This is a genomic window from Eubacterium sp. 1001713B170207_170306_E7, assembly GCF_015547515.1.
Lineage (GTDB): Bacteria > Bacillota > Clostridia > Eubacteriales > Eubacteriaceae > Eubacterium.
In genome coordinates this window covers 57,672-115,342 of record NZ_JADMVE010000007.1, presented here as the reverse complement: position 1 = coordinate 115,342, position 57,671 = coordinate 57,672, and the positions used below count along the sequence as shown (strand labels likewise).

The window sequence follows — 57,671 nt, the reverse complement described above, 5'->3', positions numbered from 1 at the left end:
CTTTGGTCATATCCTCATGGATCAGAATCGCTTCAGTAATCTGCTGTCCAACGGTATAAACCGGGTTCAAAGAGGTCATGGGTTCCTGGAAAATCATGGCAATTTCCTTGCCGCGGATTTTCCGCATTTCTTCCTTATCTTTATTCAGCAGGTTTTCACCTTTAAAATCAATTTCGCCGTTGACAATCTTCCCCGGCTTTCCAATCAGCTGCATAATCGACATCGACGTGATACTTTTACCACAGCCAGACTCCCCTACAACCCCGAGTGTTTCGCCTTTATCTACGGAAAAACTAACACCATCAACAGATTTAACGACACCTTCATCGGTGTAGAAATAGGTCTTGAGGTCTTTTACTTCTAATAATTTCATGTCGTAATCACCGCTTTCCGATCTTAATTCTTCAACTTCGGATCAAGGGCGTCTCTGAGGCCGTCACCGAACATGTTAAAGGAAATAACCGTGATAACAATGGCAATCCCCGGGAATATACTGTACAGCGGGTCGCTGTTAATATAAGGCTGGGCGTAGCTGATCATGGAGCCCCAGCTGGGATCTGGCGGCTGGATACCAATACCGAGGAAGCTTAAGGACGCCTCGGTCAGGATCGCGCTCGGAATACCAAGGGTTATCAATACAATAATGGTTGAAATGCAGTTTGGAATCATGTGCTTCATGATGATACGGAAGCCGCTGCCGCCGCTGGCAATACAGGCCTCAACGAATTCCTTTTCCTTGAGCTGCATAACCTGCCCGCGGACCATTCTGGCCGTCTGTACCCAGTTGACCACCGCAAGTGCGATGAACAGGCTGGTGAGGCCGGTACCAAGAGCGAACATAATTGCCATCGCAAGCAGCAGGTCCGGGAAGGCTGCGAAGATTTCCATGATTCTGGAAATAACCGTATCCACCTTGCCGCCATAGTAGCCTGCGAGCGAGCCAAGGGTAACACCCAGAAATGTCGCGATGATCTGTGCGACGATCCCGGCTGAAAGGGATACGCGGGTACCGTAAAAAACACGGGATAAAATATCACGTCCGTATTCATCGGTCCCGAAAGGGTGCGCGCCGGATGGCGATTGAAGGGCAATGGCCAAATTCTGCTGATTTGGATCATAGGGAGAGATGAGCGGAGCCAGAATCGCCACAAGCGCCAGAAGAACAATGATCCCCATACAAACCATGGCGACCTTATTTTTCTTCAGGCGGTTAAAGCTGTCCTTCCAGTAGCTTTTTGACTGGACGACGATTCCCTGTTCGGTCTTCTCCTCAGCGTAGTTGTTTCGTTTATATCCAAGATTTGGTGTCTTCATTATTTTTTACCCTCCGTAACTCGAATTCTTGGGTCAATGAATGCGTAAGAAATATCGACCAGAAGGTTTACCAGTACAAAGGCAACCGCCACGTAAAGCATGGCGCCACGCAGAAGCGGAAGGTCACGGTTGTTAAGGCTCGTAACCAGAACATTACCAATGCCTGGAATTGTGAATACTTTTTCAATGAGCATTGAACCGCCAAGCATGTAGCCAAGCTGTGTCCCCAGCAGGGTCACAATCGGAATCAACGCGTTCTTGAAGGCATGCTTCCACATCACGACGCTTTCCTTGACGCCCTTCGCCCGCGCAGTACGGATGTAGTCCTGTCCGATAACGTCCAGCATGCTCGTACGCGTGATACGGGCAATGGATGCGGCGTACCGCGTCCCCATGGCGATACTCGGCAGGATAAAATAAATGGGCGATGAGAACCCGGAAATCGGCAGTAAATCAAGCTGTAAACCGAAGATAATCTGTAGAATAATGGCAACCCAGAAAGATGGTGCGGAAATACCTACGATAGAGAGTGTCATTAATGTTGAATCCAGTGCTTTACCTCTGTAGATAGCAGCCAGCATTCCACAAGTCACCCCAATGATTACGGCAAACACAAAAGAACATGCTGCCAGCTGAAGCGTAATGAAAAAGCTACGGGTTAATGTTTCCATTACCGGCTCTTTTGTGAAGTAGGATGTTCCTAGATCACCATGGAAAATTCCAACGAGAAAATCCCAATATTGCTGAATCAACGGTTTGTCCAATCCAAGCGAGTGTCGCACCTGTTCCATCGTCGCAGGGTCTGCACGTTTTTCAAGCATCAACGCAACAGGATCGCCGGGCAGCACATTCATCAGTAAGAAGACAATGATACTGATGGCGAAAAGCACCAGCAGTGTCTGCCCAAGTCTTTTTAGGATATATTTACCCAAACTGTTTTCCTCCTTTTAATTTATAACCATTTAAAATACACGGTAGAACAAAACCTTAAGCATTGTCCTACCGTGTTTTTAAACTTATAAATAACCCTTAATATTTCTTAGGATAATTCTGCTGTGCTGAAGTGGAAACGGAACATATCCGTTACTTCAAAGTTCTTAATCGCAGAATTCTGTAAGTAGTATTTGGTTTCGTTGAACAGTGGAATTGCACCGTAATCCTGGCGAGTTAAGATGTTGTCAGCTTTGCTGTATAATTCCTGACGTTTTGCTTCATCGGTGATCTGTCTTGCTTCATCAATCAAGGCATTGAATTCAGGATTGTTATAGCGGCTGCTGGAGTTGTTCATGGTTGTTGTGCTTGAGAATCTCTGATAGATCATGCCATCAGGATCAATATAGTCAACATACCAGTTGCTTGTAGACAGCGGCACATTTGCACTCTTAGCCATATCGGAATAAGCTGCACCATCCATCTGCTGTACGTTAATTGTGAATCCGGCTTCTCTGGCCTGATCCTGTACGGCAGTTGCAACTTTAACGAGGAAAGAGTATTTGGTGGAGACCGGAAGGTCTACTGTATAGCCATCCGGATAACCGGCTTCAGCCAATAACTGTTTCGCTTTTTGAGGATTATATTCATAAGCAGGAACAGAATCGTCATAACCAATTAATCCTTCTGGAATAAAGGTCTTAGCTGGTGTAGCTGTTCCATTCATTAAGTTATTGCAAATATCTTCTCGATCAATTGCATAGCTTAATGCTTCTCTTACCTTAGGCTCGGTGATCTTATCCATGTTTGGAGCCATATAAACAAGACCGACTGGATTGAAGGAGTGAATAGAGTCCTTGATGTCTGCGTTGTCTTTGTACTGTGGGTATAAAGTCGCATCTAACTGTAAAACATCAACATTGCCCTTCTGGAATTCCATAACCTGAGTGTTCATATCTTCGATGAATTTGAAGGAAACGCCAGCGTTTTTAGCGGCTTCGCCATGATATTCATCAAATTTTGAAACTTCGATTCCCTGTCCTGCTGTGTAGCTGTCCAGTTTGTATGGGCCTGTACCATAAAGTACGGTTCTACCCCAGTCTTCACCGGCTTCTTCACAGGCTTTCTGTGGGAAAATGCAAACGTATGGTGTCGCCAGAGCAGATGGGAATGGGCTGTATGGCTGTTCCAATACCAGCTCAAACTTCTGATCATCAATGATTTTGAAGCCTTCCAGAGAAGTAGCAGTGCCCTCGATTAAGTTCTGAGCGCCCTGTACCTGGTCAATCATAGCCCCCATAACGCCCTTTGTCAGCAAACGTTCAAAGGAATACTTGACGTCTGATGTTTTTACAGTATCTCCGTTGTGGAATTTAACATTATCCTTCAGTTCAAAAGAATAGGTTAAACCATCGTCGGAAATCTTAGGCATCTCCTTGATCAGCAATGGTGATAACTGACCATCGTTATCAAGGTTGATCAGAGGTTCTGTAACCTGATCAGCAACCATCATCAAATAGCTGTTCGTCTGTTTCTGCATATCAATCGGCACATTAGGATCCTGCATTGCTACACGGACCTTACCGTCTGAAGATGTTCCCCCAGAAGAACTTCCACCAGTTCCACAGCCTGCAACGCCGATGGCAAGTACGGCTACAAGCAGCAGAGCAAAAAGTTTTTTTACACTCTTCATTTCTTTGTCCTCTCTCTTTTTTTATTTTGAGTATATGGATAAGCAGCATTCTTAAAACTTGATTAAAAAAAGCTACAAACCGTTGGTTATTATAATATAAAAAATCTGTTACGTCAATTTTCCCGGCTAAAGCTGAATATAAAAAAACTCTAAAACCTGGCTGTCTTAGCCAATTTTAGAGTTCATGATTAAATTTGGCAGGGGCAGAAGGATTTGAACCCTCGGCACGTGGTTTTGGAGACCACTGCTCTACCAACTGAGCTATACCCCTACAGTAAAATGGCTTTTGCAAAAGCAAAAGCGACCGTTGTTATCTGCGTATTAAAATCAAATGGTGGGCCATCAGGGACTCGAACCCTGGACACCCTGATTAAGAGTCAGGTGCTCTAGCCAACTGAGCTAATGGCCCATTTGCGTGACCTCAGATTTAAGGTACTCGTATATTATAGCCATATCGATGCCGGAATGCAAGTACTTTTTTCAAATTTTTTTATTTTTTTTACGCGGGACAATCTGCGTTAAAAAAGAGCTGCCTGAAACGGCAGCTCTGATCCGTAACCTCACACCTTCAAATCAATTTCAGTCATATCCAGCAGATCCTTATTGGCGTCCAGCACAGGCTGTACCTCTTCCTCAATAAAGTCCACCACCTGCTGCGGCGCGCGTCCGATATAAAGGGCGGGGTCAAGAATGCTTTCGATGTCCTCCGCCTTGATGCCAAAGGTGCCGTCCGCCACAATACGCTCGATCAGGTCATTGGGCTTCCCTTCCACCTTGACGGTCGCGCCGGCTTCCATGGAGAGGACCCGTATTTTTTCGTGCAGATCCTGACGGTCGCCGCCGTTTTTCACGCCCTCCATGATGATATTCTCAGTCGCCATGAAAGGCAGCTCATTCATGATGTGCTGATGGATCACCTTTGGATAAACCACCAGGTTCTCAGAAATATTGATGGCGATGGCGATGATGGAATCCGCAGCCAGAAAGGCCTCCGGCACGGAAATACGCTTGTTGGCCGAATCGTCCAGGGTTCTTTCAAACCACTGGGTCGCGGCTGTGATGGCCGGATTCAGCGAATCGACGATGATATAGCGGGCCAGCGAGCAGATACGTTCGGAGCGCATGGGGTTTCTCTTGTAGGCCATGGCCGAGGAGCCGATCTGTGTTTTCTCAAAGGGCTCCTCCACTTCCTTCAGGTGCTGCAGCAGGCGGATATCTGTGGCAAATTTACTCAGACTCTGGGCAATACCGCTGAGCACTGCCAGAACCTGGCTGTCAAATTTACGCGGATAGGTCTGTCCGGTGACGGCGTAGGTCGCCTTAAAGCCCATTTTTTCAGCCACCAGCTTATCGATCTGCTTGACCTTTTCCTGATCATTTTCAAACAGGTCCATAAAGCTGGCCTGGGTGCCGGTGGTGCCCTTGGCGCCGCGCAGGCGCACAATGCTGATGAGATGGTCCAGATCCTCCAGGTCGATCATCAGGTCCTGAATCCAGAGGCTGGCGCGCTTGCCCACGGTGGTCAGCTGCGCGGGCTGGAAATGGGTAAAGCCCAGGGTCGGCAGGTCCTTGTATTCCAGCGCGAACCGGCTTAAGGCATTGATGAGGTTCAGCAGGCATTTGCGGATGTGCACGAGCCCCTCGGTGTAGGTGATGATGTCGGTGTTATCTCCCACATAGGCGCTGGTAGCCCCCAGATGGATAATGCCCTTGGCTTTGGGGCATTGCTCCCCATAGGTGTGCACATGGGCCATCACGTCATGGCGCAGGATTTTTTCTTCTCTGGCCGCTGTCTCGTAGTCAATATCATAAATCTTGGATTTCAGCTCCTCGATCTGTTCATCGGTGATGGGCAGTCCCAGCTCCTGTTCAGCTTCTGCCAGGGCAACCCACAGCTTGCGCCAGGTTGAAAACTTGTTATCGGCAGAAAAGATCCGGCAGACTTCCTTGGACGCATAGCGCTCAATCAGTGGACTCTCGTAAAATTCTTTCATCTTGTTACTCTCTTTCTCCTGTGTATTATTGATACAGGCATGCAGGGCACGCCTATGCTAAAAACGCTTCGATCCGGTTAAACCCTTCCTCGATTTCTTCCATCGAGGTCGCAAAGGATAAACGGATGTGTCCGGTAACGCCAAAGGCCTCACCCGGTATGGTGACCACCTTCTGCTCATCCAGCAGTTTTTGTGAAAATGCGTATCCGGACGCGATGCCGTATCTATTATCCTCGATAACCCGGCGGATGTCTACAAAAATATAAAAGGTGCTCTGGGGATAGAGATAGCCGAGCTGCGGAATCCTGTCCAGCCGCGCCATCATGGCTCTGCGGCGCCCGTCAAAAATACGGATGATCTCATCCACCACCTCACCCTTCTCCTCGAGGGCGGTAATGCCTGCGTACTGGGTAATGGTGGAGGGGTGGGAAATCGTATGGCCCTGAATCCGCTTCATGCCCGCGATAATGTCCGCGGGTGCGGCAGCGTAGCCCAGCCGCCAGCCCGTCATGGCATAGGTCTTTGAGAACCCGTTGACCAGAATGGTGTTGTTTTTGACCGCCTCACCAAGAGACGCGATGCTGACGGTTTTGTTGCCGTCGTAGACAAATTCCTCGTAAATTTCATCGGATATGACCAGGATGTCCGCCTCCACTGCCACCTCCGCCAGGGCCTGCAGCTCCTCACGGCTGTATAATACCCCTGTGGGGTTTACAGGCGTGTTCAGCATCATGGCCTTGGTTTTATCCGTAATGGCGGCTTTCATCTGTTCTGCGGTCATTTTAAAGGCATTTTCGGGGTCTGTGTCCACCACTACGGGCACGCCGCCCGCCAGCCTGACCATTTCCGTGTAGCTGACCCAGTAGGGCTTGGGAATAATGACCTCGTCGCCCGGGTTCAGAATGGTCTGTAGAGCCACCGAAAGGCTACTCTTGGCCCCGCTGTTGACAATGATCTCGTCCAGCCCGTAGCTCAGTCCATTATCCGCCTTCAGCTTTTTTGCAATGGCACGGCGCAGCGCCGCCACGCCGGTTACCGCGTCGTATTTGGTATGGCCCGCATCGATGGCGGCCTTGGCGCCGTCGCAGATGTAATCCGGCGTGGTAAAATCCGGCTCGCCGGTGCCAAAGCTCACAACCGATTCGCCTGCTTCGCGAAAGGCCTTGGCCTTTTCAGACAGGCTCAGTGTCAGGGAATCCACACAATTCTCAACTTTTTCCGATACTCTCGTTCTCATTGTCTACTCCTCATAAATCCGGTAAACCCGTTCGATTTTAACCGGCTGGTTTGTACGGTCATCAATCTCAACCACGATGCCGTTAATCTGCCATGGGCGCGCCTTCTCGATGACAAAACGCTCTGGACGCTTGGTTACCATGTTCCCAATAATAATGTCCTTTTCCACACCGATGACCCCATTCAGGGGGCCGGTCATGCCAAGATCGGTAATATAGGCGGTGCCGCCGGGCAGAATCCGCTCATCTGCGGTCTGGACATGGGTATGGGTTCCCACCACCACGGAGGCCTTTCCGTCCAGGTAATAGCCAAAGGCGATCTTCTCCGAGGTGGCTTCTGCGTGGAAGTCCACAATCAAAAGGTCAAATTTACCCTCGATCTCCGGCCACACCCGGCTGAACAGGCCAAAGGGTGAATCCAGCTCCGGCATGAAGATCTGGCCGGACAGGTTCATCACACAGATGGTCCTGCCATCGTGCTCAAAAAAATCATAGCCCTTGCCCGGGCAGGGCTCCGGATAGTTCAGAGGCCTGATGATTTTGGGGAATTTCTCAATGTAATTGACCATTTCCTTTTGCTGCCAGACATGGTTGCCCATGGTCATGACGTCAATGGGCAGGTTAAACAGCTCTCGGGCGTTCTTCTCGGTAATGCCGTTTCCGCCGGAAGCGTTCTCGCCGTTGACAATGGTAAAATCAATCTGATATTCCGCGATGAGGCTCACCAGCTGTTCCCTGAGCACGGTCCGCCCCGGACGGCTGACCACATCGCCGATCATTAGTATTTTCATCGTTACTCCAGTCTTATTTTCGTGCATAAATAAAAGGGAAGGGGCTCTGCCCCTCCCCCTCTTTTAAATTCTTAATCGGATCACCGATTCTTCAAAAGCCTTTCTGTCCTTTCAGGATGGCTTTTTCGTCATCTGCGTTACTTGGCATACTCGACTGCTCTGGTCTCGCGGATGACATTGACTTTGATATTTCCCGGGTATTCCATTTCAGATTCAATCTTCTTGGCAATATCGCGAGACAGCATCATCATGTCGTCGTCGTTGACAGAGTCTGGCTTAACCATTATGCGCACCTCGCGCCCAGCCTGGATGGCAAAGGACTTTTCGACACCGTCAAAGGAGGTGGCAATTTTTTCCAGTTCTTCCAGACGCTGCACGTAAGAAACAAGGGTTTCTCTCCTGGCGCCGGGTCTTGCGGCGGAGATGGCATCCGCTGCCTGCACAAGCACTGCCTCAATGGTCGTTGCTTCCACATCGCCGTGATGAGCCTCTACCGCGTGGATCACATTTTTGTTTTCCTTATACTTCTTCAGCAGATTTACGCCGATTTCGACATGGTTTCCTTCAACCTCATGGTCAATGGCTTTACCGATGTCGTGCAGCAGTCCTGCGCGTTTTGCGATTTTAACATTGGCGTCCAGCTCCGCGGCCATCAGGCCTGCCAGATGGGCAACCTCAATGGAATGCTTGAGCACATTCTGACCGTAGCTGGTACGGTATTTCAGACGTCCTAACAGCTTGACAACTTCGGGATGTAATCCGTGGATACCTGTATCAAAACAGGCTTGTTCTCCAACTTCCTTGATCTGAGCATCCATTTCTTTTTGAGATTTTTTAACAATCTCTTCAATTCTTGCTGGATGGATTCGTCCGTCAATAATCAGTTTTTCCAGTGACAAACGGGCCACTTCTCGCCGGATCGGATCAAAGCCGGAGAGAATAACGGCTTCCGGCGTATCATCAATGATCAGGTCAATGCCCGTCAGGGTTTCCAGTGTACGAATGTTACGGCCTTCACGGCCAATGATACGGCCCTTCATTTCATCATTTGGCAGGTTAACCACCGTAATGGTATTTTCTGCCACATGGTCTGCCGCACAGCGTTGAATGGACTGCGCAATCAGCTCCTTGGCCTTTTTGTCTGCTGTCGCTTTGGATTCGGCCTCGATCTGGCGGATCATTACCGCCGCTTCAGCACGGGTTTCCTTTGCAACATCATCCAGTAAAATCTGCTTGGCTTCCTCAAAGGTCATGCCTGAAATACGTTCCAGTTCCTTGACCTGTTCTTCATAAAGGCTGTCCAGCTTTTCCTGTTTCTTATCAAGCTCTTTGTTTTTTCTCTCGAGCTTGTCCTCATTGCGTTCAAGATTCGCGGCTTTTTTGTCCAGGTTTTCTTCCTTCTGGATTAAACGGTTCTCCGTTTTCTGAAGCTCGGCGCGTCTTTCACGATTATCTTTTTCAATGGCTTCCTTTAAAGCTAAGGATTCCTCCTTGGCGTTAAACAACATTTCCTTCTTTTGGGCTTCGCCCTCTTTGACTGCATCGTTTACGATTTTCTTGGCTGTTTCTTCAGCACTATTTATCTTGCCCTCAGCGACGTTTTTTCGGATAAAATACCCAACGCCAAAGGCAATGACTATACCAACGATTAAGCATATAGTTAATATGTCTATAACATTCACCTCCCTAAAGTAAATATTTTGTTATTATTGTTTTTTTAGACACTCATTATAAAGTCTATTTTATACTTTTTTGAATTTAGTGTCAAGAATCAATGCCATGTTAGAAGTTTATATTTTACCGCTTAAGTACAACTTAAACAAACCGGCCCGCAGGCCGGCTGTTTAAACATACACGATATTGATGGATTTGTTGAGCTCCCTGAGCAGATTGATCAGCCGCTGGGTGATCTTCCACTTCGAACTGAGCGCGTCCGGAAAATCCGGATTCTGGTGCGCCGGGTTGATGGAGTTGCCCAGAATCAGGTCGAGATGGGTACAGTGGTTTACCAACAGGTCGGCCAGAATGGACGCACCGTTGTTTCCCTCAAAGACCTCGTGGCCCCGGCGCTTGTAGATGTAATCCTCAATGATGTTGACAGTTTCCTGGATGGTCAGCACCCCTTCGGTCACCAGATCGATGGATTTCATGCGTCCCACGGGCGGCACCCGCTCCGACATGGTCTCAAGATCAATGTCGATTTCCTCGTCGTACTCCCGCGATACAATATTGCTGGCAGTACCGCCGCACACCACCTTGGTGCCCTTGGCCCCGTCCAGAATCTCCCGGATCATCTGGTCCTTGGTGCGGTCCAGAGGCGGGCCAGAAAACAGCGTCACGTACTGGTGCTCCTCGGCCTTCATCACCACCACCGTGGTGTCATCGCCGGGTTCCCCGCCGTACAGGTCGTTGCAGGTTTCAATCATGCGCATGGAGATATCCTTGGCAGTGATCATCTTCTCGTCATAGGTGCGTGCCAGCAGATAATCAGCCGCGTCCTCCCACTGCCAGCCGAAATTGAGCAGGGTCCCCACGCCGGCGTGGATCACGCCGTCGCTGAAGAAGCCGAGAACGTCGTTCTCCTCGATCCTCATGGTGGTTTCATAAATCTGCTTGCCCTGAAACTCGATGGGGTGGCGCTCAAGCTCTAAAATCTCCCCATCCCGGATATAGACAATGGGCGGATTGTCAAATTCGACAATGTAAAGCCTTCGGGTCTTCCAGTAGACCTGGACAATGGTAAAGGTTGAGTAGGCCAGCTTCCGGACCTGACAGACCGGCAGCGTGGCTTCCAGGGTCTCGACCACGTCCTTGAGCGACATCTTATCCTCCAGCATGGTCGCCGCGATGGTGGAGGTCATGGTGGCCAGGATATTAGCCTTCACACCGCTTCCCAGCCCGTCGGCCAGAACGACGATCACGCTCTCATCGTTGATTCGGATTTCCACATTGTCGCCGCACAGCTCCTGGTGGTGCTTGTTAATGCTGTCATGGGCAATATCGACAAAAAAAGCCATTATTCCTCTTCCTCTCTTGTGCCTACAACCTTTTGCAGCCGGGTCAGCGTGACCTTGGTCTCGGCAGTGGTCTCACCCAGCAGCTCGGCGATTTCGTGGGCAACGCGCATCTGCTTGTCGATGACCTTCTGGGCCATGTCCAGGGTTTCCTCCTGCATCTTCTGATAGGCCCTTTCCTTTTTGATTTCTCTGGAGATGTCCACAAAGATTCCCATGTACATCTTCTGTCCCGGTATATACGTCAGAATTTCCATAAAATGAATGTTGCCGCGGGCATAGAGGCCTCTGCCGCTGTAGTAATTGCCCTCGACATTATCCAGCTTTTTGAATGGGTTGTAGTCAAAGACTTCGACAAAGTCTTTGTGCAGCACATCACTCTTGGCGGTCTTAAACAGCTTTTCGGCTGCCCCGTTAAAATCAACGATCCGGAAGTCCTTGTCCAGCACCGCGATGGCATTTGGCGTCGACGCGATGATCAAATTGGAGATGGCCTCATTCCGGTTGCGCATAAAGGGCAGGCACATATCCAGCTCTGCCATGCCGCAGTAAACCGCCGCGGCCTTTTCACGGCAGCTGTCATAGCCGCAGGTACCGCAGTTGAGCTCATCCTTCGGGGTGAATTTCCCAGTCTGCCGCAGGATTTCCTCAATGGCTTCCTCTGGCACACCCGCAAAGGGGTCCTTTTTCTCAGACGCAAAGCCACGTTTGAAATCCGGAGCCTGCACGGGCGCTTCCGGGTCTTTCCGGGCATTGTTGTTAATATAATCCGTCACACGCTCAATCCGCTCATATTTGACCAGCGGGCTGTGGGTATTGCCCGGCCCGTTGACACAGCCCTCGACGCAGGCGTTCATCTCAATCCAGTACTGCCCTGTAAGCTTGCCGATATCGTCCAGAAAATCACGGCAGTTTTTGAGGCCGTCAATTTTTATGATGCGCCGGACGCCCTGCACACCTGGTACGCTGGTCTTTTCAACGCCTCCGGCCAGCGGATAAAACCGCGCCACGTTACAGCCTGCCGCGTCAAAGCTGCCCGCAGGCATTTCAGATACCGCAATGTGTTCTTCCTTAAACCACATCTCCAGCTCGTCAAAGGTCAGCACACCGTCGATGACCGGATCGGTCCGGTCAACCGCTTCCATTTTTTTGGAGATGCAGGGGCCGGCGAATACCACCCTGGCGCCAGGGTACTTTTCCTTCAGCAGCATGCCGTGGGCGGTCATGGGTGACACCACCTCGCTCAGGTATTCCACCACGTCGGGATAGTATTTTTCAATCATCATGTTAACCGTCGGGCAGGAGGTGGTGATCACATGGCGTTTTGTTCCCCAGTAATCCTTGGCATAGTATTTTGAGACCAGCTCGGCCCCGATGGCGGTTTCCTCAATCACTGTAAAGCCCAGCGCCCGCAGGCCGCTCAGCACCTGCAGCGGATCGGCCGTGCTGAACGCTGCCGGAAAGGACGGCGCCAGACTCAGAACCACTGGCCCTTCCTTCAGCCACTGGCGGATGCTGTCCACATCGCTGGCCACATACTTGGCGTTCTGCGGACAAATCCGAAAGCAGTTGCCGCAGCCAATGCACAGATCCTCCACGATCTGGGCCTGGTTGTCCATGAGCTTAATGGCCTTTACCGGGCAGTAGCGGATACATTTATAACAATTCCGGCAGCTTGCCTTTGTGAAGTTAATGACACCCATTGCTTCCCTCCATAATCTCATCAAACAGCCGGTCCACGCCCTCCGGCTTAACCGTATAAATATGGTCGCCAACCTTGACAGCCACTCCGTCGCTGCAGGCGTCCAGACAAAAAGTGCCCATCAGCTCCACCTCGTCCTCGAGGCCGCGTTCGGCTACCAGTTCCTTAAAGCGCTGCACCACCTGATAGGATCCCTTGACATGGCAGGCGCTGCCAATACAGATGTGTATTTCTCTCATACTTTTACTCCTCAATCTTGTTCTTTTACCTGTGTTTATCCTGATAAAATAATCCTAGCACGCCTGACAGCCCTTGTCAATTAATACTGCCACTTGAATTTCCTGCCATTTTCTGTTAAAATGGTTATGCCGAAATCGTTTTACAAAGTCGGCCTACGCGATGTTTTTTATTTTAACGGCCGGCTTTGTGTAAAACGGGCATGAATCCCACGTTATAAAAGGATTCCTTTTATATAGATTTTTCATTATCAAGGAGGAAGAGAAATGAAAAAGAAATTGACACTGGCGCTGGCTGCGCTGCTGACGCTGACCATGGTCATGGGCCTGGCAGGGTGCAGCAGCAATACCGCTAAAACGGAAAAGCTGGAACCAGGCTCCAATGGTGAAATCATCATGGCGACCACCACCAGCACACAGGACAGCGGCCTGCTCGACGTGCTTCTGCCCAAGTTTGAAGAAGAAACCGGCATTGCCGTAAAGGTTGTGGCCGTCGGCACCGGCAAAGCCATCGAAATGGGTAAAAACGGCGAAGCCGATGTGCTTCTGGTTCATGCCAAATCTCAGGAAGAGGATTTTGTCAAGGAAGGCTACGGCCTTGAACGTTTCGACGTTATGTACAATGACTTCATTGTCCTGGGCAGCAAGGATGACCCGGCCAAGCTGAAGGAAGTTGCTCCGAACGACGCGGTAAAAGCTTTCCAGACCATTGCTGAAACCCAGTCTGAATTTGTATCCAGAGGCGACAAATCCGGTACGCACACCAAAGAACTGGGCCTGTGGGAAAAGGCAGGCGTTACCCCGGCAGGACAGCCCTGGTACATCGAATCCGGTTCCGGCATGGGCGACACTCTGAAAATGGCCAATGAAAAATTAGCCTACACCCTGTCTGACCGTGCTACCTGGCTGAACATGAAGGATAACCTCGACCTTGAGGTGGTCGTGGAAAAGGACGATAACCTGTACAATCAATACGGCGTCATTGTCGTCAATCCTGACAAGGTCAGTGCTGAGCTGAACACCGACGGCGCCAAAAAATTCCAGGAATGGATTTTAAGCGATGCCGTACAGCAGGAAATCTCCAACTACAAGATCAACGGCGAAGCCACCTTTGTGCCAAACGCCAGCAAATAAGCATCAACTGAATTTAAAATTTGTCAGCGTCCGTTTTCGGGCGCTGATTTTGAATTGACAGACTCACGAGGTTTCCTATGGATTATATTATCAACGGCTTCATCGAAGCCTTCCAGCTGCTGGTTTCCGGCGACCCGGAAATCTACCAGATCGTCGGACTCTCATTATACGTGTCCTTTTCCTCCACCATCTACTCCACGGTTCTCGGCGTGCCCCTGGGCATCCTGCTCGGCATCAAGGAATTCAGAGGAAAGCGGATCGTCTCCCGGCTGCTCTATACCTTTATGTCCTTTCCCCCAGTCATCATCGGGCTGTTCACCTCGCTGGTGCTCGCCCGCTCCGGTCCCCTGGGGCATTTAAAGCTCATGTACACGCCCACTGCCATGATCATCGCCCAGGTGATCCTCGTCACCCCCATTATCATGGGCATTGTGTTTAACGACACTACCGTCAACGGACAGGTCGTGGTCACCATGGGAAAGACCCTTGGGGCAGGCGGCCGGGATATTCTCTTTCTGCTGATCCGGGAGCTGAAGGCCAGTATCATGATCGCCCTGGTCACCGGCTTCGGGCGGGCCGTGTCCGAGGTGGGCGCGGTAATGATCGTGGGCGGCAACATCAAAAATTACACGCGGGTCATGACCACCTTCATTGCCATGAACAATAACATGGGCGAATACGCGGTTTCCATCGCCATGGGCATTATTCTGCTGGTCATCTCCTTTGTGACCAATTCCATTCTGTATAAATATATGGTAGGAGATCCTTATGCAAATCGCGATTGAAAAACTCACCAAGACGTATCATGGAAAAACCGTGCTGTCCTTAGACAGCCTGTGCCTTGAGTCCGGCAAAATCCACGGGATTCTGGGTCCAAACGGATCAGGAAAGACCACCCTGATGAAATCCGTGGCCGGACTGCTTGCGCCCACCAGCGGCGCCATCACCTATGACAGCCGTCCCGGCGACGAATCCGTGCTGAAAAAGCTGACCTACGCCAGCCATACGCCTTACCTTTTTGCCATGTCGGTCTATGACAACATCGCTTACCCGCTCAAAATCCGCAAGTGCAGCAAGGCAGCCGCCGCCCCCATTGTCGACGGACTGCTGCGCGAATTTAAAATCGTGGACATCGCAAAGCAGAACGCGAAAAAGCTTTCCGGCGGCGAATCCCAGAAAACAGCCCTGGCCAGGGCGCTCTCCTTTTCGCCGGACACACTGCTTCTGGACGAGCCCACCGCCAACATCGACCCCCAGAGCCTGAAAATTATTGAAGCCGCGCTGCTTAAAAGGAACCGTGAAGCCGGGCTGACGGTGATCATCATCACCCATAACCCGAGCCAGGCCTACCGCATCTGTGATACCCTGACCTTTATGGATTCGGGCAGACTTCTCTTTCACGGCAGTGTCGAAGCCTTCAGGGCCTCTGATGATTCCGTTATCCAGGACTTTATTACTCTAAATTAAAGGGCCGCTGCCCTCAGGAGGAACCCATGAATCAGCAAACTCCAATCACCGATAAAGACTGGAAGAAACGGATCATCCTCTTTTTAACCAGCCAGACTGTTTCCCTGCTCGGCTCTTCCCTCACACAGTATGCCATTATCTGGTACGTCACCCTGACGACCACCTCAGGAATCATGCTGACCATTTCCACACTGGTCACCTTTATTCCACAGGTGCTCATCTCCCTGTTCGCCGGTGTGTGGGCAGACCGCTATAACCGAAAAAAGCTGATCATCTGCGCCGACGCACTGGTTGCTCTGTCCACACTGGGGCTGGCCATCAGCTTTTTCATGGGCTGCCGCGAGCTTTGGATTATCTTTCTGGTATCCGCCATCCGCTCAGTGGGCACAGGTATCCAGACCCCCACCGTCAACGCCCTCATTCCCCAGATCACTCCCAAAAGCATGCTCATGCGGGTCACTGGCTTTAACGGCAGTCTCCAGAACATGACCATGATTGTGGCTCCGGCCGTCAGCGGGGCTCTGCTGGCCACTGTTTCTGTCGAGTCGACCTTCTTCATTGACGTGGTCACTGCCATCATTGGCATCTCACTGCTGTCCATCCTCAAAATTCCAGCCCACGAACGGGCCCAGTCCGCCAAAGACACCGGCACCGTATCCGACTTAAAAACCGGCATCCTCTATGCCTACCGGCACCCCTTCATCAGGGTGCTCCTGATTTTCTATGCCCTGCTCATGTTTTTAGTGACCCCCACGGCCTTTCTGACACCGCTGCTCATTGCCAGGACCTTTGGTGAACAGGTGTGGTATCTCACCGCCAACGAAGTTATCTACAGCGTTGGCGCCATGATCGGCGGGCTTGTCATTGCCGCCTGGGGTGGCTTTAAGAGCCGCGTGACCACCATCATGGTCTTCAGCACCCTCTGCGGCATCTTCTGCCTTGGGCTGGGGCTCTCACCGATTTTTCTTGTTTTTCTGGGCTTTATGCTCTTTGTCGGCATAACCGTTCCCTTTATCACTGCGCCTATCACCGTTCTGCTTCAGGAGCGGGTAGAAGAAGCCATGCAGGGCCGTGTTTTCAGCCTCGTCCAAATTATGGCTGCTGCTGCCTTTCCCATCGGCATGACCGTTTTTGGCCCCCTGGCTGATATGATTGATGTGCGCATTATCATTATCGCTACCGGTATCCTCACCGCCCTGTGCGGCTTTATCGTTTATCACAACAAAACCCTTCGCGTCTGTGAAAAATAGGCTTTCAGCTTTTTAAATTGACTTTTGTTTTTCTAAACGCCCCTTATTGAAAACTAAAAAAGTAATGGCTATATTTCTTGTTTGCAATTCCGTTACAATTAGATTTTCTTCTTTAAGAATTCGTTACATCTTAAGGAAATGCGGTATGAAATAGGGTATAATATTTTCTACAAGCAGTTGACTGATCTTCATTATTTTACATTACTATTTTAATTATTTTAACGAAATCATTTTTAGAAGGAGAACCACAGCATGAAAAAGTTAATTCACAGATTTATTCCTTCGCTTTTATGCGTCTGCCTATTGTTTGCCTATTCGCTCCAATTTGCACCAACCGTAAAGGCTGCGGAATTCTCACCGAGGACAGATAAACCGGACTACTATTCTTATCCTTACAGCCGGTCCAGTGGAAATCCGTTTGAGCTAAATCCTTTAACGGGAGGCAATTGCACCTACTACGCATGGGGCCGTGCCTACGAAATCCTGGGCTATCCCCTCCCAAACAACGAAGTAAACAGCAATCCAAACGGATGGGGCAGTTTCCGAAGCAATGCAAAGTATTTCTGGTCTGATAATAAAGAGCTTTACGACGAAGGCCGCGGTGGTTTTGCCTATGGCTCAGAGCCTGCTGTCGGCGCTATTGCTGTATGGGACGGCTCAATTACCAATGGCTGGTGCGGCCACGTCGCTGTCGTTGAAGAAGTCAATGGCAACGAGGTTGTCACCTCCAACTCTGGCTGGAGCTATCGCGATTTTTATATGGACTACGACAATGCCAACAGCATGGGCGGCAATTTCCTAGGCTATATTTACCTGTTAGACAATGTAGATCCTGAGCCAACCCCTCAGCCGACTCCAGAACCAACTCCTGAGCCTACACCTCAGCCGACTCCAGAACCAACTCCTGAGCCCACACCTCAGCCGACTCCAGAACCAACTCCTGAACCCACACCTCAGCCAACTGTAGCGCCAACTCCTGAACCCACGCCTCAGCCGACTGCAGCGCCAACTCCTGAACCCACGCCTCAGCCAACTGCAGCGCCAACCCCTGAGCCAACTGCTCAGCCGACACCTGAACCCACGCCTCAGCCTGAAAAAGTCGAAACCACCGCAAATGTGGACGGAACTCAGGTAAAGGTCTCCGCAGACAGTAAGGTTCTGCCAGATGCCGAGTTAAAGGTTTCATCGGTCAGTGATGATGTTAAGAATAAAGCGGATCAGGCTGTGAAGAGCAAGCTGGATCCAGAAGCTGAAATCCTGGAAATCCTGGATATCAAAGCCATTGACAAGACTACAAACCAAGAGAAACAGCCAGAAGGCGGAACCGTTTCCGTCGAGATGGAGCTGAATGAAAAATACAAAGACAATGGCGACATCAAGGTTGTCCATTTTGATGAAAATACAGACGAAGTAAAAGTAATGGATACTACTGAGGCCGACAGCAACAATAAAACCGTCTCCTTTGAAGCGCCGCATTTCAGCTATTACGCGGCTGTCAAAACATCGGTAGCCGCGAGTGAGGTCAAGCTGTCCAACGACTATCTGAAAATCCAGCCGAATGCCAGCACCACGCTGAAGGCCACCGTTAAGCCTGTGAATGTCACAGACGCCAGCGTGACCTGGAGCTCCAGTGATCCAAACGTTGTGACCGTCGATGAAAACGGCAAGGTTACAGCCGTTAACGAAGGTCTTGCCGATGTCACCGCAACGACAGCCAACGGCAAAACTGCAACCTGCGAAATCGAAGTGAAGGCTCTGGATCCAGATGAAGGCGCAGGCAGCACCCAGACCTACAATGACGGCAGCAACGGCGGTGACGGCAATGTGATTCAAAAGCTTGCAGCCGCTGTTACAAGTGCCAATCCAAACACCAGTATCCCCACTGCAGCCCTGATGGACGGCGAGGTTCCAGCCTGGATGATCCCCTCCATCATTGGTCTCTTTGCAGGCGGCGGCATCCTCATTGGTGTGATCGCCCTGATTAAACGTAAAAGAAGCGAATAAGACTTAGACATAAAAAAACACTCCCCTTTCTAAAAAGCGGAGTGTTTTTTATGTGTTCATTTATTCTCCCTGCGCGTCCGGAAGCTGTCTGAACTGCTTTGGCAGTGGAATTGAGGCGGCAATGATGGCACCCACGCACATGGGGATAATGGCATCCACCGGAAAGCAGATGATCAGCAGCATCACTACCGCGATCGGTTTTCGCATAATGGCCCCAGCCACAGCTGCGGTTACCACTGCCACACAGAAGGTGGCGTCGACCATTGGAAAAACAGCGGCAAAACCGTAGCCGATACAGACCGCTGAAAAGATAATGGGGAAAATATTCCCACCGCGCCAGCCTGTACCAATACAAATATTGATCATCAAAAGCTTGACAATTCCTGTTAAGAACAGCATCCATATGGGCAGGGTCTGCCAGATTTCCATCATTTCACCCATCTGGTGTTCACCGGCAAACATGGTAAAGGGCAGCAGCATGCCAACGCCGCCTAAAACCAAACCGCCGATAACCCCCAGGAGCACCCTGTGTTTTTCAATGGGAGCAGTGATCACCGTCACTCCCCTGGCAAAATAAAAATACAGGATGCCGCAGAGAGCGCCCACGAGGGCAAGGGGTAACATGGCCAGAAGCTCGTTTCGCCCGACGGTAATGTGTCCGAAACGGCCAAGCCCCATGCCGCCGCCAAGCAGTCTGGATAACAGCATATAAATGCCAAAGCCGGCAAAAATCGCGATAAAATACAATAAAATCTTCGAGTTCTTAGGGATGGCCTGCCCACCCTTTTCGTCCTCGACCTGATTGACAAAGCCAAAAAGGGGCGCGTGAAAAATAACCCCCAGCGTCGCGGCGATTCCAACCTGAGCCAGATCCTCTACTTCCTCATAGGCATATTTAAAGCGGTCCGCCAGCCAAAAGCACAGGCCGGCAATTACACCAGTGAGCCCGGCCTCGGGCCCGAGGCTTCCGCCGAAAATAAGGGGCACCAGCGCACAGACTGCAATGACTGGCAGATTATCGTAGGGCAGGCGTTTGCCCTGTTTGATGGCCGCCATGTCTTCACTGAGCTCACCCGGACAGGGGCCGAATTTTGCCTGCAAAAGCCCCACAAGCAGTCCCCCGGCGCCGCAGACAATCAGATTGTAGGCTGGAATGTTGAATTTTCCGGGCAGCCAGGTCCAGAAAAAGTCAATGCCCAGATTCATCAGCCACAGCAGGAACCACACAACGGCCCCCACCACTGCGCCTAAAACAGCGATAAAAATTCCAAGTGCAATACTCTTTTTTATTTTACTCCACACGTTGCTTTCCTCCAGATCATTGAGAAAAAGACACGCAAATAAGATTGCGTGCCTTTACTCTGCTGTCATTCATCCATTTTTGCAATATCAGTCCGGTAGCGTGCACCGTCAAATTTAATTTTATCCACCTGGCTGTAGACCTTGGCGCGTGCCGCCTCACGGTCAGAGCCGAGAGCCGAAACACAGAGGACGCGTCCTCCGGCTGTTACCAGCTTTCCATCCTTCAGGGCTGTTCCGGCATGGAATACCTCACAGCCCTCAACATCCTCGATTCCGGTGATTTCAAGGCCCTTTTCATAGGGTCCCGGGTATCCGCCCGAGGCGAGCACCACGGTTACTGCCGCTTCATCCTTCCACTTAATGTCACAGTCTGCAAGCTTTCCGTCAATGCAGGCTTCCATGATGTCCACCAGATCACTGTCCATGCGCATGAGCACGCTCTGGGCTTCGGGGTCACCAAAGCGGACATTGAATTCCAGAACCTTTGGCATGTCGTTTTCGATCATCAGACCGATAAAGAGAATCCCCTTAAAGTCCATGCCGTCCGCCTTAAAGCCCTCGATAATCGGGGTCAGGATGGTTTCCTCAATGCGCTTGTTTAACACTTCATTATCAAACAAAACGTTCGGAGAATAGGTGCCCATACCGCCAGTGTTCAGGCCTTCATCGTTATCGTAGGCACGCTTGTAATCCTGGGCGCTTTCCATGGGCACAATGACACTGCCGTCGACAAAGCACAGCATGGAGGCTTCGCGGCCCGTCAGAAACTCCTCAACAACCACCTTATCCCCGGCAGCGCCGAATTCATGGTCGGCCATGATCATGTTGATGCCGTCTCTGGCTTCCTGCTCGTTTTCCACGATCAGCACACCCTTGCCCGCTGCCAGGCCGTCTGCCTTGATAACCATCGGGAAGCCGTAAACGCCAATATCCTTCATGATCTCATTGAGATCTGTGTATTCTTTGTAGGCAGCTGTCGGAATGCTATGGCGCAGAAGAAAATCCTTGGTGAAGGCCTTACTGCCCTCAAACTCCGCGCATTTGGCGTTGGGGCCAAACACCCGCATGCCCTCTTTCTCAAAGGCGTCGGTCATTCCCATTACCAGGGGCACCTCAGGGCCCACAACGGTCAGGTCAATGCCTTTTTCCTTGGCGAATTTCACGCAGCCGTCAATGTCCTCCACCGAAAGGTCAACACATTCGGCGATTTTGGCCATGCCGCCGTTTCCGGGGGCACAGTAAATTTTATCTACCCTTGGGCTCTGGGCAATTTTCCAGGTGAGCACATGCTCACGTCCGCCCGAGCCGATTACTAATACTTTCATATCGTTTCTCCTCTGTGCTTAGCTGTGTTTAAAGTGGCGCATGCCTGTAAAGACCATGGCAATGCCATTTTCGTTACAGACCTTGATGGAGTCCTCGTCGCGTCCCGCGCCGCCCGGCTGGATAATGGCTGTGATGCCTGCCTTGGCCGCTGCGGTAGCGCAGTCGTCAAAGGGGAAGAACGCGTCCGATGCCAGCACCGCGCCCTTTACCCTGTTCCCGCCGTGCTCGATACAGTTTTCCAGCGGCCAGATCCGGTTAACCTGTCCCGGTCCGTTGGCGACCATACATTTATCCTTGGCCAGAGTGATGGCGTTGGATTTGGTATTCTTAACAGCCTTCCAGGCAAAGAGCAGGTCTTCCATTTCCTTGTCGGTGGGCTTGCGGTCCGTGACTACCTCCAGCTTTTCGTAGTCCTTGGTGTCGCGTTCCTGGATTAACAGGCCGCCGAGCACCTTTTTGGTTTCATAGCCCGGTTCGCTGTACAGAATGTCATCCAGCTTGAGTACGCGGAGGTTTTCCTTGGCTTTAAGCACCTCCAGCGCTTCATCGGTATAGCCCGGTGCGACAATGACCTCCAGGAAGATCTCAACCATCTGTTTGGCCGTATCCGCGTCAATTTCACGGTTCGACGCGACGATCCCGCCGAAAATGGAGGTCGGGTCCGCTTCATAGGCTTTTTTGTAGGCTTCTGAAATGGTCTCGGCGCTGGCGACACCGCAGGGATTTGCGTGCTTAACCGCAACGATGGTCGGCTCGTCCTGGTATTCCTTCAGGATTTCAAGGGCGCCATTGGTATCATTGATATTGTTGTAAGACAATTCCTTGCCCTGGAGCTGTTCGGCCGCTGTCAGAGCGCCTTTGGCCACGCCGATTTCTTTGTAGAACGCGGCCTTCTGGTGCGGGTTTTCGCCGTAGCGCAGGTCCTGCACCTTTTCATAGGTCATGGTGACGGTATCCTTTAAAACCTCACCGTCAACACGTTTTCTGAGAAAATCTGAGATCATGGTATCATAGGCGGCAGTGGTTTCAAACACCTTCAAGGCCAGCCGGTAACGGGTATCATAGCTGGTAGCGCCGTCCTTATCCAGTTCGTTCAGCACAACCTCATAGTCCTCAGGGTCTACCACTACGGTCACGTCGTTGAAGTTTTTAGCGGCTGAACGCAGCATGGTCGGTCCGCCGATATCAATGTTTTCGATACAGTCCTCAAAGGCAACGCCCTCCTTCAAAATCGTGTTTTTAAAAGGATACAGGTTAATGACCAGCAGGTCGATGGGGGTGATGCCCAGCTCCCTGATCTGCCGCTGATGGTCCTCGTTGTCGCGGATATTTAAGATACCGCCATGAATCTTGGGATGCAGGGTCTTAACACGGCCGTCCAGACACTCTGGAAAGCCCGTTACGTCGGAAACACCGATGACATCCACACCTGCCTCGCGCAGGGCTCTTGCCGTACCGCCGGTAGATAAAATTTCCCAGCCCATACCGGCCAGCTTCTGTGCGAATTCAACAATACCCGTTTTGTCTGATACACTGATTAAAGCTCTCATAGTTTCTCCTCCAATTTTTTGTTCATTTTATTTAAGCACCCGCGAGCCTTACAGCTCGCTGGTTATTCTCGTTTTTCTGCCCTCCACGGTTATATGGCCCAGACAGTACTGCTCCACCACCCAGGGCAGCAGCGTGTGCTCAATTTTGAGCACCTTTTTCTGAATGGATTCGGGCGTGTCGTCGTCCGCAACTTCAACGGTTTTCTGCGCGATGATCGGACCTGCGTCCGCTTCCTCGTTGACAAAATGAACCGTCGCACCCGTAACCTTAACACCGTAGTCTATGACCGCCTCGTGCACACGCATCCCGTAGTATCCCTCACCGCAGAAGGACGGGATCAGGGCCGGATGGATGTTGACAATCTTATTCGGATAGGCTTTTACAAAGGCCGGGGTGATGATCTTCATGTAGCCTGCCAGCACGACCAGCTCAACGCCTTTATCCTTTAAGGTCCGGATAATCTCAGCGTTGAAGGCATCGTAATCCTCAAAATCCCGCTCCAGCACCACCGCGGTGGGAATCCCGCTGTTCTGGGCTCTGGTCAGCCCGTAAGCGTCTGCGTTGTTGGCAATAACCACCGCGATTTCGCCTGACCTGTGATGAACTCTGTCGATGACGGCCTGGAGGTTTGTACCTCCGCCGCTCACCAGTACGCCTATTTTGGTCATAGCACGATCTTTTCGTCGCCCTTGACCACTTCGCCAAGCACCACAGGCTTTTCACCCTTGTCCTTTAAGGCCTGTACAAAACCGTCCGCTTGATCTGCCGGCAGCGCGGAAACCAGCCCGATGCCCATGTTAAAGGTCGAGTACATGGCTTCATCTGTCACGCTGCCTGCTTCCTGGATAAACTTGAAAATGGGCAGGGTTTCGATGGCAGCGGTGTCCACTCTGGCGCACAGGCCGTCCGGAATCATTCTTGGAATATTTTCATAGAAGCCGCCGCCGGTAACATGGCTCATGCCCTTCACACCGTAGGGCTTCAGCAGATCCTCAACGGCCTTCACATAGATACGGGTCGGGGTCAGCAGCGCTTCGCCCAGGGTACCGCCCAGCTCGTCCACCCTGGTGTGGACGTCCATTTTCAGGTCCTTAAAAAGCAGCTTGCGCACCAGTGAAAAGCCGTTGCTGTGGACGCCGGAGGACGGTAGTCCTACCAGAACATCCCTTTCCGCAATACTCTGCCCTGTAATGATTTCATCCTTTTCGACAACGCCAACGGCAAAGCCGGCCAGATCGTAGTCGTCCAGACTGTACATGTCCGGCATTTCGGCAGTCTCGCCGCCGATGAGCGCCATGCCGCCCTGGACACAGCCCTCGGCCACACCGCTCACAATCTGGGCGATTTTTTCAGGGTAGTTCTTGCCGCAGGCAATGTAATCCAGGAAAAACAGCGGCCTTGCGCCCTGGCATAAAATATCGTTAACGCACATCGCCACCGCGTCAATCCCGATGGTGTCATGCTTGTCCATCATAAAGGCAATCATCAGCTTGGTGCCGACACCGTCGGTGCCGGAAACCAGAACCGGTTTTTTGTAGCCCTCCGGCAGCTCGATGAGGCCGCCGAAGCCTCCCAAATGGGATAATACATACTGGTTAAACGTTCTTTGAACGTCCTTCTTCATTAATTTGACAGACTCATAGCCAGCTTCGACGTCTACGCCGGCTGCCTTATAAGCATCGGTTTGTGCCATATTTTCTCTCCTTTTTAATCATCCTTTTTTAATACAGGTACTTCCATGGGGTAATCGCCGTCAAAACAGGCGCGGCAGTACTCAGTGCCGCCGCCGACGGACTCGTTCAAGCCGTCAAGACTGATATATGCTAGTGAATCTGCGCCCAGAATCTCGCGGATTTCCTCCACGGATTTCTTAGCGCCGATCAGGTATTTGCGTTTTGGAGTGTCAATGCCAAAATGGCAGGTGTGGGATACCGGCGGGCTGGTCACGCGGAAATGCACTTCTTTGGCGCCCCCGCTTCTCAAAATCTCAACAAGCCGTTTGGAGGTGGTTCCCCTCACAATGGAGTCGTCGATGATAACGACCCGCTTGCCCTCAATGGTATCTCTCAGCGGATTCAGCTTCAGCCGCACGCCTTCTTCACGCAGCTTCTGGTTCGGCTGGATAAAGGTCCGGCCGCTGTACTTGTTTTTGATCAGGCCCATGCCATAAGGAATGCCCGATTCCTCGGCATAGCCAATGGCCGCCGGAATCCCGGAATCCGGCACCCCGATAACCACGTCCGCGTCCACAGGGCTTTCCTTAGCCAGGATGCGTCCGGCGGTATGGCGCGCCTGATAAACACTGCGGCCCTCCATGACAGAGTCGGGACGTGCAAAATAAATCTGCTCAAAAATACAGGCCCTCTTGCTGGCCCAGTTATTCTGCCCATAGCTCTGAATGCCGTTTTCGTCAATGACGACAATCTCACCCGGGTTCAGGTCACGAATCAACTCGCCGCCGATGGCGTCAATGGCACAGCTCTCCGAAGCGAGCATGTACATATCATCCTTTTTGCCAAGGCAGATGGGGCGCAGGCCGTATGGGTCGCGGACGCCGATGAGCTTGTCCTCCAGCGTGATGACCAAGGCAAAACCGCCCTTGATGATCTCAACCATGCGCTGAATGGCCTCGATCACGCCATGGCGCAGACCTCTGGCCAGAATGTCTACCATCACCTCGGTATCGATGGTGGTCTGGAAAACAACGCCGGAATCCTCCAGCATGTCCCTTAAGGCTTTGTCGTTTACCAGGTTTCCGTTATGCGCCAGGGCGATCTGGGTTGATTTCAGGCTGACCGTTAACGGCTGGGCGTTGGTCACGCCGCCCTCACCCGAGGTTGAATAACGCACATGGCCGATACCCAGGTTTCCCCTCATGGATTTCAGCACATTGCCCTTAAAGACATCCGCCACCAGGCCGAGGTCCTTATGAGTTGTGATCCTGCCGTCACGGTTAACCGAGATGCCCGCACTTTCCTGGCCCCTGTGCTGAAGCGCGTACAGGCCATAGTAAATATAAGAAGCGCAGTTTGTCTCACGACTGTTACAATACACACCTACGACGCCACATTCGTCATGAAATTTGTCTTCTCTCATTGATTCGTTCTTCCTCCAAAAATGGATCCATGCTGTCATCCATTGAAACACACTCTATGCCGTATTCCGTAAATATCTCTTGGGGGCAGGCACCGCCGGCGCCCGCCCCGTGCAGTCTGCTGACAAATCGCAATGAGCGCGGGCGATTAGCCGTTAACTCTCTTTAACATTTCTTCGTAAGCTTCTTCAATACCGCCGAGGTCGCGTCTGAAACGGTCCTTATCCAGTTTTTCTCCGGTATTGACATCCCAGAAGCGGCAGGTATCCGGTGAGATTTCATCGGCCAGAACGATCTGTCCGTCGTTGGTTTTACCAAACTCAATCTTGAAGTCGATCAGGTTAATGCCCTTTTCCAGGAAATATGCTTTCAGGATATCATTGATCTTCATGGTCATTTCACGGATAGCGTCCAGCTCTTCCTGGGTTGCCAGCTTCAGGGCAGTGGCATGATTGTCGTTGATGACAGGATCGCCGTAGTCATCATTCTTATAGCAGAATTCAAAGATGGGTGTTTCAAGAGCCTGTCCTTCTTCAAATGGAAGGCGCTTGCAGATGGAGCCGGCAGCGGTGTTGCGGATGATCACTTCCAGCTGGAAGATGGTGACTGCCTTTACCAGCTGTTCGTTGTCTGATAACAGCTCGATGAAATGTGTCGGGATCCCCTGTTCCTCCAGCATTTTGAAAATGGTGGCGGTCATTTTATTATTGATGACGCCCTTGCCCACAATGGTGCCTTTTTTTTCGCCGTTTCCTGCGGTTGCGTCATCCTTGTATTCGATGATAAACTGGTCCGGATCTTCTGTTTTGAAAACTTTTTTAGCCTTGCCTTCATATAACTGTTCTAATTTCTGCATTTTAATACCTCTTTCTATATTTGAAATAATGAATTAACCATTAATCTTGGCCTGAAGCTTTTCATTCTTAGCCGTGACTTCTTCGTCCAGTGTTTCCTTGTAGGCTTTCATCTTTTCACGGATTTCAGGATACTTGATGGAAAGCATCTGAGCTGCCAGGATCCCGGCGTTTTCCGCGCCGTTTACCGCAACAGTGGCAACCGGTACGCCGGAAGGCATCTGCACGATGGAGAGTAAGGAATCCAGGCCGCCCTGGAAAGAGGTCTGAATGGGGATACCAATAACCGGAAGCGGGGTAAGCCCTGCCATAACCCCCGGTAAATGAGCGGCTTTGCCGGCAGCGCCAATGATCAGTTCGATGCCGTTTTCTTCGGCAGAACGGACGTATGAGAAAATCTTGTCCGGATTCCGGTGTGCTGAAATAACCTCAGCGTCATATTCAATATCAAATTTTTCCAAAGCGATCAGGCATTTCTTTACAACATCAAAATCCGAGTCGCTGCCCATGATAACTGCTACTTTTGGCATAATTGTATTCTCCTTCTTTTACTTGAAATATTCAACACCGGATTTAAAGATCAACTGATCCTTCTCACCCGGAATGTTTTTGTATAATCCTTTTCCGATACGTTCGGAATGTCCCATCTTGCCCAGAATACGGCCGTCCGCACTGGTGATCCCTTCCACCGCACAGGTAGAGCCGTTGGGGTTAAAGGCGCCGTCCATGGTGGCGTTGCCGTCAAAATCGACATACTGGGTCGCCACCTGGCCCCCTGCGATAAGCTCCTTCATTACCGCATCGCTGGCAATGAAGCGGCCTTCGCCGTGAGACATTGGAATGCGGTAGGTTTCGCCCACCCGGGCGCCCGCAAGCCACGGTGACAGGTTGGAGACCACCTTTGTCATCGGAATGGTGGACACATGGCGGCCGATGGTGTTGTAGGTAAGGGTTGGCATTTCAGGCTCGATATCGACAATTTCGCCGTAGGGTACCAGCCCGAGCTTGATCAGTGCCTGGAAGCCGTTGCAGATCCCGAGCATTAAGCCGTCACGGTTTTTGATCAGCTCCATGACCGCGTCCCGGATCTCCGGATTTCTGAAAACAGCCGCGATAAATTTACCAGAGCCGTCCGGCTGGTCGCCAGCGCTGAAGCCGCCGGGAATCATGATCATCTGGGACTGTCTGATGGCATCCGCCATTTCCTTGACGGATGCCGCAATGTCGTCGGCTGTCCGGTTTCTGAATACTACTATCTCCGGCTTGGCGCCGGCATTCTCAAAGGCTTTGGCGGTATCGTACTCGCAGTTAGTCCCCGGGAATACCGGGATAAAAACCTGCGGCGCCGCGAATTTCTCTTTGGCGAAAGTGACAGGGCCGCCAGTGTATTCGATGTTCTGAACCTTGCCCTCGGTTGTTCTGCTTTCTGGATAAACACTGCGCATGGCGCTTTCCCACACTTCGATCAGTTCATCCATGGCCACGCTTTCTCCCTTGCAGGTGATGGCAGGGGCTTCAGTGGTCTTGCCAATGAGCTCAGCGTCGTCCAGAATTTCGTCGGTTTCCACGATAATGCTGCCGTAAAGCGGCGCGTACAAACGGGCTTCATCAATATCCGCAATATCCACGCCGATCTTGTTTCCAAAGGCCATCTTAGCCAGCGCGTCGACCAGGCCATTGGCAGACACTGCTTTGGCCGAGAGCAGCCGGCCCTCAACGTTCAGGCTGCGGATACGGTCGTACATGGCCATTACCTTATTGTAATCAATGAGCTTGTTGTCATCCTGTTCCACCTCAAAGAGGTACAGGTTTGATCCTGCTTTTTTCAGTTCATTGGAGAGAACATACTCAACCTTATCGGCTTCGACGGCAAAGGAGATGATGGTCGGCGGGACGGTCATATCCTCAAAGGTTCCGGACATACTGTCCTTACCGCCAATGGCCGGGATGCCAAAGGCCTTCTGGGCTTCAAAGGCGCCCAGCAGCGCCGCAAAGGGCTTGCCCCACTTTTCAGGGTCTTTGTTCAGGCGCTCAAAATATTCCTGGAAGCTCAGGCGGGCTTTTCTGAAATCGCCGCCCATGGCCACCATTTTGGATAAGGATTCAAGCACGCAGTAAATCCCGCCGTGGAACGGGCTCCATTTGGATAATTCCGGCGTGTAGCCATAGGTCATGATGCTGCATGTGGTGGTATCCCCGTGAATGACTGGGATCTTAGCCGCCATACCATCCTGCGGCGTCAGCTGGTACTTACCGCCATAGGGCATCACCACGGTTCCCGCGCCGATGGTGCTGTCGAACATTTCGGCCAGCCCCTTCTGGCTGGCAGCGTTCAGGCTGCTGAGCACTTCTTTGGTTTTAGTTTTAAAATCAACGGTTTCCGCTTTTTCTTCAAGGGCTTCCGGTTCCTTAACCAGAACATCTGCGTACTGTGCAGCTCCGTTGGTGTTCAGGAAAGCTCTGGAAAGGTTAAGGATTTCCTCGCCGCGCCATTTCATGACCAGACGTCCCGTATCGGTGACCACTGCCACCTGGGTAACCTCCAGATTTTCGGCATTGCCCATCTTAATGAATTTATCGACATCCTCAGCCGCGACGACAACTGCCATACGTTCCTGGGATTCTGAGATCGCCAGCTCGGTTCCGTCAAGGCCCTCATATTTCTTTGGCACCTTATCCAGGTCAATGTCCAGGCTGTCGGCCAGCTCGCCGATGGCAACCGACACGCCGCCCGCGCCGAAGTCGTTGCAGCGCTTGATCATGCGGGCCAGATCACCGTTTCTGAACAAACGCTGGATCTTGCGTTCCTCAACCGGGTTCCCCTTCTGCACCTCTGCGCCGCTTTCGTGAATGGATTCCTCGGTGTGCGCCTTGGAGGAGCCCGTGGCGCCGCCGCAGCCGTCGCGGCCGGTTTTACCGCCGACCAGAAGAATGACATCTCCCGGCTGCGGACGTTCACGGACCACATTTTCCTTAGGCGCCGCCGCGATCACTGCGCCGACCTCCATACGCTTCGCCAGAAAGCCCGGATCATAGACCTCAACCACCTGTCCGGTGGCCAGACCGATCTGGTTCCCGTAGGAGCTGTAGCCGTGAGCCGCTTCCTGCGAAATCTTGCGCTGGGGCAGCTTGCCCGGCAGGGTATCCTCAATCGGTGTTCTCGGGTCCCACGCCCCGGTCAGGCGCATGGCCTGATAAACGTAGCTTCTGCCAGACAGCGGGTCGCGGATCGCGCCGCCCAGGCAGGTGGCCGCGCCGCCAAAAGGCTCGATCTCTGTGGGATGATTGTGGGTTTCGTTTTTAAACATGAGCAGCCAGTCCTCATCTACGCCATCGTGGTCAACCGTCATATTGACACTGCAGGCGTTGATCTCCTCAGACTCATCCAAATCCGGGATCAAGCCGCGTTTTTTGATTTCCTTGGTGCCGATCACCGCCATGTCCATCAGGGTCATGGGCCGGTCGGTATCTTCACCGTAAAGGGCGTCGCGGGTTGCATCATAGCTTTCAAAGGCTTTTTCAACCGCCTCTGTTACCGGGCCGCGCTCAAAGTCAATGGCCTCAATACAGGTTGAAAACGTCGTATGACGGCAGTGATCCGACCAGTAGGTATCAATAACCTTCAGCTCTGTCAGCGACGGGTCACGCTTTTCGTCTTCTCTGTAGTATTTCTGCACAAACGCAATATCCGCTTCACTCATGGCAAAGCCCATCTTTTTGCGGTAAGCCTCCAGCGCTTCTGCGCTAAAATCAGTAAATCCCTCTATCCTCTCAATATCTGCCGGCTGTTTGATTTTGTCCGTCAGGGTATCCCGTGGTCCGAGATCCGTTTCCTGAGAGTCTACAGGGTTGATCATGTATTGTTTGATTTTTCCGAGTTCTTCGCTGCTCACATCGCCTTTAACCGCGACGACCTTCGCAACCTTAATTAAAGGCTTTTCGCCTGCTGAAATTTGAATACACTGAGCTGCTGAATCCGCATGCTGGTCATACTGACCCGGCAGGTAGGAGGTGGCAAAGACCTGTTCCTCCGGTCCAAAAGCCATGGTGTCTTCATAAATGTTGTCTACATTAGGCTCTGAAAAAATGGTGCGTTTAACATTTTCCAGGAGGTCTCCCTCTAATCCTTCAACATCATAACGGTAAATGATACGAATACTGTCCAGACCCTTGATGCCTAAAATGCGCTGAAAAGTCTGTGCCAGTTCCTGGGCCTCGGTATTAAAGCCCGTTTTTTTCTCTACAAAAATTCGTTTGATCACTACTCTTCCACCTTTGTTTAATGATACTTGTATTTTACTATTTCCGAACTTTATTTTCAATGGTTTTTAAAACGTTCGGATACCTTTTTGAACCGTAAACATTTTCAGTTTTCTTTTCTTAAAGATTGAATAACCCTTCCATCACCTGGGCATAATTATGGTATAATAAAAGTAAATTTATGATTATCCGGAGGCATTTTATGAAAATTATTTATCTTCATCACAGTGGCTTCATCGTAGAATTGGAGCGCATGACACTGATCTTTGATGCAATCACGAATATTCCGCCCCATTTTCTGAGAAAAGGTCGGAAAAACTACTTTTTTGTCACCCACAGCCATCAGGATCATTTCTCACAAAAGATCCTTTCCTATGGCAGTGATTATGACACCACCTACATTTTCAGCGATGATATTCCTGAAAAGGGCGGCCGCAATATCCATTATATTGCACCTTACCAGAAAATAAGCTTTCCAGGCATTGAAATTGAAACCTTTGGCTCGACCGACCTGGGCGTTTCCTTCTTTGTAAAGGCCGAGGGTAAGAATATCTTCCATTCCGGCGATTTAAACTGGTGGGACTGGGATACCGAATCCCACCCCAACATTAACCCAGAGGTGGAGGAGCGCGACTTCAAGGCCGTTATCCAGAAAATTGAGGCGCAGACCGGCAACCACAAAATGGACGTGGCCTTTGTACCTGTGGACTCCCGCCTGGGCGGCTCTGCCTACCGTGCCGCCGAATACTTTATAGACAAGCTGCATCCAAAGGTTCTGATTCCCATGCACTTCTGGGAGGACTTCTCTGTTATCCGGACCCTGGCCGACCGCGAGGCCGGCAGCGGCACTGAGATTCCACTTTTCAATGAACGCAATGTTGTTATTGGTAACTATTAATAATATGAATAGCGGTGGATTAACATCCTCCGCTATTTTTATGTTTTAAGTATTTCCTAAGAATGTCGAAAAAAGGCAATCGTTTTTTCTTTTATTGTAATTTTCTCATGTTTTAGATGTAAATGTTTAAATTTTTATCGCGTAAAAAGGTAATGGACGCAACAAGCATCGGTGAACTTACTGCGAATTCGTTAAATTCTGAAATCATTCAAAAAAACTTCCAATTTTTGCTGATATAATACAATTAGTATGTTATTTTAATAATGCGTGCATAAAATTGACAAACCTTATTAATAGTATCAAGAAAGGGACCTTCATATTATGAATATAAAATTCAGGGAAAAGTCACAAATCACACTACCTTCTTCCGTCGTGGAACAGTTAGAGCTTCGCACCGGCGACGCTTTAGAATGTGAAATTATTGGAAATACCATCTGCTTGATCCCCGTCAACCATCTTATGAAAAAAAACGGATTCACCAGTATGCCGGCAAACCCTTTTTATCTCAAAAGACGGACAAGCTGCTGGCCGTCTTTTGCTTTGGCCCCCTGCGCATCTTCTATGCACAAAAGCCCTTAGTTCTCCAGTCCAGAAAGGCAGAAGAGCTGCTGACCTATCTGATCTGTGAAAAAGGCAATCTCATTTCAAAGAAAAGAATTGCTGAGACCATCTGGCCCGGCCGTACCGAAAGCCAGGCCATGTACTGCCTGTATAAAACGCTGGAATGGTTTAAAAATCTGCGCGAGCAGGGGATCTGCATCCCTCTCATCACACAGCGCGGCACCCTGGGTCTGGATACTACCCAGATTTACAGCGATCTCTGGGAGTTTGAAGTGCTCTATCTCAACCGCTCACAGCTTGAGAACTGCCAGAAAGCAGTCGATCTTTACATTGGACCGCTGCTGGCCGGAGCCCCGTATAACTGGATCTCTGCCCATGAAGCCCATTACGAACTATCCTGTGCCGAGCTGCTTGAAATCCTGATGCAGCAGTGTAAAGAAGCCAGCCAGCTGAATATTTACCAGAAAAAACTGGAAATCATAACCGAACCCTAAAGGAGAAGATTAAATGCCAAAATATATTCAACAGGACCAGCCATACAACTGCGGCGCCTTTTCCATTGCCTATCTGCTGTGGGAGCTTGAAAACCACACCTGCCCTTATGACAATTCCGATGACGCCATCGCTTTCGCAAACCAGATTCACCGTCAAGTACGATTTGGCGAAAGCATCCATGAATTCGGCTATCCCTTAAGCGGGATCATGAACGCAAATTCCTGCTCTCCCTTAAAAATGGCTGAATATCTTAAGAAGTGCGGACTAAAGCCAACGTGCCTTATGCCCGTCGATCCACCGTTTACCGCGCTCATCCGGTCTGTCAACACCCACGATCAGAAGCCTCTGTTTAATTTTACCCACGAGGATCCGCTCAAGACGCTGCAGCCCGGGCAGTACACCATCAGCATTACAGCCAACACCTTTGACCTCACCGACTGCGACCTGTTTCTTCATTACATGCTCATAAAAAAACAGGAGCAGAGCGACCCCTGCACTGTTTATGACCCCGAGGACGGCGAGGAAAAGCCTGACCAGATTTTAGCCATCGGAACCCCGATTGCCGGGAGCACCTGGCTTTATACAGGTATTATCATGGCGATTACACCATAATTCTTTATGCACGCAATCAAAAAGCACCGCTGCAACAACAGTGGTGCTTTCTTTTCATTTAACCCTTAACCACATCGGCATACTCTGGCGTGCCAATGCCAAAGCCGCCGGCCACATCCAGAATATGGCCGGTAATGAAGGAGGAATCGTCACTCGCCAGGAACAGCACAGCGTTAGCTATATCCTCCGGCTCGCCCACCCGGCCCAGCGGCACATGGCGTAAAAACGCCTTTTGAAAATCGCCCGACATGCTTTTCCTGACCGCGTCGGTGCCGATCATCCCCGGCGCTACCGCGTTACACCGGATATTTTTGCTTCCGAACTGCAGCGCAATGGCCTTGGTCAGATAATTAATCGCTGCTTTGGATACCCCATAACCCAGCCTGGAAACATCCGGTAGAAGCCCGCCAATGCTGGAAATATTGACAATATTACCACCGCCGTGTTCAGCCATATAGCGGATGGCCGGCTTACAGGGCAGGTACACGCTGCCGATATTCTTTTGCAGAATATCGAAGAACGCGTAAGGATCCCCGGTCAGAATATCAAAATCCTTGGCAGGCATCCCGAACCCAAAGTTGTTCACCAGGATATCCAGGCGTCCTTCCTCTCCGGCAACGTGCTCAACCATCACATGGTATCCCTCATAGTCAAAGGCGTTAAAGGGGTGAAACTTTACATTCAGCTTCTCCTCGCTGCATTCGTCCAGGGCCTTTTGGGCCAGTTCATCCTCCAGCCCCGCAATATAAACCAAGGCGCCATTCTGAGCCAGCTTTTTCGCGCTCGCCAGACCAATCCCGGCGGTGGCGGCTGTTACAATGGCTACTTTATTCTCTAATTTTTTCATATCGATTTACCTCCATATTTAGCATGAACTTATCATAGCACCTGACCACAGCAAATAAAAGCCTTTTTCCATTTCTTGAAGCTTTCTTGAAGAATGCAGCTGCCCTTTTCTATAAGTTGTTCTGAGTCCCCTTTTTGGCCAGTTCTTTTCTTAACGGCGCCCGGTCAGCCGCTTTTTCAGGGCGTCCAGAAGCCTGCGGTGACGGTACTGAACTGTGCTGTAGCCCACCCCCAGATTTTGGGCCGCGCCCCTCAGTGTCTGCCCCTGCCCGTAAACAGCCCTCAGCAGAGCCAGCTCCTCGGGCGTCAGCTCACCCAGAGCCTCTGATAAAGCCGCCAGCTCCTCTCCGTGAATATAATTCCCCGCTATGTCGGCTGATAAGTCTGGCAGCGTATCGAACAGGGTTCCTTCATCCTCCTCACGGCTGCTCCCCTCGCCGGAAATATCCCGTACCAGGCGGCGCCAGCATTTCCTGCGTTTGTTTTGCAGCGCCCGGTAAAGATAGGTTTTAATATAAGCGGCAAAGCCACTGCCCCGCGTGCCGTCGTAACAGCGGATGCCCTCCAGAAAAGAAAGCCGCGCGTCCTGAAGGCAATCTTCAAAGCTGTAATTCTCCGGCCTGGCCTTATCCGCCGACGCGAGCATCAGCGGACGGAACAGGCGCTCCAGGAAGGCCGTGGCCTCTCCATCCCCCTTTTGGGCGCGAAGCACCCACCGGTCAATTTCTTTGTAATCCATGGTTCTTCCCCCTTTTCAGTCATCCTCATACACGTCTGTAACCTCAAGCACAATGCCTGGGAAACGGTCCTCCACCGCAGCGCTGAGCTCGTTAAACAAATCCTCAGCCTCCTCAGCGTCGCGGGCGTAAAAGCCCGCGTTCATCCGGCACGCCGCCTCGACTCTGTAGCCCCGGCGGCGGTTGATTATTTTAGGTCCTTTGCCATATCGATTCATGTCATTCCTCCATAATTTTAAAATACTATCCTTTTCCCGCCATCTGTTTTCTCTCCCGCGCTGCCCACATGGCGTTAAAGGCCGCGACATCATCCTCTGGGTAGCGGGCCTTGATTTCTGCCTTTTCCTCGTCGGTAAGAGGAGGAAGCAGATTAAAGCCGTGGACGCTTGCGGCGTTCTCCTGATAACCATACAATGGAGAAGCCTGTTTAGTGTTTATGTTTATTAACGGGGACAGCTCGCCCACAGCTGGCGGGACAGCCGGTGCCCAGACCTGTGTCACACGGTCCTCTCTTTTGTCCCTTAACCAGATGGCCTCAAGGCTTTTATCAAAGGGCACCATACGGTAAACCCCTGCCCGCTGGCCAGCGTCCTTCTGGTACGTCACACGGCCGCGGTTAATGAGGTACCCCCTCTGTCGCAGCAGCACCCGCCGGTCTTTGATCCCTAAGAGGGGCATGGCTACCGTATTTGGCAGATTAAACTCCGCCGGCCAGTACCACACGCCCTCCGCTGTCTGGATGGCCGCCCGGTTGTTGGTGTACATGAGCAGATGCCAGTAGGCCTGGAGCAGCGGGCTCACAGGGCTGCCGGCCAGCCATCTGTAAAAGGCCAGAAGTTCGGTCAGGTAGTTCATACTCTGCTTCTTTCCTCTGCCAGCGCGCGGATAAAAAAGGCCTGGCCCGCAGGGGTGATCCTGAGCTCGGGAGACTGCTTGAGCCGGCCGCTCCTTTTCTCCACATAGTCTTTGTACACAATGGTCATGTATTTTTTATCCAAGGACTTTTGGGTGGGTAAATTACGGTTACACCGGATATTAAAACAGGCAAAGCCCCGTTCCCGAAGCCAGACGTACAGCTGGTTTCTTCCAATGTTCAGACCCTCCTGCCGCATGATCCCGGCCAGGCGGGATACAGGGATATCATCCTCTGATGCTTTGGTCTCCTCATATCTGACGCTCTTATACGCCTGCCGCTCGCAGTCGTCCTCCAGATAGATTCTGGCTTTTTTCTCATATTCTTCCTGAAGGGCTGTCAGCTGCTTTTCCAGAAAACACAGCTCAATGCGCATATCAATGTTGGACAGGCGCTCAAAGCTGCCCGAAATCCGGTCTTTCTGATTTAAGGCGCATGAAACACACCATAAGCGCAATCCTTTTTGTTCTGCCGCGGTTGTTGGGGTTGTCTGCTTACAATTCATCGTAAACCTCCTGTAAAATATAATGGTTTTATTTCAGCAAAAGCACTTTGTGCTGGCTTCTGCTGATGGTTCTATAATACAGGATATTAGGATTTTAACAGACGCGCAAACGTGTTTTTTATTATTATGAATCGAAAATTATTTTTATTTTTTGACGCCAGCGGTAGACGGTGCTTAGTTCACCGTAAAAGGGCATGGTGAGAACTGGGCGTCCACGCCGGGATTTCAGGGGTTTTTCATCCAGTTCATCGTTTTCAAACAGGTGTAAAAGAGTGCAGGACACGGTAAACAGGCTGTGGCGCATCCAGCGCCCTGCAAAGACGGGAAGCACCCGCTGGCGTCTGGCACAGCGCTCGCACTCACAGCTGCACACCCAGAGTACGTAAACCCGCCCTTCACCATCTTCGATTTCTTTTGACAGGCCATTGACCACATAGGTCTTACCACCCTTTTCCTTCAGGCGCATGGTTTTCTGCTTCAGCGGGCTCTGGCAATGGCGGCAGACCTGCTCATTATGACCGTGGTAGATCAGCTCAACCACCAATATTTTACCTTCTTCCACAAGATAACCGGTATCTACGGCCTCGAACTGATCGGGGCGGTCCTTGATGTATTGTTCCAGATTTTCCTTTTTTAAGCGTTGTATCACTGCGGCATAACCCATTTTCATTCTCCTCTTTGACATACTAACAAAAAAGACCTGCTTTCAGGCAAGCGATCACTTGTCTAAAAGCAGGTCCATATATGGTCCCCTGCGGGAAATATTCTTAATTTTGAACAGGTAGATATAGGCGGTATCAATTGGCACGGATACCGCCTGAAGGTAGAAAAAGAGACTCCGTATTTCAAGCTGTGCAAGAAATAGAGAGATTCTATATCACCGGCTAGCTGGAAATAGGCTATGCCGGGAATAGACTGCACAGGGCATGCGCTGTCACAAGAAGGTCTGGCCTTCTTTTTCAGCACATTTGAACAATTCTCGAATGAAATCATCAGATCAATTCTTGAACGTTCCTTTACGATCCCTTTGGTCATTTATATTTTTTTGACAACGGGTATTTATTTATCTGAAAAGTGCCGCATAGTTCCTTACTATGCGGCGTGCTCTGCCCTCATTCTTTTTGATCGCCCTTTTTTCGCTTTAAAATTTTTCATTTTCATCATCTCCTGGCGAATAAATGACTCGCTTAAATGCAGATAAATATCCGTTGTTGTGGCCGTCCTACTGTGGCCTAACAGAGCACTGATAACTTTTACCGCAACACCGCTTTCCATAGCGCGTGTTGCAAAGCTATGTCTCAATGAATGAAAGGTATATTCGTCAGAAATCATAAGCTGTTTTAATCTTTTTTTAAAATGCCGCTGAATGGTTCGTCCATGATAGCAATTTCCATCCTTTTTCCCGACCACAAAGGCTTCAGCCTTTTTTTGCGCTGTTGTCCGCTTCTGAAAATACTCTTGCAAACATTTAGAAAAATTGGATTCCAAAGGAATTTTTCTCTGGCTATTCTGCGTTTTTGGTGTTCCCAGATGAGCGACTGTCTTATTCCCTTCTCCTGTTGATGTACGCTCCATACTATGCTTAATAATTACTACATTGTCATAAAAATGTATATCCTGCCAACGTAGCGCTATCACCTCAGATAACCGCAAACCTAAATTCAAAGCCAGCAATATGGCAATATCCAATGAGTTCGAGCTTTGGCCTAAAGCATTCTCTAATTTTTCCTGTTCCTCTACACTTAACGCTTTTGCCTTCGCCTTTTCTTTTTGAGGTAAAATGATTTTTTCGCAGGGGTTTTTTTCTAACGTTTTATTTTCTATTGCCAGTTCAAACACAGCCCGCAAACAGCGGTGAATCTCATGAACGGTTTTTGGGCTGAGTTCCTTTTGTATATTATTAATAAGTAATTGAACTGCTTCATCTGAAACGGCCTTAGCTGGCATCTCACCAAATGCCGGACGCAAATATCCATTTATTAATTGTTCATAGGTTCTTTTTGTCTGTGCCTTTAAATACCTTTTGCTTTTTAACCATTTGTCAAATAATGTGTTCATTGTTACCGTCCCTACGAAAAAATTTATAAATTTTTTTATTCTTTTCATCTTGAACTCCTTAATTTTATTAAATTTGTTATATTTCATTTTATGCTAGCATTTAATTCCTTTTCATGCTATAATAAAACTAAATAAAAAGCATGGCACATAGTAAGGAACTATGCGCCATGCTTTTTATTTAAACTCGTGTTTTACTCATCTGTTTTTATATGTATGCCCGATGCTCATGATACTCCCGTATAATCTTAAGTACTTCAGGGTAGCGCTTTTCGGGGACCGGCAGAGCGCTGCCATCGTACATATTTATTTCGCGGTACTGCACGTTTAACACATAATCCAGATTAATGATATAGCTGCGGTGGATCCTGATAAACTGCTCTGGCAGCTCTGCTTCAATTTCGCCGATGGGCACCCGGATATTGATGGCTTTGTCCACACATTGCAGTTTACTTTTACGGTGCCCGGCTTCGATGTAGATGATCTGGTTGATATCCACAAAATACTCTTCTTTATTCAGCCCGGTAAAGCAGACCTTTTTTTCTTTGCCGATTTTTTCCTGAATCAATTTCTGCATATACTCGTAATTCTCGTGTCCTGCTTTAAAGGGAAAGTATTTTTCATCGTCGCTCAGCAGATTATCGGCAGTATTGGATACATGGATATGGATGGCCCGCAGTCTGCCCTCCTGCCTGCGGTACACAAAGGTGCAGCGCTGTTCGGCCAGCATGGTATAATTTTGGACACCTTCGTTATAGACAGTGTACTTCCCGCTGACAACGCAGCCGTCTTCACTTTCCCCAACAAGCTCATAAACGTCGTCTTTGATCTGAAAAGGAATCCCCTGTTCAATCTCCAGTATTTTTTTAAAGTTATCCAAACCGTTAATAAACTGGCTTTTAAGCGGACCGATCCACATAATATCTTCTGCCATCTGCTCAATCACAAAATCCAGATCTCGTTCGTAATGCTTTCGCATAATCATGCGCGTCAGCTCCACGGCATCCTGTTTCATCTTCTTTTTCCTTTTCCGGCAGTGTTTTCCAGGGCACTGTCTGTTTTAAAGTATTGGTTATATTATATCATTTCAGTCCAACATAAAAAACACCTTTCGTCACGACTTTTGGCGGTTTACATTATCGTGGATTTTAACGCTTTCCTGCTTTTCAGACTAAAAGAGACCGCCGTAGCCGACAGTCTCTGAAAATTTCGTTGGTGATGGGCTTAAAATGATGTCCAGCCGCCATCAGTGGCGACAATTTCCCCGGTCATATGGCTTGCGTCGTCGGACGCTAAAAACAGAATGGAGGCGGCCTGTTCTTCTGCCAGCGCTTCACGCCTGAGCATGGATTCGGTTTTCTGGCCTGCCATAGACTGGCTATCTTGCTCCGAGGCGCCGCTTGCCTGGGCTTCTTTCTGTTTTTGTATGACAAATTCATAGGCTTCCTTTACCATCGGCGTATCCGTCCCTGCTGGATTGACGGAATTGACGCGGATACCGAAGCCGGCATAATCCAACGCCAGATTTTTGGTCAATCCATTGACTGCGTGTTTGGATGCCACATAGGCCGGGTTTCCCGGTAAACCGGTCAGGCCAGCGATGGAGGCGTTATTAACAATCGCGCCGCCCTTTCCCTGTCTCATGAACTGTTGAAGCTCGTATTTACAGCTGTAAAAAACGGAATAGAAATTATTGGCCATGGTGTAATCCATCTGTTGCTTTGTGAGCGCGTGCACAGGGTCTGGATTCCCCATCACGCCGGCATTGTTGATGGCGATATTGATCTGACCATAGATTCTCACGGCTTCATTTACCATTTTCTGCGCATTTTCTTCGACCGATAAATCCAGACAAAGAAAAACCGCTTCGCCGCCGTCTGCCTTTATGGCGGCCAGCACTTCACTGCCTTCTCTTTCAAGACGGTCTGCCAGAACCAGCTTCGCGCCTTCTTTGGCCGCTCTTATGGCTGTCGCCCTGCCAATGCCCCGCGCCGCGCCTGTCAGCACAATGACCTGATTGTTAAAACGTTCCGGAAATATTTTCTTCATGATGGACTCCTTTATAAATCATTCTTTTAGCTCTATTATAACCTGATTTTGACCGGGCATTTTTCAAATTTTTGTCAAGATTTATCCTGCGGCAACGGTAAGGGCTCTCACCGTAATCGAAAAAAGCTGCCGATCAGCACCTGTGTGCGGATACGGCAGCTTTTTAATATTTATTTAACTTTCCAAACCCGTTTTTCATAATCCTCGATGGATCGGTCGCTTGAGAAAATACCGGAGTGGGCAATATTGATGGTGGACATTTTCTGCCATTGCTTCTGGTCTCTATAGACATTGCTGGCAATGTCCTGGATATCGACATAAGGGGCAAAATCTTTCAGAACAAAGTAGGTGTCGTTATGAAGCAGCAGTGAGTCATAAATCATCTGGAAGCCCGCGCTTTCGCCAAAGAAGCCATTGATCAGCTGTCCGAGGATCTCCTGCAGGCGTGAATCGGACTCGTAAACTTCCAATGAGCGGTAGCCGCCGTGGGTATTGTAATTGTACACTTCTGTATCGGACAAACCAAAGGTAAAGATATTGTCCATTCCCACTGCCTCGGCGATTTCGACATTGGCGCCGTCCATGGTACCCAGCGTCAGCGCGCCGTTCATCATGAATTTCATATTACCGGTACCGGAGGCTTCTTTACCGGCGGTTGAGATCTGTTCTGAAATTTCGGCAGCCGGATAAATAATTTCGGCAACGGATACGTTAAAGTTTGGTACAAAAACCACCTTGAGCTTGTCCTTGACCAGCGGGTCGTTATTGACACGGTCTGCAACCACGTTGATCAGGCGGATAACTTCCTTCGCATACACATAGGATGGCGCTGCCTTACCCGCAAATATATAGGTTTTGGGCACCATATCGGCATTCGGATTAGAGCGCAGCTGGTTGTAGGTCAGAATAACGTGCAGAATGTTTAACAGCTGGCGTTTGTATTCATGGATACGCTTGACCTGTACGTCGAAAATGGAATCTGGATTCAGGATAATGCCCTGGGTTTCCTTGATATATTTCGCCAGACGTTCCTTGTTGGCGTGCTTGATGTCTCCCAGCTTCTGACAGAAGGCCGCGTCCTCTGCGTAGGGCAGAAGCGCCTCCAGACTGCACATATTACCCGGCTTTTTCCAGTCTGTACCAATGGTATCATCCAGCAGTGTCTTGAGGCCCGGGTTGCTGCCCATCATAAACCGGCGCTGGGTTACGCCATTTGTGACCGAGGTAAAGCGTTCCGGGAACACGGCGTAAAAATCTTTGAAGGTTTCCTCGCGCAGGATCTTGCTGTGCAGCTCTGCCACACCGTTGACAGAATGGCTGCCAATGATGGCCAGATGTGCCATGTGAACCTGTCCGTCCTTTAAGATCGCCATGCTGTAGTTGCGGTCTACCTGATCTGGATAGAACCAGTTCATATCGTTAATAAAACGGCGGTTGATTTCTTCGATGATCTGGTAAACACGGGGCAGCAGCTTCTGCACCATGTCGATGGGCCATTTTTCCAGCGCTTCGGGCAGCACGGTATGGTTGGTAAAGCTGATGGATTTGATGGTCATATTCCAGGCAACATCCCAGTCATAGCCTTCCTCGTCCACTAAAATCCGCATGAGCTCCGGCACACAGAGCGCCGGGTGTGTGTCGTTAATATGGATACAGATTTTATCCGGGAAGCCGTCCATTGAGCCGTGATTGTGTTTTTTATAACGGCGTACGATCCGCTTGAGGCCTGCGCACACAAAAAAGTATTCCTGCTTCAGGCGCAGCAGCTTGCCCTCGAAGCCGTGGTCGCTTGGGTACAGGATCTGGCTGATGGATTCCGCCTCTGATTTACGCTGCATGGCTTTGAGAAAATGCCCCTGATTAAAGGTAGACAGGTCAAAGTCTTCCACAGGTTTGGCACTCCATAGGCGCAGTGAATTGACCGTATCGTTCCGGTAGCCCTTTACTGGAATATCATAGGGAACTGCCAGAACCGGATCGTAATTTTCATGGATAAACTGCATCTTTCCGTTTACTTCCTCTGCGCGCACATCCCCGTTGTATTTAACCACAACGGCCTTGTCCGGTTTTACAATTTCAAAAGGATAGCCATTTTTGAGCCAGATATCCGCCACCTCTACCTGCTCATTGTTAATGATTTTCTGTTCGAAAAGACCGTATTTATAGCGGATGCCATTGCCGTGGCCCGGGAAGCCAAGCGCTGCCGTAGAGTCCAGGAAACAGGCCATTAAACGGCCAAGGCCGCCGTTGCCCAGCGCCGGGTCATGCTCCTCGGCCTGTAGGGCTTCGTAATCAACGCCCAGCTCGTCCAGAGTTTCCTCGACCATGTTATCCCAGCCCAGATTATTGACGTAGGCTTTCAGCAGACGGCCAATCAGAAACTCGATGGAGAAAAAGTAGATCTGTTTTTCCTCCATTTTGTGCAGGCGGCTGTTGTTTACAGCCCACTCGGCTGTGATTTCTTCCATCACCAGCTCTGCCAGCGCTTCGTACTGGTTTCTGGTGGTGGACTCGCTGAAGTCTTCGCCGGAGACTTCTTCTACTTTTTTTATGAAGGCCTTTTTAAAGGCGTCCTTTGTCTTTACTTGATGCTTTGTATTTTTATTTGTAATTGCCATTTTATTGATTTCCTTTCAGCATTAATAACCAACTTTTTCGTTCTATTTCCATCTTAACGTTAATATCTGATTTTTTCAACCTTTCTGCCCAAAATAACTGCATAGATAACGGTATCAACTTTTATATCTAAAGAACTTCTTTCTTTTATTTAAGAAAAGAGCTCTGGTTGTTTCTTTTAACGCCGTGTCCGTGTACTTTCTAGATTTTTCGCGGTTCTTCTGCGCATTTTGCACAGCTCTTTCTGGTTTTCGAGCTTTTCACTGATGCTGACGCTGACTGCTGTTCCGCCTTCCAACAGGCCGGCGCCGCTGTAATTATTAACCAGCACCTCACTGCCCTCTACGCCAATGGTGTGCGGTCCGTCCACAAGGCCTGTCAGCCGCAGCGTGCTGTCTTTTCCCAGAACGGTCTGGAATGAGACTGTCCCATCAATGCAGCAGACCACCTGTCGGCCCGGAGCCGGGCGATTGTTTTGGGTAACGTGGACAGACGCATCATAGGGCTTTGGCTCGTATACTCCCACTGTACGAATGCGGCTGATGGAGGGCCACCGCTCCACTATGCCTTTTTCCTTTGTCATTTTGGTGAGATAAGCTCTGAATACCTCCTCCAGAACACCGGCGTCGCCAAGCTCAGGAAGGTTCATGAGCATGGTGTAGCCATCGCCGCCGTTAATCTTTGCTTCGTCAATGGCCAGAATCACTGGCGTTTTGTGATCCTCCCGGTCCAGTGGCTGTCCGTCGTCCGGCGTTACCGACAATACGCGCCTGCCCACAGGCCGGTCAGGACTGTACACCATGCGAATACCGGAAATCTAGGGGAAGCCGCCGCCAGCTCCAATGATTCTGCCAGTCTCCGGGTTCTGTCCCCTGACGCGGCTCACGCCATTTTCCAATGCCTGATACAGGATTTTTGGCGTTGCCTCCCGGAAATAGATCCGGTTGCCAAAGGGCAGCACATCCAGGCAGTCTCCGGCGGTTATCTGTCCCGGGTGAAGGCTGGCACGGATGCCGCCGCCGTTGTGCAGCGCAATGACCGGCACCGCTTCAAAAATACAGCTGCCGGTCATCTGGTTTTTAAAGCGTTCCCTGGCCGCGTCTGCCATGGCGTCGGTTATCACATCTCCCAGATTGGTCTCGGCAATCCGGGCTTCATTGATCCCGTTGACTGTACCGCCCCACAGGGTTGTCCGGATCTGTGCCACCACAGGCGACAGCTTGGCCGCGTAGCCATTTACCAGCCTGTCTGCCAGTCGGGCCACCTTTTTGTCTGGCCTGCAGCTTTTTCTGACAGTCTCCGCCTCTAAAAAGACCCCGCTCGTCTCATGTGTTTCGGGATCAATGGTGATCTTCCCGATCCGTTGGGCGCCGCTTCCGCTTTGCTGTAAAAGAATGCCGTTGATCCTCTTTTCCTCAAATACGGAGTGGCTGTGCCCGTCGATGATGATGTCAAGCCCGCTGTTTTCTCCCAGGGCTTCAGCAAGCCCGACGCTCTGGTTCTCCGGCGCGCTGCCGGGGTCTATTCCAAGATGGGCCAGACAGATAATAATATCTGCGCCCAGCTCCTTTAATTTCTTAATGGTCTCCCGGCTGATGTGCAGAGGGCTTTTAAAACGGATTCCCCGCATTTCCTTCGGTTCTTCCTGTCCTGCCCCGTTGGCTGTTTCCGGCGTCGTCAAGCCAAAGATACCAATGGTGATTCCCTGCCTTTTTAGTAAAGTATAGGCGCCATTGTTGATTTTATGACCGCGGCTGTAAGCCTCTCCGGCCAGCAATGTTTTTTTGTCCCGAAAGCTGTTGGCCGAAAGAATGGGAAAATCGGCGCGGCGCGCGTTTGCGACCAGTGTGTCAAAGCCATAGCCAAATTCATGGTTTCCGGCGGCCATGGCGTCATAGCCGGCTGCGTTCATCAGCGTAATAACATCTCTGCCCTTGCTCAGGGCTGCCAGCGCACTGCCCTGTATGGCATCGCCGGCATCCAGCAAAAGGGCATCCTTATAGTATTTTTTAAGGGCTGCGGTATAGTCTGCACCGATAACCCCGGGGCTGCTTACCAGCGCGCCGTGCAGGTCATTGGTGGTTAAAATAATCAGGCTTTTTCTGGGTTTCATCGGACTGTCTTCTTTCCTGTAAAGTTTAATGGCATTATATCACTCTTTTAATGTACCCTGGTAATTCCTCTGTTAACCCTTTGTAAATTTTCACCCTGAAACAAAAAAAGCAGGACGGGTGGCTGCCCCTGTCCTGCTTTTTTCCGAAGCTTTGCTGCTTCGCTCACATTTTATCATCCGAATAAAGATATAGCCGTACAGAAAAGAAATCCGAGGTAGGTAGGTAATGAGAGATTGGAAAAGTGAACTTTCCTGTACGGCAATACAATCTCACTTTTATTATAATCGCTATTTTCCCGGTCAGCAAGTCCTCTGTATCCAATAACGGCTCCGGGGTACCGAAAACTTTTTTCCTTAAGGTTTTGGGCTATTCTCCGCTGTTCCGAAGCTCCTCTGCCATTTGATTGAGCTTTTTCAAACGGTGGTATACGCCGGATTTTCCTACCGGGGGATCCATTTTTTCTCCCAGCTCTTTAATTGTCAGCTCTGGATAGTTCAACCGGACCTCTGCCATCTCAAAGAGGTTTTTGGGCAGCTTATGCAGCCCGGTCTTTTCCTTGATCAAGAGAATGTTGTCAATCTGCTCGTAGGCGGCCGCAGCGGTTTTGTTCATATTAGCGGTTTCACAATTGACCTGGCGGTTGACGCCATTTCGCATTTCTTTAATAATGCGGATATTTTCAATTTCCAGCAAAGCTTTGTGGGCACCGATGACATTTAAAAATCCGGCGACACTCTCGCTCTCCTTCATATAGAGAACACAGCTTCCCTTTCTTGTGATCAGGCTCGCCTTGATATCGTACTGCTCCAAAAGCTCCCGGATACTGTTCAGATAGGTTTTCTGGCGGCATACCAGCTCCAGGTGATAGGTCTTCTCAGGATTTGAGATGGACCCACAGGCCAAGAACACCCCCCGGATATAGCTTTTCATGTAGCGCTGCTTTGACAAAAAAAGGCCGGGTACCTCATTGGTAAAGAAAATCTGTCCTTTGGCATTATGCCTGAGGATACGCGTATCCTTTAACACCCGCTGAACCGTGTCATTTTCTTCAAGTCCAACGGTATAATAGCGGTGTTCCTTAAATTTCCTGGTCTTTCTGATAAATACCTCTGGCGCAACGCTATAAAGCCTTTTCATCAGCTTAAAAATCCGCCCTGCCACAGCTGGGTTTTCGGTCTTGAAGCTCAGGGACATCCGGGATTTTTCTCCGACCTCAATCACCGCCGTGGAAGCGATCATACCGGACAGCTCCGCCCGGGCGCAGCCATCGGACTCAGGCTCCAAAGCGCTGAGGTCTTTTTTAATCATTGATGAAAAACTCACGCAAATCTTCCTTCCATTATTTACTGTTTACATAAGCTTCAAAAATCCGTCTTGCCAGAAGGTCCGCGTCGTGGCGGATTCTTCCGTTTTCCACGATGATAAAATCATCGGTCACGTACTGGTATTCCGGCAGCATCTCGCCGATTGCCACTTTTTCGGAGTTGTATTTTTCATACTGTCGCGCCACATAGTCGGGCAGGTCACCGCTGTTAAAAACACAGTATTGGAAAAGCCTGCGCTCTTTTATTTTCTGGTGCGCCTCAATGGCACGGACGTGGTCATACTGGGTATAGCCGTCGGTTTCCCCAGGCTGGGTCATGATATTTCCCACATAAAATTTACGCCCTCTGTTTTCCTTGATGGCCGACTCAATCCCACCCACAAGCAGATTGGGAATGACGCTTGTATAAAGGCTTCCCGGCCCGATAATGACAATATCAGCTACTTTGATGGCCTCGAGTGTTTCTTCCAAGGGCTCGATTTTATCTGGCTTAAGAAAGATTTTTTTAATCCGGCAGCTCTTCTCACAAACGGCCTTTGGTATCTGCGACTCACCCACAACGGTCTCGCCATTGTCCAGGGTAGCGTTCAACGTCATATCATCCAGGGTAACGGGCAGTACCCGCCCTTTGATCTGGAGAACGTCTGAGGTGCGCCGGACCGCGTCGTAAAAGTCATTGCTGATGCCATTCATGGCCGCCAGGAACAGATTTCCAAAATTGTGTCCCTCCAGCCCGCCTTCGGTAAAGCGGTAATTGAACAGGGACTGCATAACATTCTCATCGTCAGCCAGCGCCAGAATACAGTTCCTTATATCGCCTGGCGGCAAAATGCCCAGATCCTGCCGCAGCATTCCGGAGCTTCCGCCATCGTCTCCCACGGTTACAATGGCCGTGAGACGGTTGGTATACTTTTTCAGGCCTCTCAGAATAACGGACAGGCCCGTCCCGCCGCCCAGTGCAACCACCTTGGGGTTACGGACGGTGACGATATCCTTCAGGGTAAACTCCCTGATATATTCTTTCATTTCCATGGTATTTTTCTCCTAACAACCTGGTAAGGCTTTTAATTGGCTTCCCGGTCCTTCGTGATGTCGCGGTGGCTGATCTTGGTCAGATAGCCTTTTTTCCGGAAAGCCTCCTCGACAAGGTAGGCAAAGGTGACCGAGCGGTGCTGTCCACCCGTGCAGCCGAAGGCAACCTCCAGATGCTCCTTCCCGACCTTTCTGTACTGGGGAATGACGAATTCGATCAGATCTTCGACCTTTTTATAAAATTCGCGCGCTTCCTCAAAGGACATGACATAATCGCGTACTTCCTGGTCTTCACCGGTTTTGCTGCGGAGTTCTTTTTTATAAAATGGATTGGGGAGAAAGCGGACGTCGAAAACGAAATCCGCACTCATGGGCAGTCCATATTTGAAACCAAAGGAGGCAATATTGACCTGTGTAAAGGCTTCGCTGCTCTCTGACTGCAAAATTTTTTCTAGTGTTGCCTTCAGCTCCTTATTGCTCATGTCGGTCGTATTGATCACGTAGTCGGCTTCCTGCCTGAAGGTGCTCATTTTTTCTCTTTCCAGCCTGATGGACTCGGAAAGGCTCCCGGCAATGCCTGTCAGGGGATGTTTTCTCCTTGATTCCTGATAGCGGGTGATCAGCGTCTCATCATCGGCTTCCAGAAACAGCATTTCAATGTCCTTGCTGCCGCCCTTAAAATTGATAAGGGAGTTCTGAAAGGCCTCTGAGAAAATATCCCCGCGGATATCGGTTACCAGCGCCAGCTTCTCAATCTCGGCGCCGGTATTCTCACACAGCTCGATAAAGGTTTTAATCAGTTTTGGCGGAAGATTATCGACACAAAAATAGCCCAGATCTTCTAAAATCTGTATGGCCTGTGATTTTCCTGCTCCTGATAAACCTGTGACGATAATAGTTTTCATAGTTTCTCCCTTAAGTAGTGTTATGCTTCAATATTGACAATGCGCTCACAGGGAACACCGGCTTCTTTTATGATGGCCTCTGCTGACTGTACCTGCCCCAGCGCCTGGATACTGTGGGCATCGCTGTTGACTGCAAACCGCACATTATACTTTAAGGCAATTTTGAGCTCCTCGCTGTTCAGGTGGCTGTGTCTTGGGTTAATCTCAAGGATCACGCCCTTTTCAGCGGCTTTCTTGGCAATGGGCTCAATATCTACCGGCAGCTTGTCGCCCGGGTGGGTTATCATCTTAAGCGCATAACGATCCATCATTTTCAGATAGGCGCCGGTATTAATTCGCCGCGTTTTTTCCTTCATAAACGGGAATACTACGGTCAGATAATTTCGGATGGCGAAGCGAAAAACGTCTTTTATGCTGGCTGGTATGTAACCGTAATGGTACCCGGCATAGATCCAGTCGCAGTACTGCCGTTCTTCTTTTCCGATATCAATGCTGCCGTCGGCTCCGGTGATATTGGATTCCACCGAAAGGTAAATCTCAATATCGTCGTACTTTTCATTAAGCGCGTCAATTTCCCGGCGCATTTTCTCGAAATTCTTTTTACGCACCCCAAACATGGGATGGCTCCTGCCATGATCTGAAATTACGATCGCCCTGAGGCCAAGTGCACGCGCCTGCTCTACCATTTCCTCAATGGTGTTCTTGCCATGGCTGTAGGTAGTATGGGTGTGCATATCGCAGAGTAGTTTCATTATTCTCCTATCATGATTACTTCGGTGCGCATATCCACACCAAAGTCCTGTTTTACTTTCTTTTGAATAGTCTGAATCAGGGTGATGATGTCATCAGCAGTGGCGTTATCTTTATTGATGACAAAGCCGCTGTGCTTTTCGGATACCTGTGCCCCGCCTACGCAGTAGCCCTTGAAGCCACAGTCCTGAACCAGTTTTCCGGCAAAATATCCCTCGGGACGTCTGAAGGTGCTGCCCGCGCTGGGGTATTCCAGTGGCTGCTTGTTTCTTCTGCGCGCGTTCAGGTCGTCCATCTTTGCCTTAATGGTATTGTAATCCCCTTTTCTTAACAACAGATTTACACCTGTGACAAACCAGGGATTTTCCTGTACAATGCTCTTTCGGTAGCCCATACGGCAATTTTCAATGGGCAGCTCCAAAATATCGCCGTTCTCTGTCACAACTTCGATGGAGTGGATGATATCCTTCATTTCTCCGTCATAGGCGCCAGCATTCATAACGACGGCCCCACCCAGTGACCCGGGGATTCCAGAGGCAAACTCCATACCTGTTAGGCTGGCCTCAAGGGCCGCTTCGGCCACGTCCTTGAGCAATGATCCCGGCTCTGCGCTGATGCCGCTATCCTCTACTGCAATTCTGCAGAGCTGACGGGTTTTTATCATGACGCCGCGGTAGCCTTTATCTCTCACCAGAAGATTGGTTCCATTGCCCATGACATAAAACGGAACATTGTTTTTACGGCAACAGGCTAACACCTTCACAAATTCCTCACAGCTCTCCGGCACCACCAGAAAATCCGCTGGTCCTCCTACTTTAAAGGAAATATGATTTTTCATGGGCTCATCGCATAAAATCCTTTCTGATGCAATGACGTCCATTAGTTTATTCTTGATCATTTCTTTATTCATTCTCTTACTCGTTCCTTCCAAAGGGTATCCGTATTATTATACCATACTAAAGCCGTCGATAACATTAAAAAAGCCAATCCTTTTAACAGGATTGGCTTTTTTTTCTCTGATTTACAAGAACGTTTTTGGAATAACGCTACTCTTCACTTCCTCTGTATAAGGAATCGGGTTAACGGCGATACCGCCTTCATTCCGAATCAGCAGCTCTGGATTGCGGCACATGATCCGGTCCCATTCCTCTTCTCCGACAAGGGCAATGCCTGCGGCTCTGGCCTCAGGATAACGTTCGTAGCCTTCTACCTGGTGGGCGTCGCTCCCCATAAGCTGCACCATCCGGTGCTTGAGTAAAATCTCAAGGGTATGTCTGGACGGCTCACCGTAATAGCTAATAAGACTCAGGTAGTTGCACTGGATCAGCGCACCGCTTTTCATAAAGTCCAGCAGCACATTGGGGTCGTCTTGGACAAAATCATAGCGCTCCGGGTGGGCTAAAATGGCCTTATAGCCCTTTTCCTTAAGCTTCTGCATAAAATTCTGCACACCGATGGCGGTGCCGCCGTGCCGGATTGTCTCTACAAGAAACCACGGGGTATCGGCCAGGGTCGTAAATTCTTCTTTGTCGATTAAATCGACCAGCTTATATTCATATAAGAGCTCGCTTCCTAAATATAAATCCAGCTCCAGCCCCAGACGGTCCAGTATTTTTTTCAGGATTTCACAGCGTCTGCTGTTCTCCACTGCAGGTGAGGTAAAGTTCTGATAACACATGTAATGCGGTGTTAAGACAACGCCTGAAAAGCCTACCTCTTTTGCCTTAAGGAGCATCTCCACACTGTCCTCAATGCTCTGAGCACCATCGTCCACGCCATATAGTACGTGATTATGCATATCAATCATTTTATCGTCCCCCTGTGTTTCGCTAACCCTATTATATAAGAATTTACAGATATTCGCAATGAAAACTTAAAGGTCTTCGGGCTGCGGCACCTTATGCCCTGCTATTGCGCCCCGGCGCAGGCCGCTGTGTACACGGCCTCAGCACCTGCCAGCTTCAGCATTTCTGCGCACTCCCGCAGGGTAGAGCCCGTCGTGTTGACGTCATCGACCAGCAGTATGGTCTTTCCGGCCACAGCCTTTTTCTCTGTGACGCCAAAGGCGCCGGTCAGATTAACCAGGCGTTCCTCGCGGCCCAGGCCGATTTGATGGGGCGTATCGTAAAGGCGCTTCAGGACGTTTCTCTCATAGGGCAGCTTCAGCGCGGCTGCCAGCCCCTCGGCCAGACAGTCGCTCTGATTATAGCCGCGCTCCTCCAGACGTTTTTCGTGCAGGGGCACGGCGGCCACCAGTTCCAGCTCCTCTGACCAGTCCCTTTCCTTTACGGCGCCAGCCATCTGCCGGCCAATCCAGACGCCGAGCTGGGGTAAATGCCCGAACTTCAGGCTGTGCACCAGCTTTTTACCCGAGCCGCTGTAGTGCAGCCAAACGGCACCGCCGTCCAGCACCGGGTTCTCCAGCGGGCCGCAGTCACCGCAAAAATCCAGTCCCTTTTCGGGCAGCGGCTTTCCGCAATATCTGCAGGCAGGCATGGTTACCCTTGGCAATGACTGCTCGCAACGCTCACATAAATAGCGCTCTGTCCTGAAAAGCACCTTGCCGCACACTGGGCAGACCCCATTCGGTAAAAACAGCATTTCCCTGAGCAGCGCCCGCAGCCCCTTCTTAAAACCAGGCTCAGACATTGAGCTCTCCGTACATTTTGATCCGCTGTTTGAGCGCCGTACGCCGCTCATTGGTATCGCCAGATTTTACCATACGGTAAAAATAGTTCTGAGGACCAATGAGCATCAGCATCTTTTTGGCCCTGGTGACCGCTGTATAAAGCAGCTTGCGATTTAAAAACATGGGCGGCCCCCCCACCATCGGCATGATCACAACAGGAAACTCACTGCCCTGGCTTTTGTGGACAGTCATCGCATAGGCATGTGTCAGCTCATCGAGCTGATCAAACTCGTAAAGAACCTTTTTATCGTCAGTCAGCAGAATCTCAAAGGTTTTATTGTACTCGTCGATGCGTGTGATGTTGCCGATATCGCCGTTATAGACGCCTTCTCCTGTCTCAAAGCCGTGGATATCCTCCCACTTGAGCTTGTAGTTATTTTTGATCTGCATGACCTTGTCCCCCTCGCGGAACACCACTGTCCCAAAAGCTTTTTCCTTTTTGTAGTCCGCCGCCGGGTTCAGGACCTCCTGCAGCTCCTTATTCAGGGAAATAACGCCGAGTTTTCCTTTTTTGATGGGTGAGATCACCTGGATATCCTTCATGGCGTCAAACCCCTTTTTTTCCGGAATACGCCAGGCTACCAAATCTAAAATCGTATCCAGCACCTTGTCGGGGTCCATTGTCCGGATGAGCATAAAATCCGACTGGTTGTTGATTTCCGGCATCATCCCTTCATTGATGGCATGCGCGTTTATGGAGATCATGCTTTCCTCTGACTGCCGGTAGATACGGTCCAGACGCACCACCTTTACCACATCGCTCTCAATCAGATCCTGCAGGACATTTCCAGGCCCCACCGAGGGCAGCTGGTCGGCGTCACCGACCAGAATCAGGCGGGTGCCGGGCTTGATGGCCTCAAGCAGACTGTTGAGCAGAACAATATCGATCATGGAGGCTTCATCCAGTATGATGGCGTCGACCTCCAGCGGATTTTCCTCGTCCCTGTTGAAGGACGGAAAATCATCGTCGCCGGAATAGTCGTATTCCAGAAGCCGGTGAATGGTCTTGGCCGGCTCCCCGGTGGTTTCTGTAATGCGTTTGGCGGCCCGTCCCGTGGGCGCAGCCAGCACAGTCTTCATCCCCAGACGCTTAAAAATATACACGATGCCGTTGATGATCGTTGTTTTCCCGGTGCCTGGCCCCCCAGTGATAATGGCGATGCCATTTTCGATGGCCGTCTCGATGGCCTCAGCCTGACGGTTATCCAAGTGGATGCTCATATCCTCCTCGTAAGCGGTGATCATGGCGGGGATGTCCACCTCCTGCGTCTCAAAAACCGCATTGGCCAGACGCACCATGGACAGAGCGGCATTATCTTCTGCCTCGAAAAGGGCTGATGGGTAATAGGCCGGTTCATCATCGATGAACTCCAGGCGCACATCACCGCGGAGCGCGAGCTCCTGGAGCTGGAACTCAATGTCCTCCCTTGATACCCCGAGGATGCCCGCGCTGTATTCGATCAGGTCTTTCTCGGTCATATAGGTGTTGCCTCTTGAGTAGCAGTCCTGAAGACAAAAGCTGATGCCTGAGAGAATTCTCTTTGGATTCTGGGATTCAAAACCAAGCTGAGCGGCGATCTGGTCGGCTATTTTAAAGCCAATACCACGCACATCCCTGATAATCTGGTAGGGGTTGTCTAAAAGGATGCGCACCGTATCGCTCTGATAGGTTTTGTAAAGCTTCATGGCATAGGTTGAGGAAATGCCGTATTCCTGAATCTGGATCATGACGTCCCGGATTTCTTTCTGCTCGCTGTACACCTCTTTTATTTTGTCGAGCGTCTTTTTTCCAATGCCGTGGACCTCACTCAGGCGGTCCGGGCTGTTGTCCAGAATATCCAGGGTATCGGTTCCAAAATGGTTTACAATCTCGATAGCTGTCTTTTCACCAATCCCAGGAAGGAGCCCTGAGCTCAGGTAACGGATGATGCCTTCCTCAGAGGTTGGAAGGTCCAGCGCGTAGCTCTCGATCTGAAACTGCTCACCATAACTTTGGTGCTCTTTCCAGAAGCCTGTCAGCTTTAAAAACTCACCCTCCTTCAGCTCCTCAAAATTACCGACGACCGTTACCATCTGGCCGTCTACGTCAAAATCCGCTACGGTATAGCCATTTTTGTCATTATGGAAAATAATGTGATCTACTGTTCCTTTTAAGGTCTCCATAAATATCCCCTTCGCTATTGTTAAAAACATTATACACCAACGCACGCCCGTTCGCAATCATTTCACCTTTAACTTGACAACGGTTAACAGTTTATTTTCGCCTAAAAAGCTGCCCTTTCGCCTTGACAGTTTGACCGAAAAACCATATACTAAAGCTTACAACAGATCGTACTGACAAACGTACCAGAATTACATTTAATAAGCAATAGCCTCAAATATCCGTGGTTATTGCTTTTCTTGTAATTAAGTGCTGATTTATTTTATTAAAGTAAAGAAGGAGAAACTAAATCTATGGCTTTTTATTTTGAAGAACCGTCCCGTACCTTTAGCGAATACCTGCTCGTACCAGGTTATTCCTCTTCACAGTGTATGCCGGCTAATGTTAACCTGAAAACCCCTGTCGTAAAATTCAAGAAAGGTGAGGAATCTTCAATATATATGAATATTCCCATGACCTCGGCCATCATGCAGTCCGTATCCGGCGAAAAAATGGCCATCGCGCTGGCGACTGAGGGCGGCATTTCCTTTATCTACGGCTCGCAGAGCGTGGAAAACGAGGCGGCGATGATCGCCCGGGTCAAGGCCTATAAAGCCGGTTTTGTACCAAGTGATTCCAATGTAACTCCAGATGCCACCATGCAGGACATTCTGGACTTAAAGGAAAAAACAGGCCACTCCACGGTTGCCGTAACCTCTGACGGCACCGCAAACGGCAAATTCGTCGGGATTGTCACCAGCCGTGACTACCGCGTCAGCCGTATGGATCCTTCTACCAAAGTCAGAGAATTTATGACCCCGCTCGAAAAAATCATCTACGCTCCTGAGGGCACCAGCCTGAAGGAAGCCAACAACATTATCTGGGACCACAAGCTGAACACCCTGCCAATCGTGGCGGAAGATGGACGTCTCCTTTATTTTGTATTCCGCAAGGACTACTCCTCCCACAAAGAAAATCCTCTGGAGCTCTTAGACGCCCAGAAACGTTATATCGTAGGCGCCGGCATCAACACCCGTGACTACGCAGAACGTGTGCCGGCTCTGGTGGAAGCCGGAGCGGATGTTTTATGTATCGACTCCTCCGAGGGCTTCTCGGAATGGCAGAAGCTGACCATTGAATGGATCCGCGAGCACTATGGTGATTCCGTGAAAGTTGGTGCCGGAAACGTGGTTGACCGTGAAGGCTTCCGCTTCCTGGCTGAGGCAGGCGCTGATTTTATTAAGATCGGTATCGGCGGCGGCTCCATCTGTATTACGCGTGAACAGAAGGGCATCGGACGCGGCCAGGCGACTGCGGTTATCGAAGTTGCCAGAGCACGTGATGAATACTTTGAGGAAACTGGTGTTTACATTCCCATCTGCTCCGACGGCGGGATTGTCTATGACCACCATATTACCCTGGCGCTGGCCATGGGCGCAGACTTTGTCATGCTGGGACGTTATTTCTCCCGCTTTGATGAAAGCCCGACCAACAAGGTCAACATTAACGGCAGCTACATGAAGGAATACTGGGGTGAAGGCTCCAGCCGTGCCCGCAACTGGCAGCGTTATGACATGGGCGGCGACAAGAAGCTCTCCTTCGAGGAAGGCGTCGACTCCTATGTACCCTATGCCGGACCGCTGCGCGACAACGTCCGCCTGACCCTGAGCAAGGTACGCTCCACCATGTGTAACTGCGGCGCACTAAACATTCCTGAATTCCAGGAAAAGGCCAAGCTGACGCTGGTGTCCTCTACCAGTATTGTCGAGGGCGGCGCTCACGATGTTATGCTCAAGGATAACGGTATGTCGACCGTTAAATAAGACTGTCTCCAGCCGTTTATAAAAAAAGCACTTTACATTTGATTTTGTAAAGTGCTTTTTTATTACCTCTCTTACGCCGACATTCCGACAAAAGCGCCTAAGACGTAGGGAATCAGCCAGATCGCCCAGACGACAATGCTGAACTTATGAAAGGCCTCTTTCTTCTTCGCATCCCCCCTGTTTAGCACCCAGGTGGCCCAGACCGCGTGAAACAGCATCAGGGCAATGGCAATAACACCCGTGACACTGTGCATGATCTGGGCCGCTGGCGATATGACCTTCACACCTGACCGGGCAATCAGGCTCATGATGGTGGTACCTGTGGTATCGCATAAGAGTCCCAGCCAGAAAATGATAACGTGCTGCTTTTTCAGGGTTTTTGCTCTCCGTTCACCAAAAACACCGATGGTGTAGAATACAAGGGCCAGCGTAATGGTAATGATGGCCAGAATCAACTTTGTATCCATGACATCCTCCTTTTCTGTGAATTTACCAGTATAATTTCATTCCCACTTTCGACTGGTAATAAACATTATATTTAATTTTAACACAGATTTCAGAGGTTGTTCCAATTATCCTTCAGATCACAGAAATTTATCTTACATATACAGGTTCTCACCGGCGTCTGACGGTTCCTCCGCTCGCTCATGCCCCTCCAGCAGCCACCGGCCATTCCAGAAATACAAATACCTTACCTTTTCATCAATCAGGCAGGTGTAACGCACAGCCGTGCCGCCTGTCAGCAATACATGCCGGGTATCCAGAATTTTATTAATACGGAATTGCCTCCGGTCCGTGAGCAGGGTGACCGGAATCCTGTTTTGATCAAAGCAAAAACCAACCTGTTTCACATCGTAATATACATTCATTCGATCAGCTCCTTTATTTCTAGAACGTTTATTTGAATCCATTATATTACCAAAACAATCGTTCGTCAATACTTTTTACCAGTAAAAAAACGGCCTCCCTCATGGGAAGCCGTCATTTTAAGCTTTCAGAACATCTATGGAGCGTCCGTTTAACTGCCTCAGCATATCGTCAAATTCCTCCAGAGGCATTGGTTTGGAGAAAACATACCCCTGCACCACATCACAGCCGATTCCTCTTAAAAACTCAACCTGTTCCATATCCTCAACCCCCTCGGCAATTGTTTTGATGCTTAATTCCTTTGCCATCGCCACAGTATTGGCGATGACGACCTGTTCTCTTCGGAGGTCTGTCCCTTCCTTAAAGAAAAGAATGTCGAGCTTCAAAACATCAATCGAAAGGTTTTTCAGAACATTCAGCGAAGAATAACCCGATCCAAAATCGTCCAGAGAACAGCGGAAGCCGTTTTTCTGGAGCAGCTCGACCACATCCTTAAATGCGCTGGAGTCATCCAGCATCACGCTTTCAGTAAATTCCAGCTCAAGCAGAAAATCCGGAATCCTGTATTTCTGTTTGATGGCGGAGTAGT

At 50.1% G+C, this 57,671-nt stretch carries 52 protein-coding genes and 2 tRNA genes (2 of these 54 cut by a window edge); 9 read left to right on the top strand and 45 right to left on the bottom strand.

All coding sequences use genetic code 11. The features are described 5' to 3' along the window. The 13 genes from I2B62_RS16575 to I2B62_RS16515 form a co-directional block, all read right to left on the bottom strand. Window positions 1-373 carry the 5' portion of an ABC transporter ATP-binding protein gene (locus I2B62_RS16575; protein ID WP_195270153.1) on the bottom strand. Its footprint begins 605 nt before the window's first position, so 373 of the gene's 978 nt are visible here — the first part of the coding sequence; the start codon lies at window positions 371-373; the stop codon falls past the left edge of the window. 23 nt (window positions 374-396) lie between these two features. Further along, window positions 397-1,314 carry an ABC transporter permease gene (locus tag I2B62_RS16570; RefSeq protein WP_195270152.1) on the bottom strand — a complete coding sequence of 306 codons (918 nt, stop codon included), beginning with the start codon at window positions 1,312-1,314 and terminating at the stop codon, window positions 397-399. Next, entirely contained in the window at window positions 1,314-2,246 is a 933-nt protein-coding gene (locus tag I2B62_RS16565; protein WP_195270151.1) for an ABC transporter permease, read from the bottom strand. Before I2B62_RS16565 ends, I2B62_RS16570 begins: the two co-directional genes overlap by 1 nt. Window positions 2,247-2,353: 107 nt before the next feature. After that, window positions 2,354-3,937, bottom strand: coding sequence for an ABC transporter substrate-binding protein (locus I2B62_RS16560; protein ID WP_195270150.1), 1,584 nt, complete (start codon window positions 3,935-3,937; stop codon window positions 2,354-2,356). A 195-nt stretch (window positions 3,938-4,132) separates the two neighbouring features. Continuing rightward, window positions 4,133-4,208, bottom strand: a tRNA-Trp gene (locus I2B62_RS16555). A gap of 61 nt (window positions 4,209-4,269) precedes the next feature. Next, window positions 4,270-4,346 (bottom strand) — tRNA-Lys (locus I2B62_RS16550). Window positions 4,347-4,497: 151 nt separating this feature from the next. Beyond that, window positions 4,498-5,931, bottom strand: a complete 1,434-nt coding sequence (gene purB, locus I2B62_RS16545) for an adenylosuccinate lyase (RefSeq protein ID WP_195270149.1) — start codon at window positions 5,929-5,931, stop codon at window positions 4,498-4,500. Window positions 5,932-5,983: 52 nt separating this feature from the next. Then, on the bottom strand, window positions 5,984-7,168 hold the full coding sequence (locus I2B62_RS16540; protein ID WP_195270148.1) for a pyridoxal phosphate-dependent aminotransferase: 1,185 nt from the start codon (window positions 7,166-7,168) through the stop codon (window positions 5,984-5,986). Window positions 7,169-7,171: 3 nt separating this feature from the next. Next, window positions 7,172-7,957 (bottom strand): TIGR00282 family metallophosphoesterase, encoded by a 786-nt coding sequence (locus tag I2B62_RS16535; RefSeq protein ID WP_195270147.1) that lies wholly within the window; start codon window positions 7,955-7,957, stop codon window positions 7,172-7,174. A 137-nt stretch (window positions 7,958-8,094) separates the two neighbouring features. After that, the gene (gene rny / locus I2B62_RS16530; protein ID WP_110060335.1) at window positions 8,095-9,639 is read right to left on the bottom strand and encodes a ribonuclease Y; all 1,545 of its coding nucleotides are present in this window, start codon (window positions 9,637-9,639) and stop codon (window positions 8,095-8,097) included. 162 nt (window positions 9,640-9,801) lie between these two features. Beyond that, window positions 9,802-10,974: a PP2C family protein-serine/threonine phosphatase gene (locus I2B62_RS16525; protein ID WP_195270146.1), complete on the bottom strand. Its 1,173-nt coding sequence runs from the start codon at window positions 10,972-10,974 to the stop codon at window positions 9,802-9,804. Then, a complete protein-coding gene (locus I2B62_RS16520; RefSeq protein ID WP_195270145.1) occupies window positions 10,974-12,674 on the bottom strand; it encodes a [Fe-Fe] hydrogenase large subunit C-terminal domain-containing protein in 1,701 nt (566 codons plus the stop codon). The genes I2B62_RS16525 and I2B62_RS16520 overlap by 1 nt, the downstream gene beginning before the upstream one ends. Further along, window positions 12,661-12,912, bottom strand: a complete 252-nt coding sequence (locus I2B62_RS16515) for a (2Fe-2S) ferredoxin domain-containing protein (RefSeq protein WP_195270144.1) — start codon at window positions 12,910-12,912, stop codon at window positions 12,661-12,663. Before I2B62_RS16515 ends, I2B62_RS16520 begins: the two co-directional genes overlap by 14 nt. Before the next feature lie 264 nt (window positions 12,913-13,176). Here I2B62_RS16515 and I2B62_RS16510 point away from each other — a divergent pair, with 264 nt between their 5' ends. From I2B62_RS16510 to I2B62_RS20540, 5 genes are all read left to right on the top strand, one after another. Continuing rightward, complete coding sequence (locus tag I2B62_RS16510; protein ID WP_195270143.1) at window positions 13,177-14,043, top strand: substrate-binding domain-containing protein; 867 nt, start codon at window positions 13,177-13,179, stop codon at window positions 14,041-14,043. 77 nt (window positions 14,044-14,120) lie between these two features. Next, window positions 14,121-14,828, top strand: a complete 708-nt coding sequence (locus I2B62_RS16505) for an ABC transporter permease (RefSeq protein ID WP_195270142.1) — start codon at window positions 14,121-14,123, stop codon at window positions 14,826-14,828. Further along, window positions 14,812-15,510 carry an ABC transporter ATP-binding protein gene (locus I2B62_RS16500; protein WP_195270141.1) on the top strand — a complete coding sequence of 233 codons (699 nt, stop codon included), beginning with the start codon at window positions 14,812-14,814 and terminating at the stop codon, window positions 15,508-15,510. Before I2B62_RS16505 ends, I2B62_RS16500 begins: the two co-directional genes overlap by 17 nt. A gap of 26 nt (window positions 15,511-15,536) precedes the next feature. Then, the gene (locus tag I2B62_RS16495; RefSeq protein ID WP_195270140.1) at window positions 15,537-16,760 is read left to right on the top strand and encodes an MFS transporter; all 1,224 of its coding nucleotides are present in this window, start codon (window positions 15,537-15,539) and stop codon (window positions 16,758-16,760) included. Window positions 16,761-17,012: 252 nt separating this feature from the next. Further along, window positions 17,013-18,764 (top strand): Ig-like domain-containing protein, encoded by a 1,752-nt coding sequence (locus tag I2B62_RS20540; RefSeq protein ID WP_243259576.1) that lies wholly within the window; start codon window positions 17,013-17,015, stop codon window positions 18,762-18,764. Between the two features lie 60 nt (window positions 18,765-18,824). Here I2B62_RS20540 and I2B62_RS16480 read toward each other — a convergent pair whose 3' ends face one another. The 9 genes from I2B62_RS16480 to I2B62_RS16440 all read right to left on the bottom strand — a co-directional run bounded on the left by I2B62_RS16480 (window position 18,825) and on the right by I2B62_RS16440 (window position 31,153). Then, on the bottom strand, window positions 18,825-20,066 hold the full coding sequence (locus tag I2B62_RS16480) for a chloride channel protein (protein ID WP_347707835.1): 1,242 nt from the start codon (window positions 20,064-20,066) through the stop codon (window positions 18,825-18,827). 65 nt (window positions 20,067-20,131) lie between these two features. Beyond that, on the bottom strand, window positions 20,132-21,391 hold the full coding sequence (gene purD / locus I2B62_RS16475) for a phosphoribosylamine--glycine ligase (RefSeq protein ID WP_195270139.1): 1,260 nt from the start codon (window positions 21,389-21,391) through the stop codon (window positions 20,132-20,134). 18 nt (window positions 21,392-21,409) lie between these two features. Beyond that, complete coding sequence (gene purH, locus I2B62_RS16470; RefSeq protein ID WP_195270138.1) at window positions 21,410-22,942, bottom strand: bifunctional phosphoribosylaminoimidazolecarboxamide formyltransferase/IMP cyclohydrolase; 1,533 nt, start codon at window positions 22,940-22,942, stop codon at window positions 21,410-21,412. Window positions 22,943-22,990: 48 nt separating this feature from the next. Then, a complete protein-coding gene (purN, locus tag I2B62_RS16465) occupies window positions 22,991-23,611 on the bottom strand; it encodes a phosphoribosylglycinamide formyltransferase (RefSeq protein ID WP_195270137.1) in 621 nt (206 codons plus the stop codon). Beyond that, window positions 23,608-24,636 (bottom strand): phosphoribosylformylglycinamidine cyclo-ligase, encoded by a 1,029-nt coding sequence (purM, locus tag I2B62_RS16460; protein WP_195270136.1) that lies wholly within the window; start codon window positions 24,634-24,636, stop codon window positions 23,608-23,610. The genes purN and purM overlap by 4 nt, the downstream gene beginning before the upstream one ends. Window positions 24,637-24,650: 14 nt before the next feature. Then, window positions 24,651-26,039 carry an amidophosphoribosyltransferase gene (gene purF / locus I2B62_RS16455; protein WP_195270135.1) on the bottom strand — a complete coding sequence of 463 codons (1,389 nt, stop codon included), beginning with the start codon at window positions 26,037-26,039 and terminating at the stop codon, window positions 24,651-24,653. A 146-nt stretch (window positions 26,040-26,185) separates the two neighbouring features. Beyond that, on the bottom strand, window positions 26,186-26,893 hold the full coding sequence (gene purC / locus I2B62_RS16450; protein WP_195270134.1) for a phosphoribosylaminoimidazolesuccinocarboxamide synthase: 708 nt from the start codon (window positions 26,891-26,893) through the stop codon (window positions 26,186-26,188). A 33-nt stretch (window positions 26,894-26,926) separates the two neighbouring features. Beyond that, on the bottom strand, window positions 26,927-27,421 hold the full coding sequence (gene purE / locus I2B62_RS16445; protein ID WP_195270133.1) for a 5-(carboxyamino)imidazole ribonucleotide mutase: 495 nt from the start codon (window positions 27,419-27,421) through the stop codon (window positions 26,927-26,929). 18 nt (window positions 27,422-27,439) lie between these two features. Further along, the gene (locus I2B62_RS16440; protein ID WP_195270132.1) at window positions 27,440-31,153 is read right to left on the bottom strand and encodes a phosphoribosylformylglycinamidine synthase; all 3,714 of its coding nucleotides are present in this window, start codon (window positions 31,151-31,153) and stop codon (window positions 27,440-27,442) included. Window positions 31,154-31,353: 200 nt separating this feature from the next. On the opposite strand from I2B62_RS16440, the gene I2B62_RS16435 reads away from it, so the two are divergent. The 3 genes from I2B62_RS16435 to I2B62_RS16425 all read left to right on the top strand — a co-directional run bounded on the left by I2B62_RS16435 (window position 31,354) and on the right by I2B62_RS16425 (window position 33,717). Then, window positions 31,354-32,049, top strand: coding sequence for an MBL fold metallo-hydrolase (locus I2B62_RS16435; protein WP_195270131.1), 696 nt, complete (start codon window positions 31,354-31,356; stop codon window positions 32,047-32,049). 698 nt (window positions 32,050-32,747) lie between these two features. Further along, a complete protein-coding gene (locus tag I2B62_RS16430) occupies window positions 32,748-33,104 on the top strand; it encodes a bacterial transcriptional activator domain-containing protein (RefSeq protein WP_195270130.1) in 357 nt (118 codons plus the stop codon). A gap of 13 nt (window positions 33,105-33,117) precedes the next feature. After that, window positions 33,118-33,717, top strand: a complete 600-nt coding sequence (locus I2B62_RS16425; RefSeq protein ID WP_195270129.1) for a hypothetical protein — start codon at window positions 33,118-33,120, stop codon at window positions 33,715-33,717. Window positions 33,718-33,775: 58 nt separating this feature from the next. Here the strand turns inward: I2B62_RS16425 and I2B62_RS16420 are convergent, their stop codons facing one another. From I2B62_RS16420 to I2B62_RS16325, 20 genes are all read right to left on the bottom strand, one after another. After that, window positions 33,776-34,564: an SDR family NAD(P)-dependent oxidoreductase gene (locus I2B62_RS16420; protein ID WP_195270128.1), complete on the bottom strand. Its 789-nt coding sequence runs from the start codon at window positions 34,562-34,564 to the stop codon at window positions 33,776-33,778. A 150-nt stretch (window positions 34,565-34,714) separates the two neighbouring features. Next, window positions 34,715-35,302, bottom strand: coding sequence for a sigma-70 family RNA polymerase sigma factor (locus I2B62_RS16415; protein WP_195270127.1), 588 nt, complete (start codon window positions 35,300-35,302; stop codon window positions 34,715-34,717). 15 nt (window positions 35,303-35,317) lie between these two features. Continuing rightward, a complete protein-coding gene (locus I2B62_RS16410; RefSeq protein WP_195270126.1) occupies window positions 35,318-35,518 on the bottom strand; it encodes a hypothetical protein in 201 nt (66 codons plus the stop codon). A 25-nt stretch (window positions 35,519-35,543) separates the two neighbouring features. Further along, on the bottom strand, window positions 35,544-36,155 hold the full coding sequence (locus tag I2B62_RS16405) for a restriction endonuclease subunit S (RefSeq protein WP_195270125.1): 612 nt from the start codon (window positions 36,153-36,155) through the stop codon (window positions 35,544-35,546). After that, window positions 36,152-36,718 carry a phage antirepressor KilAC domain-containing protein gene (locus I2B62_RS16400; protein WP_195270124.1) on the bottom strand — a complete coding sequence of 189 codons (567 nt, stop codon included), beginning with the start codon at window positions 36,716-36,718 and terminating at the stop codon, window positions 36,152-36,154. The genes I2B62_RS16405 and I2B62_RS16400 overlap by 4 nt, the downstream gene beginning before the upstream one ends. A gap of 124 nt (window positions 36,719-36,842) precedes the next feature. Next, window positions 36,843-37,382, bottom strand: a complete 540-nt coding sequence (locus I2B62_RS16395) for a hypothetical protein (protein WP_195270123.1) — start codon at window positions 37,380-37,382, stop codon at window positions 36,843-36,845. 428 nt (window positions 37,383-37,810) lie between these two features. Further along, a complete protein-coding gene (locus I2B62_RS16390) occupies window positions 37,811-38,824 on the bottom strand; it encodes a site-specific integrase (RefSeq protein ID WP_195270122.1) in 1,014 nt (337 codons plus the stop codon). Window positions 38,825-38,981: 157 nt separating this feature from the next. After that, window positions 38,982-39,788 (bottom strand): LytTR family transcriptional regulator, encoded by an 807-nt coding sequence (locus I2B62_RS16385; protein WP_195270121.1) that lies wholly within the window; start codon window positions 39,786-39,788, stop codon window positions 38,982-38,984. Window positions 39,789-39,997: 209 nt separating this feature from the next. Then, window positions 39,998-40,822 (bottom strand): SDR family oxidoreductase, encoded by an 825-nt coding sequence (locus tag I2B62_RS16380; RefSeq protein WP_195270120.1) that lies wholly within the window; start codon window positions 40,820-40,822, stop codon window positions 39,998-40,000. A 170-nt stretch (window positions 40,823-40,992) separates the two neighbouring features. Further along, complete coding sequence (locus I2B62_RS16375) at window positions 40,993-43,440, bottom strand: glycogen/starch/alpha-glucan phosphorylase (RefSeq protein WP_195270119.1); 2,448 nt, start codon at window positions 43,438-43,440, stop codon at window positions 40,993-40,995. A gap of 176 nt (window positions 43,441-43,616) precedes the next feature. After that, window positions 43,617-44,240 carry a hypothetical protein gene (locus I2B62_RS16370; protein ID WP_195270118.1) on the bottom strand — a complete coding sequence of 208 codons (624 nt, stop codon included), beginning with the start codon at window positions 44,238-44,240 and terminating at the stop codon, window positions 43,617-43,619. A gap of 15 nt (window positions 44,241-44,255) precedes the next feature. After that, window positions 44,256-45,551 carry a bifunctional UDP-sugar hydrolase/5'-nucleotidase gene (locus I2B62_RS16365; RefSeq protein ID WP_195270117.1) on the bottom strand — a complete coding sequence of 432 codons (1,296 nt, stop codon included), beginning with the start codon at window positions 45,549-45,551 and terminating at the stop codon, window positions 44,256-44,258. A gap of 367 nt (window positions 45,552-45,918) precedes the next feature. Next, window positions 45,919-46,875 carry a DNA-binding protein WhiA gene (gene whiA / locus I2B62_RS16360; protein WP_195270116.1) on the bottom strand — a complete coding sequence of 319 codons (957 nt, stop codon included), beginning with the start codon at window positions 46,873-46,875 and terminating at the stop codon, window positions 45,919-45,921. Between the two features lie 16 nt (window positions 46,876-46,891). Then, window positions 46,892-47,908 carry a gluconeogenesis factor YvcK family protein gene (locus tag I2B62_RS16355; protein WP_195270115.1) on the bottom strand — a complete coding sequence of 339 codons (1,017 nt, stop codon included), beginning with the start codon at window positions 47,906-47,908 and terminating at the stop codon, window positions 46,892-46,894. Between the two features lie 32 nt (window positions 47,909-47,940). Next, window positions 47,941-48,813, bottom strand: coding sequence for an RNase adapter RapZ (gene rapZ / locus I2B62_RS16350; RefSeq protein WP_195270114.1), 873 nt, complete (start codon window positions 48,811-48,813; stop codon window positions 47,941-47,943). Between the two features lie 20 nt (window positions 48,814-48,833). Beyond that, window positions 48,834-49,565, bottom strand: coding sequence for a PHP domain-containing protein (locus I2B62_RS16345; protein WP_195270113.1), 732 nt, complete (start codon window positions 49,563-49,565; stop codon window positions 48,834-48,836). Further along, complete coding sequence (murB, locus tag I2B62_RS16340) at window positions 49,565-50,473, bottom strand: UDP-N-acetylmuramate dehydrogenase (RefSeq protein WP_195270112.1); 909 nt, start codon at window positions 50,471-50,473, stop codon at window positions 49,565-49,567. The genes I2B62_RS16345 and murB overlap by 1 nt, the downstream gene beginning before the upstream one ends. Window positions 50,474-50,584: 111 nt before the next feature. Continuing rightward, window positions 50,585-51,370, bottom strand: a complete 786-nt coding sequence (locus I2B62_RS16335) for a CpsB/CapC family capsule biosynthesis tyrosine phosphatase (protein WP_195270111.1) — start codon at window positions 51,368-51,370, stop codon at window positions 50,585-50,587. A 101-nt stretch (window positions 51,371-51,471) separates the two neighbouring features. Next, a complete protein-coding gene (locus I2B62_RS16330) occupies window positions 51,472-52,212 on the bottom strand; it encodes a ComF family protein (protein WP_195270110.1) in 741 nt (246 codons plus the stop codon). Continuing rightward, window positions 52,205-54,415: an ATP-dependent RecD-like DNA helicase gene (locus I2B62_RS16325; protein WP_195270109.1), complete on the bottom strand. Its 2,211-nt coding sequence runs from the start codon at window positions 54,413-54,415 to the stop codon at window positions 52,205-52,207. The genes I2B62_RS16330 and I2B62_RS16325 overlap by 8 nt, the downstream gene beginning before the upstream one ends. A 291-nt stretch (window positions 54,416-54,706) precedes the next feature. Here I2B62_RS16325 and I2B62_RS16320 point away from each other — a divergent pair, with 291 nt between their 5' ends. After that, window positions 54,707-56,215 carry an IMP dehydrogenase gene (locus I2B62_RS16320; protein ID WP_195270108.1) on the top strand — a complete coding sequence of 503 codons (1,509 nt, stop codon included), beginning with the start codon at window positions 54,707-54,709 and terminating at the stop codon, window positions 56,213-56,215. A gap of 71 nt (window positions 56,216-56,286) precedes the next feature. Here I2B62_RS16320 and I2B62_RS16315 read toward each other — a convergent pair whose 3' ends face one another. From I2B62_RS16315 to I2B62_RS16305, 3 genes are all read right to left on the bottom strand, one after another. Further along, complete coding sequence (locus I2B62_RS16315) at window positions 56,287-56,682, bottom strand: HsmA family protein (RefSeq protein ID WP_195270107.1); 396 nt, start codon at window positions 56,680-56,682, stop codon at window positions 56,287-56,289. Between the two features lie 132 nt (window positions 56,683-56,814). Beyond that, entirely contained in the window at window positions 56,815-57,084 is a 270-nt protein-coding gene (locus I2B62_RS16310; protein ID WP_195270106.1) for a hypothetical protein, read from the bottom strand. 117 nt (window positions 57,085-57,201) lie between these two features. Next, window positions 57,202-57,671 carry the 3' end of an EAL domain-containing protein gene (locus I2B62_RS16305; RefSeq protein WP_195270105.1) on the bottom strand. 1,816 nt of this gene lie beyond the right edge of the window, so the window shows 470 of its 2,286 coding nt (coding positions 1,817-2,286); its start codon lies off the right edge, out of view — the gene reads right to left on this strand; the stop codon is at window positions 57,202-57,204.

Excerpts from the sequence above, each read along its gene's own strand:
- I2B62_RS16560 (WP_195270150.1), bottom strand. The coding sequence starts at position 3,937 with ATGAAGAGTGTAAAAAAACTTTTTGCTCTGCTGCTTGTAGCCGTACTT.
- I2B62_RS16430 (WP_195270130.1), top strand. The coding sequence starts at position 32,748 with ATGTACTGCCTGTATAAAACGCTGGAATGGTTTAAAAATCTGCGCGAG.
- I2B62_RS16370 (WP_195270118.1), bottom strand. The coding sequence starts at position 44,240 with ATGGTGTACAGTCCTGACCGGCCTGTGGGCAGGCGCGTATTGTCGGTA.
- I2B62_RS16495 (WP_195270140.1), top strand. The coding sequence starts at position 15,537 with ATGAATCAGCAAACTCCAATCACCGATAAAGACTGGAAGAAACGGATC.
- I2B62_RS16365 (WP_195270117.1), bottom strand. The coding sequence starts at position 45,551 with ATGAAACCCAGAAAAAGCCTGATTATTTTAACCACCAATGACCTGCAC.
- I2B62_RS16400 (WP_195270124.1), bottom strand. The coding sequence starts at position 36,718 with ATGAATTGTAAGCAGACAACCCCAACAACCGCGGCAGAACAAAAAGGA.
- I2B62_RS16345 (WP_195270113.1), bottom strand. The coding sequence starts at position 49,565 with ATGAAACTACTCTGCGATATGCACACCCATACTACCTACAGCCATGGC.
- I2B62_RS16540 (WP_195270148.1), bottom strand. The coding sequence starts at position 7,168 with ATGAGAACGAGAGTATCGGAAAAAGTTGAGAATTGTGTGGATTCCCTG.
- I2B62_RS16355 (WP_195270115.1), bottom strand. The coding sequence starts at position 47,908 with ATGGAAATGAAAGAATATATCAGGGAGTTTACCCTGAAGGATATCGTC.
- purB (WP_195270149.1), bottom strand. The coding sequence starts at position 5,931 with ATGAAAGAATTTTACGAGAGTCCACTGATTGAGCGCTATGCGTCCAAG.
- I2B62_RS16570 (WP_195270152.1), bottom strand. The coding sequence starts at position 1,314 with ATGAAGACACCAAATCTTGGATATAAACGAAACAACTACGCTGAGGAG.
- murB (WP_195270112.1), bottom strand. The coding sequence starts at position 50,473 with ATGAATAAAGAAATGATCAAGAATAAACTAATGGACGTCATTGCATCA.
- I2B62_RS16330 (WP_195270110.1), bottom strand. The coding sequence starts at position 52,212 with ATGTCTGAGCCTGGTTTTAAGAAGGGGCTGCGGGCGCTGCTCAGGGAA.
- I2B62_RS16435 (WP_195270131.1), top strand. The coding sequence starts at position 31,354 with ATGAAAATTATTTATCTTCATCACAGTGGCTTCATCGTAGAATTGGAG.
- I2B62_RS16525 (WP_195270146.1), bottom strand. The coding sequence starts at position 10,974 with ATGGCTTTTTTTGTCGATATTGCCCATGACAGCATTAACAAGCACCAC.
- purE (WP_195270133.1), bottom strand. The coding sequence starts at position 27,421 with ATGCCAAAAGTAGCAGTTATCATGGGCAGCGACTCGGATTTTGATGTT.
- I2B62_RS20540 (WP_243259576.1), top strand. The coding sequence starts at position 17,013 with ATGAAAAAGTTAATTCACAGATTTATTCCTTCGCTTTTATGCGTCTGC.
- I2B62_RS16410 (WP_195270126.1), bottom strand. The coding sequence starts at position 35,518 with ATGAATCGATATGGCAAAGGACCTAAAATAATCAACCGCCGCCGGGGC.
- I2B62_RS16320 (WP_195270108.1), top strand. The coding sequence starts at position 54,707 with ATGGCTTTTTATTTTGAAGAACCGTCCCGTACCTTTAGCGAATACCTG.
- purF (WP_195270135.1), bottom strand. The coding sequence starts at position 26,039 with ATGAGAGAAGACAAATTTCATGACGAATGTGGCGTCGTAGGTGTGTAT.
- purM (WP_195270136.1), bottom strand. The coding sequence starts at position 24,636 with ATGGCACAAACCGATGCTTATAAGGCAGCCGGCGTAGACGTCGAAGCT.
- I2B62_RS16415 (WP_195270127.1), bottom strand. The coding sequence starts at position 35,302 with ATGGATTACAAAGAAATTGACCGGTGGGTGCTTCGCGCCCAAAAGGGG.
- purC (WP_195270134.1), bottom strand. The coding sequence starts at position 26,893 with ATGCAGAAATTAGAACAGTTATATGAAGGCAAGGCTAAAAAAGTTTTC.
- I2B62_RS16390 (WP_195270122.1), bottom strand. The coding sequence starts at position 38,824 with ATGAAAAGAATAAAAAAATTTATAAATTTTTTCGTAGGGACGGTAACA.
- I2B62_RS16535 (WP_195270147.1), bottom strand. The coding sequence starts at position 7,957 with ATGAAAATACTAATGATCGGCGATGTGGTCAGCCGTCCGGGGCGGACC.
- rapZ (WP_195270114.1), bottom strand. The coding sequence starts at position 48,813 with ATGAAAACTATTATCGTCACAGGTTTATCAGGAGCAGGAAAATCACAG.
- purH (WP_195270138.1), bottom strand. The coding sequence starts at position 22,942 with ATGAGAGCTTTAATCAGTGTATCAGACAAAACGGGTATTGTTGAATTC.
- I2B62_RS16420 (WP_195270128.1), bottom strand. The coding sequence starts at position 34,564 with ATGAAAAAATTAGAGAATAAAGTAGCCATTGTAACAGCCGCCACCGCC.
- I2B62_RS16520 (WP_195270145.1), bottom strand. The coding sequence starts at position 12,674 with ATGGGTGTCATTAACTTCACAAAGGCAAGCTGCCGGAATTGTTATAAA.
- I2B62_RS16515 (WP_195270144.1), bottom strand. The coding sequence starts at position 12,912 with ATGAGAGAAATACACATCTGTATTGGCAGCGCCTGCCATGTCAAGGGA.
- I2B62_RS16325 (WP_195270109.1), bottom strand. The coding sequence starts at position 54,415 with ATGGAGACCTTAAAAGGAACAGTAGATCACATTATTTTCCATAATGAC.
- I2B62_RS16310 (WP_195270106.1), bottom strand. The coding sequence starts at position 57,084 with ATGAATGTATATTACGATGTGAAACAGGTTGGTTTTTGCTTTGATCAA.
- I2B62_RS16315 (WP_195270107.1), bottom strand. The coding sequence starts at position 56,682 with ATGGATACAAAGTTGATTCTGGCCATCATTACCATTACGCTGGCCCTT.
- purD (WP_195270139.1), bottom strand. The coding sequence starts at position 21,391 with ATGAAAGTATTAGTAATCGGCTCGGGCGGACGTGAGCATGTGCTCACC.
- purN (WP_195270137.1), bottom strand. The coding sequence starts at position 23,611 with ATGACCAAAATAGGCGTACTGGTGAGCGGCGGAGGTACAAACCTCCAG.
- I2B62_RS16375 (WP_195270119.1), bottom strand. The coding sequence starts at position 43,440 with ATGGCAATTACAAATAAAAATACAAAGCATCAAGTAAAGACAAAGGAC.
- I2B62_RS16500 (WP_195270141.1), top strand. The coding sequence starts at position 14,812 with ATGCAAATCGCGATTGAAAAACTCACCAAGACGTATCATGGAAAAACC.
- I2B62_RS16425 (WP_195270129.1), top strand. The coding sequence starts at position 33,118 with ATGCCAAAATATATTCAACAGGACCAGCCATACAACTGCGGCGCCTTT.
- I2B62_RS16510 (WP_195270143.1), top strand. The coding sequence starts at position 13,177 with ATGAAAAAGAAATTGACACTGGCGCTGGCTGCGCTGCTGACGCTGACC.
- I2B62_RS16335 (WP_195270111.1), bottom strand. The coding sequence starts at position 51,370 with ATGATTGATATGCATAATCACGTACTATATGGCGTGGACGATGGTGCT.
- I2B62_RS16395 (WP_195270123.1), bottom strand. The coding sequence starts at position 37,382 with ATGGGTTATGCCGCAGTGATACAACGCTTAAAAAAGGAAAATCTGGAA.
- I2B62_RS16505 (WP_195270142.1), top strand. The coding sequence starts at position 14,121 with ATGGATTATATTATCAACGGCTTCATCGAAGCCTTCCAGCTGCTGGTT.
- I2B62_RS16405 (WP_195270125.1), bottom strand. The coding sequence starts at position 36,155 with ATGAACTACCTGACCGAACTTCTGGCCTTTTACAGATGGCTGGCCGGC.
- I2B62_RS16385 (WP_195270121.1), bottom strand. The coding sequence starts at position 39,788 with ATGAAACAGGATGCCGTGGAGCTGACGCGCATGATTATGCGAAAGCAT.
- I2B62_RS16380 (WP_195270120.1), bottom strand. The coding sequence starts at position 40,822 with ATGAAGAAAATATTTCCGGAACGTTTTAACAATCAGGTCATTGTGCTG.